Raw genomic sequence first — 57,671 nt, forward strand, 5'->3', positions numbered from 1 at the left:
GTCGTCTACATGGGCGAGGTCGATACCGTACGTCAGGCACTGAACGTGGCGCGCATGCGCTTGCTCGGATCGTCCGTCGTTGCTGTCACGTCCGGGTCGCGCACACTGAAGGACGCGATCAATGAGGCACTGCGGGACTGGGTAGCTCATGCGGACGACACGTATTACTGCTTCGGTACCGTGGCCGGACCACACCCGTTCCCGGCGATGGTCCGCGACTTTCAGCGCATCATCGGTCTCGAAGCGCGCCAGCAGGTTCTGGCCTCGACCGGCCGTCTGCCCGACGCGATTGCCGCATGTGTCGGCGGAGGGTCCAACGCAATCGGCATATTTCATGCGTTCATCGATGATCCGTCGGTTCGACTCGTGGGATTCGAAGCGGCAGGAGACGGCGTCGAAACAGGACGGCACGCGGCCACCATCAGTGGCGGATCGCCGGGAGCGCTGCACGGAACGTACTCGTACCTGCTGCAGGACGAAGACGGTCAGACCATCGAATCTCATTCCATCTCTGCAGGTTTGGATTACCCGGGTGTCGGACCCGAGCATTCGTACCTTCATGACATCGGGCGGGCCGAGTACCGCGGCATCACCGATACGGAAGCGATGAACGCGTTTCGCTTGCTGTGTCGGACCGAGGGGATCATTCCGGCCATCGAGTCCGCACATGCAATTGCTGGTTCGCTGAAGCTGGGTCAGGAACTGGGCAAGGACGCGATCGTGCTGGTCAATCTCTCCGGTCGCGGTGACAAAGATGTCGACACCGCCGCCGAGTGGTTCGGCCTCGTGGACGGCGACGGGGATGCACACGTGGACGGCGAGAAGGGTGAACCGGCATGACCGCACAGAAGTCCAGGCTTGCATCGACTTTCGAGGCATGCCGTGCCGAGAACCGCGCAGCGCTCGTCGGTTATCTACCGGCAGGTTTTCCGACGGTCGAAAAGTCGATCGAGGTGTTCGAGACAATGGTGAAGTCCGGCTGCGACATCGTCGAGGTCGGAATTCCCTACTCCGATCCCGTCATGGACGGCCCGACCATCCAGGCCGCTGCCGATACCGCACTGCGCGCGGGCGCGAAAGTGCGCGACGTCTTCACTGTGGTGGAAAGGGTGTCGGCGGCCGGCGGTAAGGCAGTCGTGATGACGTATTGGAACCTTGTGTTGCGCTACGGGGTCGACAAGTTCGCGCGTGACCTGGCGAGCGCGGGCGGTCTCGGAATCATCACCCCGGATCTGATTCCGGACGAGGCTGGCGAGTGGATTGCGGCGTCCGATGCACACGACCTCGATCGCATTTTTCTTGTCGCACCCTCCTCGACCGAGGAAAGAATAGCCAGCACGCTCGCGGCGAGCCGCGGATTCGTTTACGCCGCATCGACCATGGGCGTGACCGGTGCACGCGACGCGGTGTCCTCGATGGCCCCTGCGTTGACCGCGCGGATCCGCACACACTCCGATATTCCTGTCGGTGTCGGTCTCGGTGTCAGATCCGGCGCGCAAGCAGCTGAAATCGCGCAGTACGCCGACGCGGTCATCGTCGGTTCGGCGCTGGTGACCGCAGCCGGCAACGGTATCGCGGCCGTCGCCGAGCTCACCGACGAACTCGCCGAGGGCGTCCGGTCGGCTAACGTGGCGTCGTGATCCCTGACTTCTCGTCATCGACTGCTGTCTCGTCATCGACTGCGGTTCTCGCCTATATCCCGAGTCCGCCGCAAGGAGTCTGGTTTCTCGGACCGCTTGCTCTCCGTGCGTACGCCTTGTTCATCATCATCGGGATCATCACCGCCATCGTGTGGGGCGATCGTCGGTGGGTTGCGCGCGGCGGCACCAAGGGCACAGTTCTCGACGTGGCCGTCTGGGCGGTTCCGTTCGGTTTGCTCGGCGGTCGGCTCTACCACGTCGCCACCGACTGGTCCACGTACTTCGGTCCCGGTGGAGACCCTGTCCGCGCGTTGAAGGTATGGGAAGGCGGCCTCGGCATTTGGGGCGCAGTACTCCTCGGCGGTGTGGGTGCGTGGATCGCGTGTCGGCGACGCGGTATTCCGCTCCCCGCTTTCGGTGATGCGGTAGGTCCACCGATTCTCCTGGCGCAGGCGATCGGCCGAATCGGCAATTACTTCAACCAAGAGTTGTACGGCAGGGAAACCACCGAGCCGTGGGGTCTCGAAATCTTCGAGCGCGTCAACGACGCCGGCCGCGTGGACCCGCTGACCGGGGTGTCGACGGGGGTTCTCGAGAAGATTGTTCACCCGACCTTCCTCTACGAACTCCTCTGGAGTCTCGCGGTCGTCGTGGTGCTCGTTCTCGTGGACCGACGGTTCATGATCGGACACGGTCGATTGTTCGCCCTCTACGTGGCAGGTTACTGTGCTGGACGTTTCTGGGTGGAGTTGCTTCGCGACGACTACGCCACCCATATCGCCGGGATACGCGTCAACACCTTCACCTCTGCCATCGTGTTCGTGCTCGCGGTCCTGTATTTCGTTCTGGCGAAGAAGGGGCGCGAGGATCCAGCATCCCTCGTTTCCGACGGCGACAGCGTCGACGGTCACCCTGTTGCGCAGAACTCGGAGTCCAGTGAAGTGGCCGGCAAAGCCGGTACCGACGACAAGACCGTCAGCGGGGGAGCCGACTCCGTCGCGTCGACCGAGAACGACACCGAGCGTGGTTGATCGCTACGGCCCGGCGTCACAAGCCCGCGTTGTCGAAGTAACCGGATGTGTCGGCGCTGCTCCGAACCTCGGCGTTCGTCGGCAGCGTGGAGGATGGACATGGACGTACACTGCGAATCTGACAAACCGAAACTGACAAGCCGTAACTGACAAAGGCAAATGACAAGGCTGATCCCAGCTGACGTCGCTCATGTCCGCCCGACCATTTCGAGGAGCGCACGGTGACCGAGCCAGAGAAGAATCCCGGCGACAGTTCAGACCCCACCAACGCTGATTCGCCCCCGGAGTTCTCGTCGCCCTTCGATTATGACGCGACCGCTGAGGCGTCCTTGTCAGAGCCGCCTGCGACTTCGGAGACAGGCCCGGTCACAGGTGCGACGGGCTCAGGATCCGGTTCCGGGCCTGGCTGGGACGTTCACTCCGGGATCGGTAACGGTCCTGGTTGGGGCGAGTCTCCGAGTTACCCACCACCCACCGCAGGTTTCGGGCAGCCGACGGCAGGGGAGTCGTCGGCTGGAGAGTCGTCGACCATCAGCTTCGACAAATCACCGGGCCTTCCGGAATCTGGGGGAGTCGGCTCGGCGCCCGGTTACGGTGCAGGCCCTACTTATGGGGCAGGCCCTGTCTACGGCCCACCAGATGCCAACTATCCCCAGTCCGGACCATACGACCAATCGAACCAGGGGTACCCCTACCCCGGCAATGCCGGGCAACCGGATAGTCAGGGACAGCCGGGCAACCCCCAAGGCTACCCACCGCCCGGGTATCAGTCCGGTGGACCGCAAGGGGGGTACGGGCCACCGCCGGGATATCCGCCGCAGCCGTTCTACGGCGGCTACCAGGGCGGACCGTACGGCGTGGATCCGATGGCGCCGTACGGGAGGCATCCGATTACGGGCGAGCCGTTGTCGGACAAGTCCAAGCTGACGGGCGGGTTGCTGGGAATTCTGCTCGGTGCATTCGGTGCTGGGCGTTTCTACCTCAATCAGCCGGGCATCGCAGTCGCGCAGATCGCCGTGACCTGGCTGACGTGCGGGATCGGCGGGATCTGGCCGCTGATCGACGGCATCATGATGCTCACCGGGAGCGTTCGCGACGAGCACGGCCGGCCCTTGCGGGACTGATGAATCGATCGAAAACGATGTGTCGGGAATCCCACGATTGTCCTGCTTGTCAAGGCCTGCGGTAGGCTCCCACCATTCGGTCGATGATCGAATTCCTTCGCGGGCCAGAGTTGTCCCGGTAAACCCGTTCAGTGAAACAACAGTGGTCGGCGAGCATAAAATGGTCGTCGGAGCTGGTCGCTAGCGGAGTTGCCGAGAATCGTGACGGCGCCCTGTGAGGCGCTGTGCGCTCGATGGCTACTCCCTGGCCGAGAGGGAGGTGGCCGACGTGCTGTTCTCACAGATTCCGGCGGCGCAGGGGCTGTACGACCCGTCGCACGAGCAGGACTCGTGCGGTGTTGCGATGATCGCCGATATTGCCGGACGGCGATCACACGGCATCGTCGCGGACGGGGTACTGGCTCTCGAGAACCTAGAGCACCGCGGAGCAGCGGGCGCGGAGCCCAACAGCGGTGACGGAGCGGGCATCCTCCTGCAGCTTCCGGTCGAGCTCTTGGCTGCCCTCGCCGATTTTCCGCTTCCAGAACCCACATCGGACGGCAGTAACACGTTCGCGGCCGGAGTCTGCTTCCTTCCGCAGGGCGTGCGTGAGCGCACCGCAGCCGTCGGCCGCGTCGAGTCGATTGCCGCAGAAGAGGGCCTCGAAGTGCTGGGGTGGCGCGAGGTCGAGGTCGACCCCGACAAGGCCGATATCGGCTTGACTGCGCTCGGATGTATGCCGCACATGTCGTACCTGTACATCGCTGCCCCCGCGGTGGACGGGCATCGTCCTGGAGGCGTGGAACTCGATCGCCTCGTCTATGCACTGCGCAAACGTTCCGAGCGCGTGACTGCCGAGATCGAGGCGGCAGGCACCGGACTGTTCTTCCCGTCCCTGTCGGCACGCACGATCGTCTACAAGGGCATGTTGACGACGATGCAACTTCCCCTGTACTTTCCCGACCTTCGCAATCCGTTGTGCATGAGCGCAATTGCCATCGTGCACAGCCGTTTCTCGACCAATACCTTCCCGTCGTGGCCACTCGCGCACCCGCACCGGTACGTCGCGCACAACGGTGAGATCAACACCGTCAAGGGCAACCGAAACCGGATGCGCGCCCGTGAGGCGATGCTCTCCAGCACACTGATTCCCGGCGATCTGCAACGCCTGTACCCCATCTGCAACCCCGAGGGTTCGGACTCCGTGTCGCTGGACGAGGTTCTCGAACTGCTGCATCTGGGCGGTCGGAGTGTGCCGCACGTGGTGATGATGATGGTTCCCGAGCCGTGGGAGAACCACCAGAGCATGGAACCCGATGTCCGTGCGTTCTATCAGTTCCACGCGTCGATCATGGAGGCCTGGGATGGTCCGGCCTGCGTGACATTCACCGACGGCGCCTACGTCGGAGCTGTTCTCGATCGGAACGGCCTTCGCCCCGGTCGCTGGTGGCAGACATCCGACGGGCGAATCATTCTCGCGAGTGAGGCGGGCGTACTCGACGTGCCGCAGTCCGAGGTCGTGGCGAAGGGCAGGCTCGAGCCGGGGAAGATGTTCCTCGTCGACACCGCGGCGGGTCGGGTCGTTCCGGATGCCGAGATCAAAACTCAGCTGGCACAGGAGCATCCGTACCAGGAATGGCTGCACGCCGGCCTGCTCGAGATCAAGAGCCTGCCCGAGCGCGCGCACGTTCAGTACAACCACGATTCGGTTGTCCGTCGGCAGGTGGCGTTCGGCTACACAGAGGAAGACCTGAGGGTGGTGCTGACGCCGATGGCCGCGTCGGGCGGAGAACCGTTGGGCTCCATGGGCACCGACACCCCTCCCGCGGTACTCTCGCAGCGTTCCAAGCAGCTGTACGACTACTTCATCGAGTTGTTCGCGCAGGTCACCAACCCTCCGCTCGACTCCATTCGCGAGGAGATTGTCACTTCCCTCGCGCGTGTGATGGGTCCTGAGCAGAATTTGCTGGAACCGACGGCGGCGTCCTGTCGTCAGATCGTCTTGCCGTGGCCGGTGCTCGACAACGACGAACTGAACAAGATCATCCACATCAACCACGACGGTGACCACCCTGGATTGTCGGCGACGGTACTCCGCGGCCTGTATGAAGTCGAGCGCGGCGACGAAGGTCTTGCAGAAGCAATCGAGGAGCTGCGCAGGCGAGCCAGCGACGCGATCGCCGCGGGCTACAGGACGCTGATCATCTCCGACCGCGACTCCGACCACACGCACGCTCCGATCCCGTCGCTGTTGGCGACGGCTGCAGTGCACCACCACCTGGTTCGAACGAAGGAACGCACCAAGGTCGCCCTCGTGGTGGAGTCCGGAGACGCACGCGAGGTGCACCACTTGGCGCTGCTCATCGGTTACGGTGCCGCAGCCGTCAACCCGTATCTGGCGATGGAGTCCATCGAGGATCTGGTAGCCGAAGGCGAACTCACCGGCGTGGAATCCGCGGCTGCGGTGCGGAACTATCTGTACGGGCTAGGCAAAGGTGTACTGAAGGTGATGTCGAAAATGGGCATCTCCACGGTTGGTTCCTACACCGGCGCGCAGGTATTCGAGGCGATCGGGCTGGACCGGGAGGTCGTCCGGGAATACTTCAAGGGCACCGTCAGCAAGCTCGGCGGTGTCGGACTCGACGTATTGGCGGAGGAAGTGAAAATGCGCCACCGCCGCGCATACCCGGAGAATCCGACCGACCGTGTGCATCGCCGCCTCGACATCGGTGGGGAGTACCAGTTCCGGCGCGAGGGTGAACTCCACTTGTTCACCCCGGAGACCGTATTCCTGCTGCAGCACGCGACCCGTACCGGCCGCTACGACGTCTTCCAGAAGTACAGCAGCGAGGTCGACCGACTCGCTCGCGAAGGCGGCGCTCTGCGTGGTCTGTTCGAGTTCAAAGAGGGACTGCGTCAACCCGTGCCGCTCGACCAGGTGGAATCGGCGGATTCGATCGTGACCCGGTTCAACACTGGAGCGATGAGTTACGGTTCCATCTCCGCAGAGGCACACGAGACGATGGCCGTCGCGATGAACAACCTCGGCGGACGCTCCAACTCGGGGGAGGGCGGCGAGGACACAGACCGCCTGTACGACAAGTCCCGTCGAAGTGCAGTCAAACAAGTCGCCAGCGGTCGATTCGGTGTGACCAGTGACTACCTCGTCAATGCGACCGACATCCAGATCAAGATGGCACAAGGAGCAAAACCCGGTGAAGGTGGTCAATTGCCGGGCTACAAGGTCTACCCGTGGGTGGCCAAGACCCGACATTCGACGCCAGGCGTCGGATTGATCTCGCCTCCGCCGCACCACGACATCTACTCCATCGAAGATCTCGCTCAGTTGATCCACGATTTGAAGAACGCCAACGAAAATGCGCGCGTCCACGTCAAACTGGTCAGTTCCGTCGGTGTCGGAACGGTTGCCACGGGTGTGAGCAAGGCGCACGCCGATGTCGTGCTCATCTCCGGTTACGACGGTGGTACGGGCGCGGCGCCCCTGACCTCGCTCAAGCATGCCGGTGCGCCGTGGGAGATCGGTCTGGCAGACGCACAGCAAACGTTGGTACTGAACGGACTTCGAGATCGAATCACCGTCCAGTGCGACGGTGGGCTTCGAACTGGGCGCGATGTCATCGTCGCTGCCCTGCTCGGGGCCGAGGAGTTCGGTTTCTCCACTGCGCCGCTCATCGTTGCGGGCTGCATCATGATGCGTGTCTGCCACCTCGACACCTGTCCCGTCGGTGTGGCGACGCAGAACCCCGAACTGCGCAAGCGCTTCACCGGTAAGCCCGAGTTCTTGGAGGACTTCTTCCGATTCGTCGCCGAGGACGTACGAAAGTATCTCGCGCAGCTGGGTTTCCGAAGTATCGACGAGGCAGTCGGCCACGCGGATGCACTGGAGACCTCGGTAGGCGTGGCGCACTGGAAGAGCAAAGGTCTCGATCTGTCGCCGATCTTCGCGATGCCGACGGACCAGCACGGGGCTCCGATGACGCAGCGCAGGCGCCTGAGGGAGCAGGACCACGGTCTGGATCTCGCACTGGACCGCACTCTGATTCAGCTGGCCGAGGGGGCGCTCGAAGATGCGCATCCGGTGAAGCTCGAGTTGCCTGTTCGCAACGTCAACCGAACCGTCGGAACGCTGCTCGGGTCGGAAGTGACCAGACGGTACGGCGGCAACGGACTTCCCGACGACACCATTCGTGTGGAACTGACCGGATCCGCTGGCCAGTCGCTCGGTGCGTTCCTGCCCGCAGGGATCACCATCGATCTCATCGGTGACACCAACGATTATGTTGGCAAGGGACTTTCGGGCGGCCGTGTCGTTGTGCGGCCGTCGCCGGAGGCGAAGTTCGTGGCCGAGGACAACGTCATCGCCGGGAACACCATTCTGTACGGCGCTACCGCGGGTGAGGTGTACTTGCGGGGACGGGTCGGCGAGCGGTTCGCGGTCCGCAACTCGGGAGCGATCGCTGTCAACGAGGGCGTCGGCGATCACGCGTTCGAGTACATGACGGGTGGCCGCGTTGTCGTACTCGGACCGACCGGCCGCAACATGGCAGCCGGAATGTCCGGCGGAATCGCCTATGTCCTCGGACTCGACGAGAGCAAAGTGAACATGGCCATGGTCGCTCTCCAAAAGCCGGATCCCGACGACCTGACGTGGTTGCGCGACACCGTCGACCGGCACCGGGTCTGGACCGGATCCGCGGTGGCGGCCTCGCTACTGGCCGACTGGCCACGTAGGTCGGCGTTGTTCACCAAGATCATGCCCGTCGACTATCAGCGAGTGCTGGAAGCGACCTCGATGGCGCGGGCCGAAGGGCGCGACGTCGATGTAGCAATCATGGAGGCAGCACGTGGCTGATTCCCGAGGTCTATTCGAAGTTGTTGCAGGATATGCCGCTTCGCGGCTGAGCAAGGAGGCTGCGCGTGGCTGATCCACGAGGTTTTCTCAATGTCGTCAAGCGCGAGGCCGTCAAGCGGCCGATCGACGAACGGGTCAAGGACTGGAACGAAGTTTACTCGCACCAGCCTGCGGAGCAGCGTGCATCCGAGGTGTCCGACCAGGCCCGCAGGTGCATGGACTGCGGTATTCCGTTCTGCCACTCCGGAACTGCCGGTTGTCCTCTGGGGAACCTGATTCCCGAGTGGAACGACCTGGTCCGTCGCGACCGGTGGGATGCGGCCAGTGATCGCCTACACGCGACGAACAATTTTCCCGAGTTCACCGGCAGGGTGTGTCCGGCCCCGTGCGAGTCCGCCTGTGTGTTGTCGATCTCGGAAAGCGAAACCGGAGGAAGCGTCACGATCAAACGTATCGAACAGACTATCGCCGATCTCGCGTGGGACGAAGGATCGATAGTCCCGCAGCCGCCGACCATCACGACCGGCAAGTCCGTCGCGATTGTCGGGTCCGGGCCCGCGGGACTCGCTGCAGCACAACAACTGACCCGCGCCGGACACGACGTCACGGTCTACGAACGTGACGACCGTCTCGGTGGTCTGTTGCGATACGGGATTCCCGAGTTCAAGCTCGAGAAGTCCGTTCTCGATCAGCGACTCATGCAGATGCGCGCCGAGGGAACGCATTTCATCACGGACTGTGAAGTGGGTATCGACTTCACCGTCGAGCAACTCCGCGCACAGTACGACGCGGTGGTCCTCGCAGTCGGCGCACTGCGCGCGCGTGACAACACGGCTGTCGAAGGCCGCGAACTCGGCGGAATTCACCTCGCGATGGAACATCTCGTGCCGTCGAACAAGGAGTGCGAGGGTGACGGGCCGACGTCGAGCACCGCCAAGGACAAGCATGTGGTGATCATCGGCGGCGGTGATACCGGTGCAGATTGTCTCGGGACTGCTCATCGACAAGGTGCGGCCTCGGTGACGCAGCTCGATTACAACCAGGCACTTCCCGATGTCCGCGATGACTCGACGTCGCCGTGGCCGTCGTGGCCGCTGGTTCTGCGTACGTCGCCCGCGCACGCCGAAGGCGGAGTGGTTCGCCATCAGGTTGCAGTGCAACGCTTCCTGGGCGACGAGAACGGGCAGGTACGGGCGATGGTTCTCGCCGAGGTCGAGGTGCGGCGTGACGAGGACGGCCGCCGGATCATCACCCCGATGGGCGAAGAGATCGAACTGCCGTGCGACCTGGCGTTGTTCGCGATCGGTTTCGAGGGTGTCGAACACGGACCGTTGCTCGACGACTACGGCCTGGCGTTGACGCGTCGTGGTTCGTTGTCGTGCGGACCGGACTGGCAGACCACTGCGCCAGGAGTCTTCGTGTGCGGCGACGCCCATCGCGGCGCATCACTCGTCGTGTGGGCGATCGCCGAGGGGCGTTCGGCCGCGCACGGGGTCGACGCGTTCCTCACCGGCCGGTCGGATTTGCCGTCTCCGGTGCATCCGACGGCTTTGCCGCTGGCTGTCGTCTGAACCGATACAGGTGCCGCGAGCAGCGGAGATGCGAGGCTACTGGCCAGTAGGGTTTCGTTGGACCCCTCTGCTATAGAGAAGGCGGAAGCTAACCGCTACGCTCGTGTTCGTGAGCCGACGTACGAAGATCGTTTGCACCCTTGGACCTGCTACCGCTAGCGCCGACCGGATCCGTGAACTCGTCGAGAGTGGAATGGACGTCGCCCGACTGAATTTCAGCCACGGAGATCACCCCGATCACCAGGCGAACTATGAATGGGTTCGGGCCGCCTCGAATGCCACCGGCAAAGCCGTCGGCATTCTTGCGGACCTTCAGGGCCCCAAGATCCGACTCGGTCGATTCGCCGAGGGCAAGACAACCTGGGCCAGTGGTGAATTGGTCCGGATCACCGTCGAAGAGTGCGAGGGCACCCACGACCGGGTGTCCACCACCTATAAGGAACTGGCACGGGACGCCAAGGAAGGCGACCGCCTTCTCGTCGACGACGGCAAGGTGGGACTCGTCGTCACCGGCATCGAAGGCCCCGATGTGCTCTGTCGCGTCACCGAAGGCGGCCCCGTCAGCAACAACAAGGGCCTGTCGCTGCCGGGTATGGACGTGTCCGTTCCTGCATTGTCCGAGAAAGACATCGCCGATCTCGAGTTCGCGCTCGGACTCGGCTGCGACTTCATCGCGCTGTCGTTCGTGCGCTCGCCCGCCGACGTCGAACTTGTCCACGCAATCATGGATCGTGTAGGTCGCCGCGTCCCGGTGATCGCCAAGCTGGAGAAGCCCGAAGCTGTCGACAACCTCGAGGCGATCGTGCTCGCGTTCGACGCGGTCATGGTTGCCCGCGGCGACCTGGGTGTCGAGTTGCCGCTCGAGCAGGTTCCCCTGGTTCAGAAGCGTGCCATCCAGATTGCCCGCGCCAACGCCAAGCCCGTCATCGTCGCAACGCAGATGCTCGAATCGATGATCGAGAACTCGCGTCCGACGCGAGCGGAGGCATCCGACGTCGCGAACGCCGTGCTCGACGGCACCGACGCGGTCATGCTGTCCGGTGAGACGTCCGTCGGCAAGTATGTGATGGAGACGGTTCGGACAATGGCCCGCATTGTCGAAACGGTGGAGACCGAAGGCGATAGCGTTCCTCCGCTGACTCACGTCCCGCGCACCAAGCGTGGAGTCATCTCGTACGCCGCTCGTGATATCGGCGAGCGCCTGAGCGCAAAGGCGCTCGTTGCATTCACGCAGTCCGGCGACACCGTCAGGCGTCTCGCTCGTCTGCATACCTCGCTCCCACTGTTGGCTTTCACCTCGATCCCCGAGGTTCGCTCGCAGCTGGCTCTGAGCTGGGGAACCGAGACGTTCCTCGTTCCCGAGGTCGCGACCACCGACGCCATGGTGCTCGAAGTGGACAAGGCTCTGCTCGAACTCGGTCGTTACAACAAGGGTGATCAGGTCGTTATCGTCGCCGGTGCTCCTCCCGGCACAGTAGGCTCGACCAACTTGATCCACGTGCACCGAATTGGGGAAGAGGACCGGTAAGTGACCGATGTGGGGGGAACAGGCGCGTTGACTGCGCCTGAGAGCACGAAGACGGATTTGGAGACACTCCTCGAGCTGCTCGCGCTCGAGGAGATCGGCGAGGACACGTTCCGGGGGGAGCATCCCGCGCAGGTCGGCAGCCGGACGTTCGGTGGTCAAATGGTGGCGCAGGGCCTCATCGCGGCAGGCCGAACGATCACCGGCAGCACGCGGGACGTGCACGCGATCAATGCGCACTTCATCCGAGGTGGGGACGTCAAGAAGCCGATCGAGTACCGCGTCGACCGTCACCGCGACGGTCGCGCGTTCGCCAACCGCCAGGTGACCGCGTACCAGGACGGCAACGAGCTCTTCGTGATGCTTGCGGCGTTCCAGGATTTCGGCACTGGGCTCGAGCACAGCGTCGAATTGCCCGATGTTCCGTATCCGGATGCGTTGCCGCCGCTCGGCGATCACTTCGTCGGATTCGAAGACCGCCTAAAGATGTTCGTCAACGCACTCAAGCCGATCGACATGCGCTATGCCAACGACCCGGCGTGGATCTTGCAGGGGACGGGGGAGAAACTCAACCACAACCGTGTCTGGATGAAGGCGGATGGAGAGCTTCCTGACGACCCCATCTTCCATGCCGCCACAATGGGCTACGCCTCGGACACGACGGTTCTGGATTCGATCATCACCACTCACGGTCTCTCGTGGGGATTCGACCGGATTGTCGCTGCGACGGTCAATCACTCGATCTGGTTCCATCGCCCGTTCCGCTTCGACGACTGGGCGCTCTACGCAACGGAATCTCCGGTCGCCGCAGGTTCACGTGGCCTGGCAACGGGCCGTTTTTTCTCGATGGATGGGCTGCTGCTCGCCACCGTCGTGCAAGAAGGCTTGATCCGGCACTTCCCGAAAAAGCCTGCGAGCTAAGCCGAGAGTGCCGGGGCGATCGTCTTGGCCCATGCTTCGCGTAGTTGGTCCTCGAACAGCGGCCACGTGTGTGCACCTTCTTCTCTCATCGAGACGGTGGCCGGTACGCCGCTGCGATGGAGTGCATCAACGAACAGCGATGTGCAGTAATTGACCAGCGCCTCGACGACGATCCCACCGAGCGGCGGTGCGGCTCCGGCTGGGATACGGTCCACCGGGCCTGGTCTACCTGCCGATGCACTGACGTATACCGATGTGCCCCTGAGCCGTTCGACGTTGACGGTTGGGTCGTGGTCGTACCATCCTGGACTTCCAGGCGGTCCCCACATGTTGAACGGATTGTTCAGCCCTGCCGCGATCATCGTCGAAATTCCGGCCACGGCAAGCGGGTTCGATGGTGCCGGGCACCCACTGAGGGAGGCTGCTGCATCGAACACATCCGGCGCCTGTACGGCCAGATCCAACGCAGGCCCGCCGCTCATCGACAAACCCGCAACGGCGTTTCGGCCTGTCGATCCGAACTGGCTGTCGATCGCCTGCGGGAGTTCGCGGGTGAGATAAGTCTGCCACTGGTAGTTACCCAGCACGGGATCTGCACTTTGCCAGTCGGTGTAAAAGCCGAACCGGCCACCGATCGGCATCGCGACGGTGACGTTCTTGTCGGCGAAGAAGTCTGCGATCGACGAGTTGTTGAGCCAACCGACACCGTCCTCGTTGCCCAAGGCGCCGCTGAGCAAGTACAGCGTCGGTAACGTTCCGCCCGAGGCCGGGCGAAGTATGTCGTTGGCGATCACGCGGCCCATCGACGGTGAATACACGTCGAGCACGGAGTGTGTGTCGGACACGTGCCGCAACCCGACCACATGGCCGGCCTCCGCGTTGTCGGCTTGTGCCGGGGTAGCGCCGAGGAGATGGAGTGTGCAGAACACCAGGGCCCACACCGCACAGAAAAGCCGTTTTGGTTGCCACTTCTGCCACTCTGGTCCCATCCGCATCAATCGATGGTGACATGAAAAGACATGCTCTCAGCTAACGATCGGGTTGCGAAACAGCGCGACTGGTCCGTGCCTACCGTTATTTTTCGGTGAGACGTCCTAGCGTCACCGTCATGACGTCGTGTGATAAGACAGCGTCGCCGGACAGGCTGACGAGGCATGGTCGGGGGTGGGTTCTCGGTGCGGCAGCGGCGGCAATGTTGTCGTTGATCGCGCACGAGGCAACGCTGGGATTCGTCGATCTCTACGGGCTCTTCGGCAACGGCGTGGACACGGTCGTCTACCGGCACGGCGGCGGAACACTGTTGGATTCGGAGCAGCTGTACTCGTTCTCCCTGTTCGATACCAACCTTCCGTTCACGTACCCGCCGTTCGCTGCTGTCGCCTTCGTCGGACTCGCGTTGTTGTCGGTCACCGGGGCTCAAGTGGGTGTCGTCATGATCAATGCGCTGTTGCTGTATCTCGCCGTGATGCTTAGTTGGAGGTTGCTCGGTTACCGTGGGACCTCGACTCATCTTGTCAGCGGCGGTCTGGCCGTTGCGTTCACGTGGCTCGAACCGGTTCGTATGACAGTGTGGCTCGGCCAGATCAATTTACTGCTGTTGGTTTTGGTCCTGTGGGATCTTGGTCGCCCTGAAGGAAGTCGTCTCAGGGGTGTCGGTCTCGCAGCGGGACTCAAACTGACGCCCGCCTTCTTCGTTGTCTATGCGTTGTCGCTCCGGCAGTTTCGCACCGCAGCGGTGGCGATGGGGACCTTTGTGATGACCGTGGTCGTAGGTTTCGCCGTCGTGTTCGACGACGCACGGACGTTCTGGACCGAATCCATCTTCTCGTCCGACCGCATCGGGTCGTTGTCCTCGCCTGCTAACCAATCTGTTCACGGCATTGTTGCGCGGGTCTGGTCTGGCGGGTCTCCGCCTGCCGCGGTGTGGGTTTCCTGTTCGATCGGTGTAGCTGCCCTCGGCCTGTGGGCAGCCGTTGTCGCGCACCACCGCGGTGCGCCGTTGCTCTCGTTGACCATCTGCGGACTGACGACACCCACGGTGTCCCCGTTCTCGTGGGGTCACCACTGGGTGTGGTGTGTCCCGCTCACTGTGCTCGCGCTCGACTACGCCCGCCGAACCACAAGCCGCTGGGCCGTCGGTGTCCCGATGCTTACGGTGCTCCCGTTCGTCGCCTGGTACTGGACGGCGCCGAACGGGGTGGCGGTGATCGGCGCTTTCATGTTGCGTGGTCCGGGGTGGGCGCAAACAGTGGCCCAAACTATCTATCCGTCGGTATTGGTGACAGTTGCTGTGGGTGCTCTCGTCACGTCACGCATCGCCCGTGCTCGCCTGGCCCGTGCTGATTTCGTGCCAGGCGTCGAGCTTGTCGCTGAAAGACAGAGAAGCATGAGCGGGACTGGTCGAAGGCAACCGGATCAGCGTGAGGCGGTCTCCGAGTGGTGCAACGTGCCGAACAAAGCTGCTTTCGGCCTTGGCCCCGTTGAAGAAAATCCGGTCGATCGATGGGTGACGTCGCAGCAGTTCGGCGAAGTCGTTTGCCACGATGGACGATTCGACGATGGCCGAGTCGAGGCTCCCGTGCCTGGTGCACAGTTTCAGAACGTCCCACACGGCGATGCCGTTGCGTAACAGGGCCGCTGTGCGCTCCTCGTAAGGAAGAGTCGGGTCGAAGTCGAGCGCCGATGCCATAATCGGCCAGAACGCGTTTCGCGGGTGCGCGTAGTACTGATTTGCCTCCAAAGAAGCGACTCCTGGCATCGAGCCGAGGATCAGCGTGTGCGACGCGTCGTCGATGATCGGAGCGAAACTGTGCACCGTGGTCATAACTCCAGGATCTCACTCGTGGCGAAACTCGTGCGCGGTGGATGGCCTGTGGCGGACAATGGAGACATGTTGGATCCACGAATACTCGACAATCATGAACTCGATGCCGAACTGGCCGCGCTTCGCCGAGGACGAGACGCATCCATGGACGAGGGTGCTGGTGACGCGGCCCTTGCCGAGACCGATCTTCTGATCGCGCGGTTCGAAGAGGAGATCCGTACCCGTCACCAGAACGCCGTTCCCGACGAGATCCAGCGTTCCTGACGAAAGCTAGCTGCCGGATATACCATCTACCGGAGACACCGTCTACCGGCGGGATGCCACCGCCATCGCAGCCGTAGCCGCAATGGCGGCGACGGTCCTAGCATGATTCCATCGGGTCCATCGCTCCATATAGTCCGCCCATACCTGAGCGCCCGATGCACTGTCCGGATCGACCGCGGCCAACGCGTCGTTCATCGGCACGTTGATTGCGATCGTCACAGCGACACAGCCGACGACGAACAATACGGCGCCCACCGTGACCAGAATTCTCGTGTCCTGACCACTCCACAGCGAGGTCACCGCGGCTAGCGTCACCGTCGCCGCGCTCCCCAGGAAGATCGTCATGAACGCGGGCGAGACAATATCGATGTTCATCTGCTGCATGCTCGCGATGGCGGCGCCAGCGGGTTGACGGCGTAGCGCGGGCATTACGCTGACCGAGAAAGCGAGCAGCACTCCCGCGGTGACGCCGCATCCGATAGTCGATACCGTCGTCGCGATGAACGCTGTGCGCGCGATCACGACGGCTGTTCAGCGGCGAAGAGTGTGGCCAGGAAATTATCGACTCCGACGTGACCGGTTGCTCCGACGGCGGTGATCATTTGTTGGTATCCCTTCGATTGATGATGAATCCAGCATGAACGGTTCAATTGGGACTGTCTATGATCATTGGTCGCTGTTTCATGCCCGTTCGTCCAGGATCCCGGTACGATCGGTGCATGCGTGGACAAGACCCGTGGACATCTCCAGATCCGTTGGGGGAGGCGTTGCACTTTCTTCGGATGTCGGGCGCGTTCTATTGCCGGTCCGAGTTGTCGGAGCCGTGGGGCCTCGGGATGCCTCGGATGCAGAACTGTCTGTGGTTTCATGTCGTCACCAGCGGTCGATGCTTACTCGACGTCGAGGGGGCGCCGCCGCGTTATCTTGTTCCAGGTGAATTCGCCTTGGTGCCACACGGATTGGGCCACACGCTCTCGAGTGATCCCGAGGCAGGCGAGACCGCTCCGATCGTGTACGACCTACCGCACGACTACATCAGTGATCGCTACGCAGTCATCCGGCACGGTGGGGACGGGTCCGCGACGACGCTCGTGTGCGGAGCAGTTCGCCTCGATCACCCGTCTGCGGTGCAACTCATTCGTTCCCTGCCGCCACTGATCGTCGTCGAGTCCGCGCCGGCACCGAACTTGTCCTGGATGCACAGCACGCTCGGGCTGGTAGCCGACGAGGCCAGAACTCTTCGACCCGGTGGTGAAGCCGTCATTACCCGGTTGTCCGACATTCTCGTCATTCAGGCGCTGCGTTACTGGATCGAGCACGACCCGGCCGCGCAGTCCGGCTGGCTCGGAGCATTGCAGGACCCGGGCGTCGGTCCTGCGTTGGCGATGGTGCACCGCGACCCCGACAAGCCGTGGACCGTCGCATCGTTGGCCGCGAAAGTGGCGATGTCGAGGTCGGCGTTCTCGGCCCGCTTCACCTCTCTCGTCGGCGAATCACCGATGAAGTATCTCGCGCGGTGGCGGATGCAGAGCGCTCTCGACGAATTGAGCTCGGGCAACGTGAGCGTTGCCGAGGTCACTCGCAGAAGTGGCTATCAGTCGGAAGCCGCGTTTTCCCGCGCCTTCAAGAAGGCGATCGGAGTCTCGCCGGGCAGTGTCCGGAAACGCGTCGAAACATCTTTGTTGCCTTGATTGTTCGAGTAGATGCCGAAGGTAACTGCTCGGGTTGTCGAGGTACCGCCGCCAGTGCGGCACCAATTCCAGTTCGTTCCAGGATGTTCCACGCATTCCGTGTTCGCCCGCTTCAACGAGTCTTCGCCATCGCTCATCTCGACAGTGTTCTCGTCCTAGTACCTGGGCACCCGCTCAGTTTCTCCGTCATCTCGAAGGCCGGCTCGGCCTCGACGAATGCGCGCTCGACGAACATGGTCAGTCGGTCACGGGGCGATCGACGTATCCAGTGACGTGCTGGGTATCGGCGCTGCACTGGTAGTAGACCCATTTGGTGTCCGAGAGATCTGCAGCATCGCCGAACCTGTGGTTGACACGCTGAGCGCACAGTGAGCCCGCGCCCGTGTCATGGCATCGAAGATTGCTGGGAATGTACATGAGTCAACTCTATGCCTGTAGGGAAGGGTCGTTAACCAGCGATTTCATCGTCGGTGCCAGTTGCGTCGGTCAGGTGATCGAGCGACACGAACTCGGCCGGCGAGCCGTCGGTGGATTCGGCGGCGTCGACATGCGGAAGGTGATGCCGAACATCTATGGATGAACGATGGTGCCCTCGGTGAGACTCGAACTCACACTGGACGGGTTTTGAATCCGTTTCCTCTGCCAATTGGGATACGAGGGCTGGCGTTGTCTTGCGGTTCACTACTTTAGAAGATGGGCCGACACGGTCCACCACCGGTACCCTTCAATTGCTCGACGACCCCAGCGAAGTCGTAGGTGCCCCGATGGGACGCGAAGATTTCCGCTGGTCGATGACTTGTCAAAGGAGACTGGTACCTATGAATGCTCCTGTTGCGCAGGAGAGTGGCAAACCCGCTCTTCGTGTCGTGGTGGCCGAGGACGAATCGCTTATCCGGTTGGATCTGGTGGAAATGTTGCGTGAGGAAGGCTACGAGGTGGTGGGGGAGGCTGCCGATGGGCAGCGAGCTGTCGACCTTGCAATCGAACTCCGTCCCGATCTCGTGATCATGGACGTCAAGATGCCCCACCGCGACGGAATCGACGCCGCCTCCGAGATCGCCGAGAAGCGCATCGCCCCTGTCGTGATCCTCACTGCATTCAGTCAGCGTGAGTTGGTGGAGAAAGCACGCGACGCCGGTGCCATGGCGTATTTGGTCAAGCCCTTCTCGAAAGCCGACCTGATGCCGGCCGTCGAACTTGCGGCGAGTCGATACACCGAGATTTCGTCACTCGAGAGCGAAGTCGCGGATCTTCAGGAACGACTAGAGACTCGTAAGTTGATCGAGCGTGCCAAAGGCAAACTGATGGAGTCTCAGTCGCTCACGGAGCCGCAGGCGTTCAAGTGGATTCAGCGTGCAGCAATGGACCGCCGGACCACGATGAAGGCGGTCGCCGAAGTGATCATCGAAACCCTCGACAAGCCGGCCGACGCGTGACAGTGGGAGGTTGCCGATCCGCTCACGCTACGGCCACGTAAATCTTCGGGCGTTAAGGTCACAGTCGGGTCACGAGCCTACTTCTCACTGATCGCAAATCGTTTCGGACAGCTAGCGTCTGATCCACACATGGGGCGCATTACTCACGTGTGCTTCATCGACGATCGATCAAGGAGACCCTAGATGGCAAAACGGACATATGTCCGCACGGCTGCGGTGCTGGGTGCTGCGTCATTGGCACTATTCGGCTGTTCATCGAGCGACGATTCGAGCTCGAGTGACAGCAGCAGCGCCGCCAGCAGTGGAAGTTCGGAAGCAGAAGCGACCGTATCGACCGATTGCACCCCGGAGCAGGCAACTGCGGGCGCAACTCCAGTCACCACACCGCTGGTTGTCGGCACGTTGCTTCCCGCAACCGGCTCGCTCGCATTCCTAGGCCCACCCGAGGTCGCGGGCGTGCAGCTCGGAGTCGACGAGGTCAACGCAGGAGGTGGGGTTCTCGGTCAGCCCGTTCAGCTGATCCAGGGCGACTCGGGAGACACCACGACCGACACCGCGAACACCACCGTCGACCGGCTTCTCGCCGGCGGTGCCGACGTCATCGTCGGCGCTGCGTCGTCTTCGGTGTCGCTCAAGGTAATCGACAAGATCTCCAGCGCGGGCGTCGTTCAGTTCTCACCGGCCAACACGTCCGACCAGTTCGTCTGCTACCCGGACAAGGGACAGTACTTCCGCACCGCCCCGACCGATGTTCTGCAGGCTCAGGCGCTCTCGCAGCTCATCGCCGAGGACGGCGCACAGCGTGTCTCCATTCTCGCGCTGAACGATCCATACGGCACCGGGCTCGCGTCGAACACCGTCAAGAACCTCGAAGACGCAGGTATTGCCTCGGATCAGATTCAGAAGATTATCTACGATCCCAACGCGCAGTCGTTCAACGCCGAGGTCGATGACGTGAAGAACTTCGCACCCGACGCCGTGGCCATCGTCGGCTTCGAGGAGTCCGCCAAGATCATCACGCGTATGCACGAGGTTGGTATCGGCCCGTCCGACGGCACAGGCGTCTACGGCGTCGACGGCAACATGGGCAACGCCCTCGGTGATTCGGTCGCCGCTGGTTTGCTCGACACGATGCGCGGCACGACGCCGCTCACCGACGTCGGCACGGCTTTCCAGGACCGGCTCAAGACGGTCGACCCCGCGTTGGTCGACTTCAACTACGCCGGTGAATCCTACGACGCAGTCATCATTTCGGCTCTCGCTGCCGAGCAGGCCAAGTCGACGGCCGGAACCGACATCGCTGCCGATATCAACAGCGTCACCAAGGACGGCGAGAAGTGCACGACCTACGCGCAGTGCCTCCCGTTGGCCCAGGCTGGTACCGACATCGACTATGACGGTGTCACCGGCACGCTGAACTTCAGCGATGCAGGTGAGCCGGCAACCGGTTCGTACGGCAACCTGGTCTTCGGACCGGACAACAAGCTCACCACGGACGGATACATCGTCGTCGGGGAGTGATCCACTGAAGTAACGACAAGAGCCCCGATCCGCACCGCGGATCGGGGCTCTTGTCTGTGTTCCGCACCTCGGGGTTTCGGACCGAATGAGGCATTCGGTCGACCCCCGGCAGCCGAGAACCCGGGTTCGACACGCGAACCCGGGTTCTCTGGCGATACCGACTTACTTCTTTTCTTTGCTCCCGGCCAGGGTGCCGAGGTACAGCTCGATGACCTTCGGGTCGTTCATCAGATTGGTTCCGGTGTCGGTGTAGGCATTTCGGCCCTGGTCGAGGACGTACCCCCGGTCGCAGATCTGAAGGCAGCGGCGCGCGTTCTGCTCGACCATGATGATCGAGACACCCGTCGCGTTGATCTTCTTGCAGCGAATGAACACCTCGTCCTGGAACATCGGCGACAGACCGGCCGACGGCTCGTCGAGCAGCAGTACCGACGGCTCCATCATCAAAGCCCGCCCCATGGCGACCATCTGACGCTCACCACCGGACAGTGCTCCCGCCTTGACCTTCTTCCGCTCACCGAGGAGGGGAAACAGTTCGCTCACGAAGTCGAATCGCTCCGCGAACTTCTTGGGACGCAGATAGATTCCCATCTCCAGGTTCTCTTCGATGGTCAGCGACGGGAACACGTTCTGTGTCTGAGGGACGTATCCCACACCCTTGGTGACGAGGACGTGAGCCTCGGCGGACGTGATGTTGTCGCCGCGGAGCTTCACCGAGCCCTCTCGCACGGGGATGAGTCCGAAGAGTGTCTTCAGCAAGGTGGATTTACCGGCGCCGTTCGGGCCGATGATGCCGACGATCTCCCCGTCTTTGAGGAAGAAATTACACTCGCTCAGAATGTTGACGCCGGGGATGTAGCCGGCGACGAGGTTGTCGGCGCGGACGAGTGCGCCTTCGGCGAGACGTGCGTGTTCTGCCGGTGTAGCGGCAAATTCGGCCGGAGTCAGTTTGACTGTGCTCGGTTCGCTCATTTGCCGTCTTCTTCCTTGGCGTGCTTCGCCGTCGTCGGTGCTGTCTCGCCCGATGTCAACGTTGGAGGCACCACGAACTCGGGTTCGGACAGGTCTCCGCCTGCCTCCAGTTCTTCGGCCTCGGCTTGTGCGAGTGCTTCGGCGAGTGCGGCCGTTGCGCCCACCGGGTTGCCGTCCGAGTCGAATTCGAGTGCTTGATCGTGGTGGCTGCCGAGATAGGCATCGACGACGGCGCCGTTGTTGGACAACTCCTCCGGCGTGGATTCTGCGATGACGCTTCCCTGCGCCATCACCACAACCCAGTCGCTGATGTCGCGGATGACGTCCATGTCGTGCTCGACGAAGACGACGGTCATTCCGTCGTCGCGGAGGGATTTGATGTGGCCCAGAAGGCTTTGCGTCAGAGCTGGATTGACACCTGCCATGGGCTCGTCGAGCATGACAACCGCGGGATCGGTCATGAGAGCCCGTGCCATTTCCAGCAGTTTGCGCTGGCCTCCGGACATCGAGCCTGCGAGGTCGTCGGCTTTGCCGTCGAGCTTGAAACGTTCGAGAAGTTGGTACGCCCGTTCGGTAACTTCCTTCTCCTGCTTCTTCCACGTCCACGGCATCAACGTGTTGAAGATGCGTTCGCCTCGCTGACCCGTCGCCCCCAATCGCACATTGTCGAGGACGGTCAACTTGGACAGTGCTTTGGTGAGCTGAAACGTGCGGACGACGCCTTTGCGCGCCACCTGATGCGGATGCATCTTGCCGAGGGACTGCCCGTCCATCGACCAGGTTCCGGTGTCCGGCCGATCGAATCCGGTGAGCAGGTTGAACAGGGTCGTCTTTCCAGCCCCGTTCGGGCCGATGAGGCCGGTGATGCATCCGCGCTGAATTTCCAGGTGGGCGACATCGACAGCTTTGAGGCCACCGAACGTACGAGATACACCGTCGACGACGAGCGTGGCGTCAGGTTTTGCTGCACCGGGTTGCTGCGGCACATCAGCGAACAATGCCGTTCGCTGTTCGGCGCTGAGTGCGTGGGCGGCCCGTGCGCCTGAAGTGGTACCAGGCTTCGCAGTTGAATCAGGCCCTGCAGTTGAATCAGGCATTGAGTTGGACCTCTCGCTTGTTGCCGAGAATGCCCTGGGGTCTAAACACCATCAACACGGCGATCAGGATGCCCAGGAGTACGAATCGCGTTGCGCCGACCTGCTGTTCGCTGAGATTCAACAGTGGGTCGGGGCCTGCGATCGCTTGACGGAGGATGGCGTCGGGAATCGAGAGCAGGAACCAGAACAGCATCGCTCCGAGTACGGGGCCGAATACGGTTGCTGCACCGCCGAGAATGAGCGCACCGAAGGCGAAGAACGTCTGTGCCGTCGAGTAGAAGTCCGGGTTGATCGACTTGGTCTGGAGTGCGTTGAACACGCCGCCCATTCCGCCGATCACGCCACCGAGCACGAGGGCTTGCATCTTGTAGACGAAGACGTTCTTACCGAGCGAGCGTGCAGCATCCTCGTCCTCACGGACTGCTTTGAGGACGCGACCCCACGGGCTGTGCGTCAGCAAGTACACCAGACCACACAGAATGACGACGAGTGTCCATCCGACGACCATCGCCCACAGGTCGTCACCGTAGAACTTCACACCGAGGAACGCGTACTGCTTGCCCGAGTCGAAGGGGCTGAGCGAGGTGAACGGGTCGGCGAATCCGAAGATTCCGTTTGTCGATTTGGTCACCGGATCGGATGCGGTGGATCGGAAGACCAGCCTCAGAATTTCCGAGGCCGCGATGGTCACGATGGCGAGATAGTCGGCTCGCAGTCGCAGAGTTGGAATGCCGAGTACGAGAGCCAGCAATCCGGCTGCGCCGAGTCCGACGAGGATTCCCAGCCACAGGGGCTGGTGATAGGTGATTGTCATGATGCCGACGCCGTAGCCGCCGAGCAGCGCAAAGCCGATCTGACCGAAGTTGAGAAGTCCGGCATATCCGAAGTGCAGGTTGAGGCCGATAGCCAAGAGAGCGTAGAAGATCGCCGACGGGCCGATCAGCTGTGCGAGTGAAACCTGGAGTGCTGCAAGAATATCCATCTATCTCACCCGATCCTTTGCCGCGAGCCGAGTATGCCCTGAGGCCTGACGACGAGGATGAGAATCAAGACGAGCAGTCCTCCGATGTATTTGAGATCGGGATTGATGATCAGCGTCGACCACTGCACGAGGAGACCGACGATGACACAGCCGAGGAGAGCTCCGTATGCGGTTCCCAAGCCGCCGAGGGTGATTCCAGCGAACATCAGCAGAAGAAGTTTGAAGCCCATTTCCCACTGCACTCGGCCGCCGAGTTCGGATAATCCGAAGAGCACACCACCGAGGGCGGCAAGGCCACCTCCCATGCACCAGACGAATGTCACGACGCGTTCGACGTTGATTCCGGACGACGCTGCGAGATCGCGGTTGTCCGCGACGGCTCGCATGGCTTTGCCGATTCGGGTGCGCTGCAGCATCAATGCGACACCGACGAGAACGATGATGCTGATGATGATGCAGGCCAGGTTGACGTTGGTGATCGAGAACGGGCCCCATTCGTTCTGCGTCTGGGCCTGGTAGTCGTCGAACGGCTCGGCTCGATCCGAGAAAAATACGAGGATCAGGTAGCGCAGGGAGATCGCAAGGCCGATGGAGACCACCAACTGCGCGATCAAACCGGTTTTGCGTTTTCGTAGGGGTCGCCAGATCAGCGCATTGTTGAGCCAACCGAAGGCGACTCCGACAATTATGGCCAGAATCGTTGCTGGGATCAGCTGGATACCGAGACTGACGTTGAACACCCACGCGGCGACGGCGCCTAGAGTCACCAACTCGCCGTGCGCGAAGTTGGTCAGGCCGGTGGTGCCGAAGATCAAACTGAGCCCGACTGCGGCCAAAGCGATGACCAGTCCGAAACGAAAACCGTCGACAGTGGTCCTGATGAATTTCTCGTAGAACGGAACTTCGGTCGCCGTTCGCGCTTCGCCGAACGAGAAGATGACCGTATTGGCGCGGCCTGCGGCGACGTCACGCTGAACCTCGCCCTGGACACTGACGCCATCCGGGAGGGTCTCGGAGACGATTTCGAACGTATAGGACCCGGGCGATAGCTGGAGGGTCCATCGACCACCTTCGGCCGATGTCGTACGGGCAACTTCGCCGCCCGAAGCATCGACTGCTCGGACGTCGATGTCGGCGAGCCGTTCGCCGCCGTTGTTGAGGCTGCCGCTGACCGCGACCGCATCAGCGGGGGGTTGCTCGGTGGTCGAGGCAGCGGGAGGGGGAGTGGGAGTCGGTTCCTGCGCGAGCGCGGTGCCGCCGAACGCGACTGTTGCGACTGCTGCGAGGAGAGACAAGATGAGGGTTTGTCTGCATAGATGAAGCCAGGTTCGGCTACTGGACCGAATTCGGTTCTTCCTTCGGGTCCATCGAACATTTGGAGCCACGCACGTCCTCCGGACGGTTGTCGGGCCTGAGCCCACGGCGGGCCCCGGCTGCTTGCAATTGTCGGACTCTAACTGGTGGAAGCGCACGAAATCGGCGTCTCGAATTTCCGGGATGTATCGTTTGTGTTTCGAACCGCGCGGCCAGGCGAATAGCTGGGCTTTCGGATCCGCTTAGGTCCTGTCGGACCCCCTACATAGACTGGGTCACCGTGAGCCCAGTAACCGAAGCCAGTGCCGCACCCGCATCCACGGCATCCAGTTCCGCCGACGGCCAGCAGCCGACTCTGTTGCTGATCGACGGGCATTCGATCGCATTCCGTGCGTTCTTCGCGTTGCCGGTGGACAACTTCAAGACCACCAGTGGTCAATCCACCAACGCCGTGTACGGGTTCACTTCGATGCTGATCAACCTGTTGCGGGACGAGAAGCCCACGCACATCGCTGCGGCGTTCGACGTGTCCCGTCAGACGTTCCGCGCGGAGCGATTTCCCGAGTACAAGGCCAACCGAAGCAAGACGCCCGACGAGTTTGCCGGTCAGGTGGACATCACCAAGGACGTCCTCGCGGCCATGGGCATTCCGGTGATGGCCGAAGCCGGGTTCGAGGCCGACGACATCATCGCGACCCTGGTGACTCAGGCCGAAGCGCTTGGCTACCGCATTCTCGTCGTCACCGGTGACCGCGACTCCTTGCAACTCGTCACCGAGAACGTCACGGTGCTGTACCCAAAAAAAGGCGTCTCCGAGCTCACTCGGTTCACTCCGGAAGAAGTAACCACCAAATACGGTCTCACGCCTGCTCAGTACCCGGATTTCGCGGCACTGCGCGGAGATCCGAGTGACAACCTCCCCGGGATCCCCGGTGTCGGCGAGAAAACGGCCACCAAGTGGATCGTCGAGTACGGGTCGTTGGAAAAGCTCGTCGACAATGTGGACAAGGTGAAGGGCAAGGTAGGCGACGCGCTGCGCGCCAATCTTTCCAGTGTCGTTCTCAACCGCGAGCTCACCGAGATGGTGCGCGACGTCCCACTTCCTTACACCCCAGATCAGTTGGAGCTGGCGCCATGGGATCGCGAGAAAATTCATGGCTTGTTCGACGATCTCGAATTTCGGGTTCTGCGTGATCGACTTTTCGACACGCTGTCGTCAGTGGAACCGGAAGCCGAGGAAGGCTTCGACGTCAGGGGCGGGGCAGTGCCGGTCGGTCAACTGGCCGAGTGGTTGCGTGCCCACGCGTCGACTGGTCAGCGGCACGGATTGTCAGTCGTCGGGCCCCGCCGCCCGTTCGACAGCGATGCCGTGTCCATCGCCATCGCGGCATCGGACGGAGAGGGCGGTTTCGTCACCACGAGCGCACTCGACGAGTCCGACGAACAGGCACTTGCGGCGTGGCTTGCCGACGCCGCTCAGCCCAAGGCATTGCACGAGGCGAAGTGGGCACTGCACGCGCTGCGCGGTCGAAGTTGGACACTCGGCGGCCTGACAAGCGACACAGCGCTTGCCGCTTACCTCGTTCGCCCAGGGCAGCGAAGTTTCAATCTCGACGACTTGTCTCTGCGATACCTCAAGCGCGAATTGCGCGCCGAGGACTCGGTCGAAGGACAGTTGTCTCTGCTGGACACCGAGGATGTGGCCGAAGCCGCGGTTGCCGAGGGTGAGATCCTCCGAGCGCAAGCAATTCTCGACCTGGCGGCTGCCCTGGACATCGAACTCGAGAGTATCGAGTCAACCACGTTGCTCTCGGAGATGGAGCTGCCGTTGCTGACGGTGCTCGCCGATTTGGAGGCAACAGGTATAGCTGTGAACCGCGATCATCTCGGCGAGCTGCAGAGCAGGTTTGCGGACCAGGTGAACGACGCTGCCACGTCGGCCTACGACGTCATCGGCAAACAGATCAACCTCGGATCCCCGAAGCAGTTGCAGGTCGTCCTCTTCGACGAGCTCGAGATGCCGAAAACCAAGAAGACGAAAACTGGCTACACCACCGATGCCGATGCGCTGCAAGGCCTGTTCGAGAAGACCGAGCACCCGTTCCTGAAGTTCCTGCTCGATCACCGTGACGCAACGCGCATGAAAGTCACGGTCGACGGACTTCTCAAGTCGGTCGACGACGACGGCCGCATCCACACCACGTTCAATCAGACAGTCGCGGCCACCGGCCGACTGTCGTCCACCGACCCGAACCTGCAGAACATTCCTGTACGCAACGAGGCCGGGCGGCACATCCGCGACGGCTTCGTCGTGGGTGAGGGCTACGACACCCTCCTCACCGCCGACTACAGCCAGATCGAGATGCGGATCATGGCTCACCTCTCCGGTGACGAGGGTCTGATCGAAGCCTTCAACACGGGCGAGGATCTGCACAGTTTCGTCGGAGCCCGCGCCTTCGGTGTTCCCATCGAAGAGGTCACACCCGAGCTACGTCGGCGAGTCAAGGCGATGTCCTACGGGCTCGCGTACGGCCTCAGCGCGTTCGGGCTTGCAGCGCAGCTCAAGATCTCCACCGACGAAGCGAAACAACAGATGGAGGCATACTTCTCGCGGTTCGGCGGCGTACGCGACTATCTGCGTAGCGCCGTCGAGGAATCAAGGAAGGTCGGCTACACGTCGACTCTCTACGGTCGACGCCGCTATCTGCCGGACCTCAACAGCGACAATCGTCAACGCCGAGAGGTTGCCGAGCGTGCGGCACTCAACGCGCCGATCCAGGGCACCGCGGCAGACATCATCAAGGTTGCGATGATAGAGGTGCACAAGTCGCTGTCGTATTCGAACCTGAAGTCACGCATGCTTCTGCAGGTGCACGACGAGCTGGTACTCGAGGTTGTTGATTCCGAACGCGAGGAGGTAGAGGCGTTGGTTCGCGACAAGATGTCGTCGGCGATCACACTGTCCGTGCCGCTCGAGGTGTCCGTCGGTACAGGTGCGAGCTGGGACAAGGCCGCCCACTAGCTCGCTCGAAGGCAGCGATACGCGCGCCGACGGCCGGTGCTGCGCAGGGCCGAGGAACGACAAAAGCCGGTCGCGCAATGCGACCGGCTTTGCCCGTTCCGTTTGAGCTATTCAGCGGCAGCTTCGGCCTTCTGCTCTTCGAGCTGTGCTTTGACCACATCCATGTCGAGCGCCTTGATCTGTCCGACCAGGTCCTCCAGCGCCGCAGCGGGAAGTGCGCCCGGCTGTGCGAACACGAGGATTCCTTCACGGAACGCCATGATCGTGGGAATCGACTTTATGTTGGCAGCAGCCGCGAGGCCCTGCTCCGCTTCGGTGTCGACCTTGGCGTGCACCACATCGGGGTGTGCGTCGGAAGACTTCTCGAAGGTCGGTGCGAACTGGCGGCACGGGCCACACCAGGAAGCCCAGAAATCGACGAGTACTACGTCGTTGCCGCCGACGATGTCGTCGAAGTTCTGCTGAGTCAAAGTCTGTGTTGCCACGCCTACCCTTTCGTTGATGATTCGTTCTCTGCGTGCTTCAACGCACTACGGTGCCGGAATCTTCCCGATCACGCAGGACGAGCACACCGGATCAGACAGGTTGCGGCGAAGCACGGAACGTTCGTCGATAGGAATTGGGCGTCGTGCAGCGAACGCGTACGAAGTGTTGACGCATTACGGCAGCGTTGCCGAAACCGACGCGTTCAGAGATCACATCCATCGAGAGGTCCGAGTTCTCCAGCATGTGCTGGGCCGCGAGAACGCGTTGGTCGTTGAGCCAGCGGGCCGGGGTCGTTCCGGTCTCGGCTTGAAAGCGCCGAGCGAACGTGCGTGCCGACATGTTGACGCGTGCCGATAGCTTCTGCACCGACAGGTCGGCCTCGAGATTCTCGGTCATCCAGTCCAACAACGGCGCGAGCGTGTCGATTTCGGTAGAGGGAAGAGGCGTGGTCACGAACTGAGCCTGCCCGCCGTCACGATGCGGCGGCACGACCATGCGCCGGGCAATACCGTTCGCAACCTTGCTTCCCTGCTCCTTACGGACGATGTGCAAGCACAAATCAATGCCGGCGGCGGTGCCGGCGCTGGTGAGGACGTTTCCGTCGTCCACATAGAGAACGTTGCGGTCTACTTCTGCCAATGGATACTCGGCGGCAAGCCGTTCCGAGTGGCGCCAATGCGTCGTGCAGCGTCGGCCGTCGAGCAGTCTTGCTTTGCCTAGTAGGAACGCGCCGTTGCACAGGCTCGCGACTTTGGCGCCACGTTCGACTGCGGCACGCAGCTTGACGAGCAAAGGCTCGATCGAGGCGTCGTATTCGGTGGTGCACACGTAGCTACCGTCGTCCGAGGAGTGAGTGCCCCCCGCCGGAATGATGATCAGGTCGGCTTCGTCGAGCTGTGACAGGTCGTAGGGGACGTCGATGGTGTAGCCGAAACGCGTCTTGATGGGTTCCGCTACCCCAGCGATGAGAGAGAAATCGTAGGTGGGAAGTCCTTCGTCGGATCTGTCGAATCCGAACACTTCGCACGCGACACCGAGCTCGAATTGCTCGGTCAACGGCATGAGCGGAACCACTACTCGTTTCAGCACGAATCAAGTATGGCAGAAAAACGAGGAACTATGTCATAACCGCCACTGTTGGATCGAAACACCTGGTAGCAGGCTTGCGGACATGACCATCACCCTTGTGATCCTGGCAGTTTTGGCGGCGATATACATGGCGATATACCTGGGGTACTCGCCCGATACACACCTGGAGACCAGTCAGTTCGGTGACTACCGGTTCTGACGAACGATCCATTCGCGTTTGCCTTCCCCATCCCATCGCCGTAGAGCCGACGTGGTCCCTACCAAATCCGGCTGGACCGAGTCGAGGCGGAGCAAGGCTTCGGCCAGTTCGACGCGAGTCATGCGCCGCGCGATCGTGACGTGCGGTGTCCATTTTCCGGGGGCTGTGTGCGAACGTGAACCGTCGGCATCACCGACCAGCTCGAATGCGCGCGCATGCAGGTCGACGAGCTGCCTCGACGGCACGACCAGGCGCGCAAGGGTCGCATGCTTACCGCGAAACACGACGAACGCGCCGAGCCGCACAGGCATGCCGATGCGGAGATACTCGTCGTCGATTCGAGCGTCGAATTCGTCCATCTCGTCGGCCACCGACAACGTGATGTGCGGACGATTCGATACTCCCGTGTGTCTGCCTTGGCTGGGCAGATCTGAATCGAGTAAAAGCTGCCATTCACGCCGGACAGCCGCATCGAGCGTGTCGTCGAGGATCAATTCCAAAGACTGGACCATGGTGAGTCATGATGGCTCACGTGGCACACGACTACTCGGAAACACGGCGGGACGTAAAGAAACTTCGAATCGGATCGATGCTCGGGGACGGGATCGGGCACGAGATCGTGCCTGCCACCATGCGGGTGGTCGACGCAGCAGTCGGCGCGGACACGTCGCTGAGCGTCGACTGGATCGAACTCCCGCTCGGACGTGAGGCGATCGATTCCCACGGCACGCCGATACCCGACTCGACTCTGGAAATGTTGGCCACCCTCGATTCGTGGATTCTCGGTCCACACGACAGCGCGTCGTACCCGGAGCCCTTTCGGTCGCAGCTCACACCGGGCGGCGTCGTACGTAAGAAGTTCGATCTGTTCGCCAATATTCGTCCTGCTCGCGCGTTTCCGGACGTGCGAGCAATGTCGCCCGAGATGGACCTCGTCGTGGTCCGGGAGAACACCGAAGGTTTCTACGCTGACAGGAACATGTTCGTCGGTAGCGGAGAGTTCATGCCTACTCCCGACGTCGCTCTTGCGGTCGGGGTCTTCACCCGCGCTGCGTGCGAACGCATTGCGCGCGAGGCTTTCACATTGGCGAGAGGTCGACGCAAGCACGTGACAATCGTCCACAAGACGAATGTCCTGAGCATGACGACGGGTCTCTTTCGTGATGTCTGCCGAGCCGTTGCGGAAGACTTTCGAGACGTCACCGTCGACGAGGAGCACATCGATGCGCTTGCTGCTCATCTCGTCAGAAGGGGAAGCGATTTCGATGTGATCGTGGCCGAGAACATGTTCGGTGACATCCTGTCGGATCTGGCAGGGGAGCTGTCCGGTTCATTGGGCATGGCTCCCTCGCTCAACACGTCCGAGACGAAAGCGATGGCCCAAGCCGCCCACGGCTCGGCACCGGACATCGCGGGAAAGAACCGGGCCAATCCGACCGCCTTGTTCCTCTCATCTGCGATGTTGCTCGATTGGCTCGCCGACCACAGCGGCGACAGTCGACTTCACCATGCCGCCAAGCGCATCCGGCACGCCGTCGAGGCCACGCTCGATGCAGGCGTCGCCACCGCCGATCTGGGTGGACGGGCTTCGACCAGCGAATTCGCCGAGACCGTTGTCGCTCGCACTCTGCGGGTCTGATCAGGGCTTGCGGCAGCTGAAGATGGCAGTTCCGGGGAAGAGTTGGCCGCGCAGTGGGCTCCACTGACCCCACTCGCGGTCCAGCCATTCCGGCCATTCCGGCTCGACGATGTCACGAACGTCGAGGCCGGCCCCGACGATCTCACGCACTCGGTCACCGATTGTTCGGTGGTGTTCGACGTAGGTGGGCGTTCCCTCGGAATCGAACTCGACGTACGGCGTCCTGTCGAAGTAGGGGATGGTTGCCGTCAGTCCGATCGGTCCTGGATCGTCCGGGAAGATCCACCGCATCGGGTGGTTGACGGCGAAGACCCAGATTCCACCGGGTCGTAGCACTCGCGCAACCTCGGCCATCACATTTGCGGAGTCGGCGACGAACGGAACGGCGCCGAACGCCGAGCACGCGATGTCGAAGCTCGAGTCGGCGAACGGCAGTGATTCGGCGCTTGCCTGGATCAGGGGCACGGACGTGCCACCGGTGGCCATTGCGTCGAGCCCTTTCGTGAGCATTCCCGACGAAATGTCGAGCCCGACCGCACGTGCCCCGTGCGCTCCGAGCCACCGTGCGCACGGCGCGGAGCCGCAACCCACTTCCAGGATGTCTTTGCCTACGACATCGCCCAGCAGATGCGCGTCGCCTTCGTGTAGACCTTCCGGGCACCACACGAATTCTCCTTGTTCCGTGCCCACCCCCAAGAATTCACCGTGTGTTCGGTGGTACTCGTCGGCGTCGGAATCCCACCAAGCGCGACTTGCCTTGTCGCTCGCGTCGGAGCCGATGCGGGCTCTACCTGGTACAACGGGGGAGCGAGGTTCCTGCGGCACGGGGGAGCTGTCGGTCACCGAGGACACGTTAGTCGTGTTCCCCGGCAGCTCCTGCCTGGTTTGCCCCCTTGTGACCGAGTCGCGTACCATGTTCAACGCGAGTGTGTTCATGCTGCGGCGGAATCGATCGGGTCCTGCTCGTCGACGACGGTACGCAGCGGAACAATTTCGTTCTTCATTAGTTGAATAGTCCGACCGAACATCCATCAACCGATACCCAACCCGTCCGGAGCAACTCAACACATGCCCTCAACCACAACCTCACCGCAGGTAGCCATAAATGATATTGGCTCCGCAGAGGATTTTCTCGCGGCTATCGACGCCACGATCAAGTATTTCAACGATGGTGACATCGTCGAAGGCACCATCGTCAAGGTCGACCGCGACGAGGTTCTGCTCGACATCGGTTACAAGACCGAAGGCGTCATCCCTTCCCGTGAGCTCTCCATCAAGCACGACGTCGACCCCAATGAGGTCGTCTCCGTGGGCGATGAGGTCGAAGCTCTCGTTCTCACCAAGGAGGACAAGGAAGGCCGCCTGATCCTGTCCAAGAAGCGCGCACAGTATGAGCGCGCTTGGGGCACCATCGAAGAGCTCAAGGAGAAGGACGAGGCCGTCAAGGGCACCGTCATCGAGGTCGTCAAGGGTGGACTCATCCTCGACATCGGTCTCCGCGGCTTCCTTCCCGCTTCGCTCGTCGAGATGCGTCGTGTCCGCGATCTTCAGCCGTACGTCGGCAAGGAGATCGAGGCCAAGATCATCGAGCTCGACAAGAACCGCAACAACGTGGTCCTGTCGCGCCGTGCGTGGCTGGAGCAGACACAGTCCGAGGTTCGCAGCGAGTTCCTGCACCAGCTCCAGAAGGGACAGGTCCGCAAGGGCGTCGTCTCTTCCATCGTCAACTTCGGTGCCTTCGTGGACCTGGGCGGCGTAGACGGACTGGTTCACGTTTCCGAGCTGTCCTGGAAGCACATCGATCACCCGTCCGAGGTTGTCGAGGTCGGCACCGAGGTCACCGTCGAGGTTCTCGACGTCGATCTGGACCGCGAGCGTGTTTCGCTGTCGCTCAAGGCAACTCAAGAAGATCCTTGGCGTCAGTTTGCTCGTACGCACGCCATCGGCCAGATCGTTCCCGGTAAGGTCACCAAGCTCGTTCCCTTCGGTGCGTTCGTTCGCGTCGAAGAGGGCATCGAGGGCCTCGTGCACATCTCCGAGTTGGCCGAGCGCCACGTGGAGGTTCCGGACCAGGTCGTGGGTGTCGGCGACGATGCACTCGTCAAGGTCATCGACATCGATCTCGAGCGTCGTCGGATCTCGTTGAGCCTCAAGCAGGCCAACGAAGATTACGCAGAAGAGTTCGATCCGTCGAAGTACGGAATGGCCGACTCGTACGACGAGCAGGGCAACTACATCTTCCCCGAGGGCTTCGACTCCGAGACCAACGAATGGCTCGAAGGCTACGAGAAGCAGCGTGAAGAGTGGGAAGGCCGCTACGCCGAGGCGGAGCGTCGCCACAAGATGCACACCGCTCAGATGGAGAAGACGGCGAAGGACGAGGCTGCTGAAGCCGCCAACACCAACTACTCCTCCGAGTCGGGTCAAGAAGCCGCAGACACCGAAGGTGATGCTCCCGCAGCATCGGCTCCGGCTGCGACCGGTGGATCACTGGCCAGCGATGCTCAGCTCGCTGCGCTGCGTGAGAAGCTGTCGGGCAACGCCTGATAGAAGTAGTGCACCCGTGAGGGTGTGACCGCAAAGCCCCGGTTCTCCTCGTGAGAACCGGGGCTTTCTTCGGTCAAGGTTTGCTCGGCTATAGCGTGAAGGACGCCTTCACGCTATCTGTTGGTATGAATGGACCATCGACTCGATCGCGCGACCGTGCCGAAATAACAAAAATGGACCCGATCCGTGAGGATTCGGGTCCATCGTCGTATTCGACGGGGCGGCTCAACCTGCGACGGCGGGACTCCACTGACCGACGGCTTCCGTCCGCTTACGCATGGAAGCGAAGCTGTGACGAGCCGGGCTGAGCAGATTTGTGAACCAATTTCGCCGATGGACGGCCAACGCCAAGGCAACCTCCGGAATTAAAATGACGTGAACTCCCGAGTCCATGCCGAGACGGTGCCGACCCGGTTGGATCTGATTGCTTCGCATCGAAGGTCCTTTTCGCTAGCAGTGGGTCGGCAAATACTTATCTCGCACGTCGAAGATAACGGACAACACGATAAACCTGGTGTATTTGGGGCTGGTGTGCTTCGGCGTGTTCGATGAGAGACTGGAGAGATGTTGAGACTGGGCCTCACCGGAGGCATTGGAGCAGGCAAGTCGACGGTCTCGAGAACGCTGTCCGAACTTGGGGGAGTGCTCGTCGATGCGGACGTCATTGCGCGTGAGGTAGTCGAGCCTGGAACGCAAGGTCTGTCGGCGTTGGTGGAGGCATTCGGTGAGGATGTGCTGGACGAGAACGGTGCACTGAACCGTCCGGCATTGGCAGCCAAGGCATTCGGTGACGATGAGTCCCGAGCGAAACTGAATTCGATCGTCCACCCTCTGGTGGGTAGGCGCACCGCGGAACTGATCGAAGGCGCGCCCCGCGATGCTGTGGTCGTCCAGGACATTCCATTGTTGGTCGAAGGCAAGATGGGCGCCTTGTTCCAACTCGTCGCGGTGGTCTACGCCGACGCCGAGGAACGCATCGAGAGGCTCGTCGGTCAACGAGGAATGCCGGAGAACGACGCGCGTGCGCGCATTGCGGCGCAGGCAACGGACGAGCAGCGAAGGGACGCTGCAGACATTTGGATCGACAACAGCGGCGCTCCGGGCGATCTCGACGATGTTGTTCGATCACTGTGGGCGGACCGGCTCGTGCCCTTCGAGCAGAACATCAGGGACGGGGTGGTCGTGCGTACACATCCGAGGTTGGTCTCTGCGGACCCGACTTGGCCTGCTCAGGCTGCTCGTTTGATGGCGAGGTTGGCACTCGCATGCGGAAGTGTTGCTGTGCGAATAGATCACATCGGCTCGACTGCGATTTCCGGGCTGGACGCGAAGGATGTCGTCGATATTCAAATTACTGTTGCCAGCATCGATGCAGCAGATGCCCTGACGGAACCGTTGCGGCAGATCGGGTTTCCACGACTCGCGCACATCACGGCGGACGATCCCAAGCCTGCGTACGGAATCGGTGGAGAGGCCGACCCTGCCGTATGGGCCAAACGGATTCACGGCGGGGCCGATCCAGCTCGACCTGTGAACATTCACCTGAGGGTCGACGGTTGGCCCGGCCAACAATTCGCGCTCCTGTTCAGAGACTGGCTACAGTCGACTCCTGGAGTCGTCGCCGAGTATCTCGATATCAAGAGGGCTGCTGCCGCGGCGGCAGCCGCTGTCGATGTGTCCGACTACGAGGGTGCGATGACGGCGTACCTGAACGCCAAGGGGCCGTGGTTCGACCGCGCCTACGTTCGCGCGTGGGAATGGGCTGAGGAGACAGGCTGGAGCGCGTCCACTTCGGCGTAGGGTTGCGGCCGGGTTTTGTGACTGCAAGACCCAGTCAGCATGAATGGTCCATAACAAAAGTTAGACGGCTTGAATGCGCCATTCATGCCGAAGCGGTGAATCTAGCGAGCTGTTTTCGGCCGCCACGACGTCGGCATCCCGAGCGAGGCCAACCATGCGTCCAGGTCGTGGTTGTACGCGGCTATGCCTGCGATCGCCGCGACCGAGCGGTTCATCGCCAGTTCGGCGGTCGCAGTGTCGAGGTGTCCGTCGACCCGTGCCTCCAGCAGTTCGTCGGCATCGAGGAAATCGAATCCCCGACCCGTCCGCACGACGATGTCCAGGTAGTGATCGACCGACGTCCACACGTCACCCCCGTCGACGAATTCGCCGACGTCGATGTAGTAGTTCTGATCTCTCACATGCCCCGGCATGTAGTGAAAGATCGAGGCCCGCAGTCCCAGGCTCGGCAGTAGCCAGGATTGCAGGTAGTCGAACTGGATGTGGTCCGACGGCCTTGCCATGTACAGACCCCATGGCTCGATGCGGAACTCGTCGACCGGACGCACGAAACCTTTTGGATCGGTGTTGGTCAATCGGGCGACGTCGAAGTACTCCACCTTCGGTGGATGTATGTGAACGGGCGGCGCGGAGGCTGGGTCGTCCATGAGTGATCAAGCTACCTGGCCGCGCACGAATCGAACGTGTCGGTGGTCGCGTCTACCCTGGAAGCATGGCGTTTGCATCCGAACATCCCGTGGTGGCCCACTCCGAGCACAGGCCTGTCGGTGAGATCGAGAGGACCGGGCGCGCGTTCGAGGTCATCAGTGACCACAAGCCCGCGGGCGACCAGCCGACTGCCATTGCCGAGCTCGAACGCCGCATCAGGGCCGACGAGAAGGATGTGGTTCTGCTCGGCGCCACCGGTACCGGTAAATCGGCGACCACAGCGTGGCTCATCGAGAAGTTGCAACGCCCGACTCTCGTGATGGCGCCCAACAAGACCCTTGCAGCCCAGCTCGCCAACGAGCTTCGCGACATGCTGCCGAACAACTCGGTGGAGTACTTCGTCTCCTACTACGACTATTACCAACCCGAGGCGTACATAGCGCAGACCGACACCTACATCGAGAAGGACTCCTCCGTCAACGACGATGTCGAGCGCTTGCGGCACTCCGCGACGGCAAACCTGCTGTCGCGTCGAGACGTCGTCGTGGTCGCGTCCGTCTCCTGCATCTACGGGCTCGGTACACCTCAGTCCTACGTCGATCGCTCCATCGAACTCAAGGTCGGCGAGGAGGTTCCTCGCGACGGGTTGCTCCGGCTCCTGGTGGACGTGCAGTACACACGCAACGACATGGCATTCACCCGCGGATCGTTCCGTGTGCGTGGGGATACCGTCGAGATCATTCCTTCGTACGAGGAACTGGCGGTCCGTATCGAATTCTTCGGCGACGAGATCGAAGCGTTGTACTACCTCCATCCCCTCACCGGCGACACGGTTCGCCAGGTCGACTCGGTGCGCATCTTTCCGGCGACACACTATGTGGCAGGGCCGGAACGTATGGAGATTGCCGTCAAGAACATCGAGGCTGAGCTGGAGGATCGCCTCGCCGAACTCGAGAACAAGGGCAAGCTCCTCGAGGCACAACGGCTCAGGATGCGGACGCAGTACGACCTGGAGATGATCAAACAGGTCGGCTTCTGCTCCGGCATCGAGAACTACTCGCGGCATATCGACGGGCGCGGGCCCGGTACAGCGCCTGCAACGCTGATCGACTACTTTCCGGAAGACTTCCTGCTCGTCATCGACGAATCCCACGTGACGGTTCCACAGATCGGTGCCATGTACGAGGGCGATATGTCGCGCAAGAGAAACCTCGTCGAGTTCGGTTTCCGGTTGCCGTCGGCTACCGACAACCGTCCGCTCACCTGGGAAGAGTTTACCCAGCGCGTCGGGCAGACCGTGTATCTCTCAGCGACGCCGGGCAAATACGAGCTGGGACAGACCGGTGGCGAATTCGTCGAGCAGGTCATCCGCCCGACTGGCCTCGTCGATCCGCACGTGGTCGTGAAGCCGACAAAAGGTCAGATCGACGATCTCGTCCACGAGATCCGCGCCCGCGCGGAGAAGAACGAGCGCATCTTGGTCACCACGCTCACCAAGAAGATGTCGGAGGACCTCACCGACTACCTGTTGGAATTGGGCATCAGGGTTCGATACCTGCACTCTGACATCGACACTTTGCGCCGCGTCGAACTACTGCGCCAGCTCAGGCTTGGCGAGTACGACGTCCTCATCGGCATCAACTTGCTGAGGGAGGGTCTCGACCTCCCTGAGGTGTCGCTCGTGGCAATCCTCGACGCAGACAAGGAAGGGTTCCTGCGCAGCGGAACCAGCCTGATCCAGACCATTGGTCGTGCAGCGCGAAACGTGTCCGGTGAAGTGCACATGTACGCCGACAAGATGACCGACTCGATGAAGTACGCCATCGAGGAGACCGAGCGTCGGCGCGAAAAGCAGGTCGCCTACAACAAGGAAAAGGGTGTCGACCCGCAGCCCCTGAGGAAGAAGATCGCTGACATCCTGGACCAGGTGTACGAGGAGGCAGGAGACACCGCGGAGTCTGTGGAGATCGGTGGCTCCGGCCGCAACGCCAGCCGTGGGCGTCGTGCGCAAGGCGAGAAGGGCCGAGCCGTCAGCTCGGGTGTCTACGAGGGACAGGACGTCAAGGCGATGCCGCGGGCCGAGTTGGCCGCGTTGGTTCAGAACCTCACCGACCAGATGATGAATGCGGCTCGCGAACTTCAGTTCGAGTTGGCGGGCCGCCTTCGCGACGAAATTCAGGATCTGAAGAAGGAACTTCGCGGAATGGACGCGGCAGGACTGAAGTAGGAGAGCTTCGATACGGTTGAGGTATGGACGCACCTACCGCCGGCCGGAGTGCACGCGCACTCGAACTGCTGCACTCGCTTTCCTACTTCGTCCCCGAAACGCAGGATGCGTTGGTGGAAGCCGGTTTGAGCGGTCGAGCGCCGTACTTCGCCGGTCGAGCCGCGCCGCTGGGTGTCGTAGGCCCAGGTGTTGTCGCAGCGACGTTCTACAACTTCAATCGAGAACTGATCGAGCCGCTGATTCCGGAGGCGTGGTCGATCGTGTCGCCGCAACAGATAATCGATATTCGCTACCGCACCGTCGGCGAAGCTTACGAGCGTCTGCTCGGACCCGATGTTCTCGGCTCCCGAGACATGTCGGAAGCTGCAGAATTGGCCTCGATTGCAGCACAGGCAATCCCGGGGGGAGACGGTCGTCCGCTGTATTCCGCGTACGCAGAGGTCGATTGGCCGGCCGCTCCCCATCTGGTGTTCTGGCATTCGCTGACACTGCTCCGCGAACACCGAGGTGACGGTCACGTCGCTGCTCTGCAGACAGCGGACCTCAACGGTATTCAGGCCCTGATCACACACACAGCCACGGGTCTCGGTTTCGAGAAGGAGTTTGCGCGTAAGCGTCGCGGTTGGTCCACGGAACAATGGAGCGACGCCGTGTCCACGCTCGTCGACCGTGAAATTCTTGATGAAAATGGAGGATTGACCGAGCACGGCAAAGATCTCCGAACGCTCGTGGAGGACATCACCGACGACCTTGCCCTCGCGCCGTGGGCCTCACTGGGGGAAGACGGCGCAGCGCGACTCGTCGAACTCGCTACGCCGTGGCGGACCAGTCTGCTGGAGCAGAACGTGTTCCCAGACGGCGTGTTCGGCCCGGCGGTGAAGCAGTAACGGTCAGCTCGTAATGTCCTTCGTCGAGAATCGTTGCCACGCCACAACCCCGAAGACGGCGGCATACGCGAGCGCTGAGAACGATCCGACCACCATGTCGTTCCATGAAATGGTCGGGGAAAGGGCGTCGATCCACGAGTTCGCGTAGTGGCCCGGTAGGTAGTTGCGCAGTGATCCCAAGGCGGTGATCTGGTCGAGTATCTGCATCAGGATCGAGGTCATCACGGCACCGCCCACGGCGCCCAGTGGTGCATCGGTCAGGACGGAGAGCAACAGTGCCAGGCCCGCGACCCACAACAGATTCACCGCGATGTAGCCGACCGCGATGACGAGCCTGCCCACTGCATCCATGTAGGACAAGCCATCGCCGAACGGCGTGACGAGGGACTCCGCGCCATACAACACGGTTCCGATGCCGAGGGACACCAACACGAGTACCACGATGGCGGCAAGTGACAACGTTGCCGACACGAGAGCCTTCTGGAGTAGCAGTCGCGTCCGGGGGACCGGTATCGCGAGAAGATATCGCAGTGACGACCACGATGCCTCGCTGGCGATCGAGTCTCCGAAGAACAAGGCGACGACGACGATCAGCAGGAAGCCAACGGACATGAACAGCGCGAACACGGTGAAGTTCACCCCGCCGCGGGTTCCGAGTTCGATCAAACCGCCGGTGTCCGAGTCGGCCGTGGAACCACCGACGGCAAAGGCGATCGCCAGGATCACCGGAAGCAGGGCCAGGAATCCGACCGCAAACTGCGTTCGTCGCCTACCGAACTGCCGACGAAGTTCGGTCAGGTACGGAAGCGTCTTGCCCGCGCTGTAGCCGGCTGCCCGTCCATCGGAGTGGAGCCCGCGGAATGACCCGGTCGGCTTGGAGTGGAGCCCGCGGAATGACCCGGTCGGCTCGGAGTTCGTCGTACTCATCGGTTGTCCTTCGTCGGAACGAACTCGGCGGAGTCGGCCTGTCCGCTGTCGGTCTCGGTCGGTGCAGGGAGCGCGTCGTTGTGCACGAGTTCGAGGAACACGTCCTCCAGCCTCGTGGACTGCGACAACCCCCGCACCTGTAGTCCCGCGTCGAACAGTGCTCGGATGACGTCTGCCGGATCGGTAGTCCCGAGATCGACACGCAATGTCGTCTCGTCGACAATGGTCGGTGAAAGGCCGAGACGTACCAGTACGGGCGCGGCCGACGTGGAGTCGTCGACTCGAATCTCGGTCAATCCGCCGGCGGCGGTCAGTTCGCGGACGGTGTCAGAACTGATCACAGCACCGCGATTCATGACGACGACGTGGGTGCACGTCTGCTCGACCTCTGCCAGCAAATGGCTCGAGACGAGCACGGTACGTCCTGTCTTCGCGTAGTTGATCAGGACATCGCGCATTGTTCTGATCTGGGGTGGATCGAGTCCGTTGGTCGGTTCGTCCAGAACCATCAGATCCGGTAGACCCAACATCGCCTGGGCAATCGCGAGTCGTTGCCTCATGCCCTGGCTGTAGGACTTGACCTTGCGCTCGATTGCCGCTCCTAGATCGGCGATCTCTAGGGCCTCGTCCAGGTGTGCGTGGTCGATCGGGCGTCCTGTGGCCTGCCAGTAGAGCCGGAGGTTTTCGCGCCCACTGAGGTGTGGAAGAAAACCGGACCCCTCGACGAATGATCCGAGCCTCGACAAAATAGGGGAACCGGGCGTGACCTTGTGTCCGAACACCCTGATCTCGCCGCCCGTTGGGGTGATCAGTCCCATGAGCATGCGCAGGGTGGTGGTCTTGCCTGCGCCGTTCGGTCCGAGCAATCCGAGGACTTGCCCCTGCTGCACTTCGAAGCTGACGCCGTCGACTGCCTTGAATCCGTTCGAGTACGTCTTCGCGAGATCGGTGATGACGAGCGGGGTGTCGACCAAGGTCTCGTCCACCTCGGCAACGAGCCTCCGACGTGACCTGATCACATTGACAGTGATGAGCCCGGCAATAGCTACGAGGATGGCGCCGATGCCGACGAGTGGTGCGACCGGCACCGTGCTGGTTCCGCTGGAGACCCCGTCGATCGAAGGGACCGACAGAACCGGATCCGCCAGCGAAACGACGAACTGCGCAGGCTCGAGCGGCACTGCATATGCCTGATCGGTGGTGGATACCGAGATCTCGATCTTGTGTCCTTGCGGGACTACGTAACTGATTCCCGGAAGCGTCACCGTCACCGGAATCGAACCGGCGTTGACCGAATCTGGCAAACGAACGGGCGCGACGGCACCACCAGGGAGCGTTCTCTTGCCGTCCGGCGCCACGTCGTAGAGCTTGATGAACAGTACGGCCTGCTGCGACTGCGCGAACGCTCCCACCTGCAGATTCACGCGTGAAGATCCGGTGATTGTCAGTGGCTCGCTCAGGGAGTCACCAGTGAAGGTGGCAGATTGCCCAGGAATGTCAGCGGAGAGTTGAGCACCTGCCGTTGTCGCAGACAGTGTCGAGAGAATCGAACCGAGCCCGGGCACCGACGAGATCGCCGACGGCGACGCACCAGGGGGGCGAATGATGGTCTGTTCGGTCGGTGAGCCCGTTGACGACTCGGTGCTGGGTCGGAGCTCCACCGGAATCGTCCGGGTCTGCTCGTTCGATGCCGGGTCACCGGTGAGGCCGGGGTAGGCAGGAGCTGTCATACGCCGATTTCGTGTGCGTTCCTGCTCTGCCGCGGTGCCCTGAACCGTGTAGGAGAAAGGCGGTTGCTCCGAGTCGAGCGGGGCTGAAGTAGCGGGGCGCAGTTTCGCATCGAGGAAACTTTTGATCGCGTTGTCCGAGCCGGCGTTCGTGCCGCCCGCGTCGTGCCCGCCGCTGAACCAGCGGATCTGCACGTCGCCTCCGGCTTCAGAGATCTGGCGTGCGGTCGTGTCGGCTTGATCGAGCCCGAACAGGGTGTCCTGCAAGCCTTGTACGAGAAGGGTCGGTGCGGCGATGTTGCCTGCCACGGCCGCAGGGGAGTGCGCTGTGAGAAGACTCAACAGTTCGGGTGTGGGCTCACCCGTCACCGCAGATCGGCTGTAAGCGGCGCAGAACTCAGGCGCGAAGCGGCCACACCCTGAACCTGCCTGCGACGGCCCTGGGTTAGGTGTTTCCGCGTCGGTGTCGGCCGTGGGCGCACTTCCCGCGCCGAAGAACACACCTGCCCAACCGCGCTTGAGAACGCCTGGTCCGCCGTAGACCGAGCCGGCGGGAGTCGTCGCCGACTCAAGTTCCTCTCGTTGATCGTCCGTCGTGGAGGCGTAGTTGGGGAAAAGTGCCTGCCCCAGGTCGTTCCAGGTGATCGCCGCGGCTACGGCGTCGACTCGCGGATCCGTTCCGGCCACGCTCAGTGCCAGTGCACCGCCGTAGGAACCGCCTGCGACGCCGACTCGTGGATCGTTCGCTCCGTCGAGTTGGACCTCGGGCCGTGCGGACAGCCAGTCGATCAGCGCTCGACCGTCGGCGACTTCTCCGTCGGGATCGTTGATCGAGATCGATCCGGTACTCGCGCCGAATCCTCGGGCGCTGTAGGTCAGCACGACGTAACCATCTGCGGCAAGCGAACGGGCCTGGCCCTCCACCGAGAACTTGTCTCCGCCGAATCCATGCGCGAGCAGTACGGCGGGAGCGGGAGTCGACTGTGGAACGTAGAGGCGCGCGTCGAGGTCGACAACCTCCGAACTACCGGGGCTCTCCGGTACGGTGATCGTCGTATCGAGCGCGGTGATGTCGTCGTCTGCGCCGGGGGAGCGCCCGACGAAGAATATCGAGACAACGGCGATAACGACTACCAGAACAACCGCACCAAGAACGGTCTTCGAGAACCGGCGCGGCCGGGGGATGTGCATGTGAACCAATGTATGTGAGACCGCGAGATCGTGTTGTGGCCGAACTTGGCAACATCGCCGCCGGATACCTATAGGGTCATCGCAACGATCATCGGGACCGCTGTGCAGCGCCTGTGACCGGCCACAACGTGTCTCCTCGGGGGCGCAAAGAATGTGTGACAGAACACCTACAACTGGAGGAATGAATGAGTGCCTACCGCACCGTCGTCGTCGGAACCGATGGGTCCGAATCGTCTTTGCGGGCCGTAGAGAAGGCTGCCGCTCTGGCTGGTGACGCTGACGCGACTCTCGTCATTGCCTGTGCCTACTACCCGGCTGACCCGAAGGACACCGCGCAGGCGGCCGACACCCTTCGTGAGGACGCGTACCAAATCACCGGTTCCGCACCTACCCACGACATTCTTCGCACTGCGCGCGAACACGCCACCAAGGTCGGAGCCAAGACCATCGACGAGCGCGCGATCGTCGGCGCTCCCGTCGAGTCGTTGCTTCAGCTGGTGGACGAAGTCAAGGGCGACCTACTCGTGGTTGGAAACCGCGGCCTCAACTCGCTCACGGGCCGGTTGCTAGGTTCAGTGCCGTCCGACGCCGCCCGCAAGTCCACCTGCGATGTGCTGATCGTCCACACCGTCAGGTAACAACCGAAAACTGCTGATCAAGTGGCCCGGTACCGCGCACTCTGCGGCATCGGGCCACTTTGCTGTTACCGAGCGACGTCCTCGAACGGGGACAGCCCCGACAATTCCCCCGGAAGTTCGGCTGCGTGAACGACACCCAGCCGCTGTGTCGCGCGAGTCAGCGCCACGTACAGGTCACCCATTCCGCGTGGTGACTCCGCGACGATATCGGCAGGTTCCACGATCAGTACCGAGTCGAACTCGAGACCCTTGGCTTCCTTGACCGTCGAGACGGTAATCGTTTCTGACGCGAGATGCGCGAATCTGACGACCAAGCCCTCAGGAACGAGTACCACGCTGATGCCTGGCCGGGGGTGCTCTGCGAGTCGGTCCGACACCGTGGACACCAATGCGTCCTCGGTGACGCGCTGCTCCCAAGGGATATTCCCCGAATCTCGAACGGAGCGAGGGACGGACTGTACCGGATCGATGACGGCAAGGACGTCGCGAGCGACCGTCATGATCTCCGATGGAGTTCGGTAGTTGACTGTCAGCTCGGTGCGCTTCCAGCGTTGTGCAACATACGGTTCCAAAACGTCACCCCAGGATGTCGAACCTGCCGGATCTCCCGTCTGGGCGACGTCGCCGACAAGAGTCATCCACCTGTTCGGTATGCGCCGCATCACCATGCGCCAGGCCATCTCGGACAGTTCCTGGGCTTCGTCGACGATGACGTGACCGTACGTCCAGGTGCGGTCTCCGGCAGCGCGTTCGGCCGTGGTGAGACGCGCACCTGAATCTTGCCTGCTGGCAAGCTGACTCGCGTCGATCAAGTCGTACGCCATCAGGATTTCGGGGTCGAGTTCGTCCTCGAGGTCCTGGGGAGCGGAACCGGTCAGAATGTCGAGGGCGCCCTGCGCATCGGCAATCTGGTTGCGCCACTGACGGTTGGCTTGCTCGCGTTCGGCCGATTCGTCGATGCCAAGCAGTTCGGCGAGTTCGTCCAACAGCGGCGCGTCTGCCGAGGAGAAGCCGCGACCCACGCGTACCAACGATCGACGCTCTTCGTCCGAAAGCAGGGGAGCGGCCGAGGCGATGCGCTCAGGAGACGCGAGTAGATCCAGGAGAACCTGCTGTGGCGACAAATCGGGCCACAGCTCGTCGATCGCGGCCATCACATCCGCGTCTTCCTTCATTTCGTCGCGCATGTCCGCGACATCGTCTCGGCTGAGCAGGCTTCCGCCGTCGACGAGGTTCTGACCGAGTTTATCCGCGAGTTGCTGCGTGAGACCGTCGATCGCGGAGGCCACGAACAATGGGCGGGCCAAGTTGTGCGGACGCCGCGACGATCGGGCACGTCCGCGTGCCCGGGTGACGATCTTCCTGTCGAGCACTATTTCGTAGGTGTCGAATCGAAGACGCGTTGGTTCGGACGGTACTTCTTGACGGTCGCGCACCGCCTTGGCCAACACCTCGACCATCGACGTGGAGCCCTTGACTTGTGCCGCGGTCGCGGACTCCTGCACCGTCGCCCGCACCCCGGGGTACAAGTTGCCGATCGTCGACAACAGCACTCCCGTCTCGCCCAACGAGGGCAGCACCTGGCCGATGTAGTCGAGGAACGTCGCGTTGGGTCCGATGATCAGCACGCCACTCTTCGCGAGCTGCTGGCGGTATGTGTAGAGCAGGTAGGCGGCACGGTGGAGCGCTACCGCAGTTTTTCCGGTTCCCGGTCCGCCCTGCACGACCAGAACGCTCCGGTGTTCGGAGCGAATGATCGCATCCTGCTCGCTCTGGATGGTTTCCACGATGTCGTTCATCTGCCCGGTGCGAGCAGCATCGAGCGCAGAGAGCAGTGCGCTCTCGCCTGCGACACCCGTGGCGTCCGATTCCAACCCTGCTACCCGTGCAGCATCGAGGTCCAGGTATTCGTCGGCCAACGACGTCACTCCACGGCTGCGGCTGCGAATGTGGCGACGCCGCAACACGTTCTCGGGAGTGGCGGGCGTCGCGAGGTAGAACGGGCGGGCCATGGGTGCACGCCAATCCAACAGCAAGGTGTCGTAATCGTTGGCTTCGTCGAGGATTCCGACGCGGCCTACATAGCGAACCGGCGAGTCCTCGGCCTCCACCTGTAGATCTATGCGGCCGAAGCAAAGCCCATTCTCGGCTGCGTCGTACTTTGCGATGTCGTCGATATAGAGCTGGCTGAACGATTCTCGTTCGCTGCGTGCCTGCGGTGTGCCGCCGGTTTCCAGCAGCACCGTGCTCAGTCGGTTCTGTGCATAGTTCCGCAACGCATCGAGCTGGTTGTAGAGCATCGATACATAGGACTGCTCGCGGTCCTTGTCGGATCGCTCGCGGTCCTTGTCGGGGGCCATGCTGGACTCGCTCGCGGTGCTGTCAGCGATGGTCTGGCCGTCGTCCGGCAAAGGGTCTCCTCGGGAGTTCGGCAGAGAGTTTTCGGTAGCGCGAAATTCGCCCAAGCAGTCTACGACGAAAAGGGGCCCCGCCGCAGAACCGCAGTTCAGGGCGGGGCCCAAGGTGTTCGAACAGAAAGCTGGGACTACTTCGTGTACTTCGAGACGCGCTTGTCCAGGTCCTTGCGCGCCTGCTCGACCTTTTTCTCGAGCTTCGCGCGGGCCTTCTCGGTGGCCTTGTCGAACTCACGGCTCTGCTTCTCAGCACGCTTGAGCGCGCGCTTGCCGAGGCCTTCGGTCCGATTGGCTGCTACGTCTGACCATGTGCTGCCGCGGACCTGAGCCAGTTCGACGAGCTCGGCACCGCGCCCGGCAGCGGTGTCGGCCCACACTGATCCACGATTCTGCGCGAGTTCGGCCAACTCGGAGCTACGATCAGCGGCCTTGTCCGCCCACTGCGTGCCGCGCTTCTGGGCTTCGTCGGCGAGCTTGGAGCCGCGCTTCTGGGCTTCGTCGGCGAGCTTGGAGCCGCGCTTCTGCGCGACCTTGGCAAGTTCCTGTCCCCTGTCGGCTGCTTCGTCAGCGAACTTGGAGCCGCGTTTCTGGGCAACTACCGCCAAGTCCGAGCCGCGATCGGCCGCCCTGTGTGCCCAACGCGAAAGTACAGGCTGCGCGGTGTCTGCAAGTTCCGAGCCCTTCTCGGCAGCGACATCGGCCCAGTGCGAGACGACGGGCTGTGCAGCGTCGGCGAAGTCGGATCCCTTTTCGGCGGCAACGTCGGCCCATTTCGAGACGACCGGCTGCGCTGCCTCGGCGAGATCCGCACTGCGCGATGCAGCAACGCTGGCGATTTCCTTGATTCGACCCGACGCGGCCCCGAATGTGTCCGCTGTGTCGTGGGAACCTGGAAGGGCGGCGACGACGGATTCCTGCGCTTTACGGGCTGCGCGACGGCCACGCCATGCGAGCGACGGCTTGCCCTCGGTGTCGACTGCGGCGATCAGAAGTCCGCCGAGCAAGCTGACGTTCTTGAAGAACTGAGTCCGCTGGGCAGCCTTCGCGGCCGGATCGGTCTCGTTCCAAAAGGCGTGGCCTGCAAGCGTGGTGGGAACGAGGCTCCCGGCCAGTGCCAAAGATGCAACACGCGGGGCTTTGCCGGTGGCCAGCAGGATGCCTCCGCCGACCTGAATTGCACCGTTGATACGAACGAGCGTCTCAGGATCGCTCGGTACGTTGCTGGTGACGCTGTCCGGCAGGGCGCTCTGGCTCTGTTCGATCAACGGAGTCGCAACTTTTGCCTTCCCTGCCGGATTGCGGAGTGCATCGATACCCCCGGCGATGAAGATGGTCGACATCAGCGGACGGGCGATACGGCGGACCAGCATTGACAGCCTCCTGCGTAGTTCGTTGTGTGAACGTCGTTGTTCAGCGCTGCCGCTCACGTGAATTTTCGAGCGGCGCGCCGTTCCAGCGTAGCCATACCCGGCAGTTACGTATTTCAAGCGTGCGAGCGTTTCACCAACCCCGGTCGCGCCATTCGGCCAGGTGCGGGCGCTCGTCGCCGAGCGTCGTGTCCTTGCCGTGGCCGGGGTACACGACGGTGGTGTCCCCGTAGTCGCCGAAAAGCTTCGCGGTGACGTCGTCGAGCAACTGGTTGAAGTCAGTGGGGTTCGGCGTCTTACCGACGCCTCCCGGGAACAGTGAATCCCCGGTGAACAAGTGGGTGGTGCCGGATTCGGAGTCGGTGAGTGCCAACGCGATGGACCCGGGAGTGTGTCCACGCAGGTGAATCACTTTCAGTGTGAGGTCACCCACATCGATGGTGTCGTCGTCGTTCAGCAGCAGATCCGGAACGACAGGCAATGGTTCTGCGTCGAGACTGTGTGCCGCTGTCGGCGAGTCAGTGCCCCCCGCGATGACCTCGAGTGCCTGCCAGTGATCCGCGTGCTGATGCGTCGTGACGATGAGCGATAGCGTCGGAGCGTGGTCGTCGATGAGCTCGGACAAACGTGACGCCTCGTTCGCTGCGTCGATGAGCAGGGAATGTCCGGTCGAGGAACAAACGATCAGGTAGGAGTTGTTGTCCATCGGGCCTACCGAAATTTTCGTGATGGTCCCACCGGACAGAACACGACGCTGCGGCGCCGATCCCGGGGAGACCGCGCCGGTGTACTGGTCGTCGATGACCATGAGGTGCTCGTCCATTTCGAGGACGCTACCGTCGGGACGTGCGAGTTGCGTGTCCGCCCCTTTGTGGCGGACGTGGGTCGACCGAGCAAGCCGAGCTCGCGGCCCGGGAAACCTGTCGGTAGGGCGGCCTAGCATTGCTACCGCGCGAGGTTCGGCCCCGCGCGTGCATTTTAACGGAGCTTCGGTTCGATCTGACCAGTCGGTGGTAATCGGCTGAGGTCTTGTTCGTCCGAAAAGAAGGGAACATTGTGGCGGATCGCCTGATCGTGCGAGGTGCGCGTGAGCACAATCTGCGAGGAGTCGATATCGACCTTCCTCGCAACAGCCTCGTGGTCTTCACCGGACTGTCGGGTTCGGGTAAGTCGTCACTGGCCTTCGACACGATCTTTGCCGAGGGGCAACGCAGGTACGTCGAGTCGCTGTCCGCCTACGCGCGTCAGTTCCTCGGCCAGATGGACAAGCCCGACGTCGACTTCATCGAAGGCCTGTCGCCTGCGGTCTCGATCGACCAGAAGTCGACCAACCGAAACCCTCGCTCGACGGTTGGCACGATCACCGAGGTCTACGACTACTTGCGTCTGCTGTTCGCGCGCGCCGGCACCGCTCATTGCCCAGTGTGTGGCGAGAAGATCGCGAAGCAGACCCCGCAGCAAATCGTCGATCAGGTACTCGATATGGAAGAGGGCACCAAGTTTCAGGTGCTGGCCCCGGTCGTGCGCACCCGAAAAGGTGAGTTCGTCGACCTGTTCGACTCGCTCAACACACAGGGGTATTCGCGTATTCGGGTGGACGGCGTCGTGCACCAGCTCTCGGACCCTCCCAAGCTGAAAAAACAGGAGAAGCACGACATCGAGGTCGTCGTCGACCGTCTCACAGTGAAGGCGAGTTCGAAGCAGCGTCTTACCGACTCGGTGGAGACGGCGCTGCGTCTCGCCGACGGCATCGTCGTCCTCGACTTCGTCGATCGCGAAGAAAACGCTCCCGACCGTGAACGCCGGTTCTCCGAAAAACTTGCCTGCCCGAACTTCCATCCGTTGTCGATCGACGACCTCGAGCCGCGTTCGTTCTCGTTCAACTCGCCGTACGGGGCGTGTTCGGAATGCCTCGGTCTCGGCGTACGCAAAGAGGTCGACCCGGAGTTGGTCGTCCCCGATCCGGATCTTTCGCTCGCCGACGGCGCCATCGCACCATGGTCGATGGGACAGACCTCCGAGTACTTCGGCCGGCTTCTCTCGGGGCTGTCCGACGCAATGGGCTTCGATCTCGATGCGCCATGGAACAAACTTCCGGTGAAGGTCAAGCGAGCAGTCCTCGATGGCAGTGAGCACCAGGTCCACGTCAAGTACAAGAACCGGTACGGACGCACGCGGTCGTACTACGCCGAGTTCGAAGGCGTCATGCCGTTCTTGCATCGCAGGCTCGAACAGACCGAGTCCGAGCAGATGAAAGAGCGTTACGACGGCTATATGCGGGATGTGCCGTGTCCGGCTTGTGCTGGCGATCGCCTTCGTCCCGAAATTTTGTCGGTGACGATCGAGGCAGGCGGCTTCGGCCCGAAGTCCATTGCGGATGTGTGCCGGCTGTCGATTTCCGACACCGCCGACTTCCTCAACAGCCTTACGCTGGGTGCGAAGGAAGAGGCAATCGCCGGTCAGGTGCTCCGAGAGGTTCAGGCGCGTCTGGGATTCCTTCTCGATGTCGGCCTCGAGTACCTCTCGCTCTCCCGCGCAGCAGGGTCGCTCTCGGGTGGCGAAGCCCAACGAATCAGGTTGGCAACCCAGATCGGTTCCGGACTCGTCGGTGTTCTATACGTCCTCGACGAGCCGTCCATCGGTCTGCATCAACGCGACAACCGTCGTCTCATCGACACGCTCACCAGGCTTCGCGACCTCGGAAATACGCTGATCGTCGTCGAGCACGACGAGGACACCATTCGTACGTCCGACTGGGTCGTCGACATCGGTCCGATGGCGGGCGAGCACGGCGGACGGGTGGTCCACAGTGGCTCCTACGAAGATCTGCTGACCAACGAAGAGTCGATCACCGGCGCGTATCTGTCAGGTCGCCTGAAAATTCCGCTCCCGGACTTCCGGCGGGTAGTGGACAAGAAGCGTCAGGTCACCGTCGTCGGCGCGCGCGAACACAACTTGCGCGGCATCGACGTCAGCTTCCCGCTTGGTGTCCTCACTGCGGTCACCGGCGTGTCGGGCTCGGGCAAGTCGACTCTGGTCAACGACATCCTGGCTACCGTGATGGCGAACAAGCTCAACGGTGCCCGGCAAGTGCCCGGTCGTCATACCCGCATCAACGGGTTGGACCAGTTGGACAAGCTGGTCCGCGTCGACCAATCACCGATCGGCCGCACGCCCAGGTCGAACGCAGCCACCTACACCGGCGTCTTCGACAAAATCCGCACTCTGTTCGCAGCCACCACCGAGGCAAAGGTGCGCGGCTACCAGCCGGGTCGCTTCTCGTTCAATGTCAAGGGCGGACGGTGTGAGGCATGTTCGGGTGACGGAACGCTCAAGATCGAGATGAATTTTCTACCCGACGTCTACGTCCCGTGCGAGGTCTGCGAAGGCGCGCGATACAACCGCGAGACGCTGGAAGTGCACTACAAGGGCAAGACCATCTCCGAGGTGCTCGACATGCCGATCGAGGAGGCAGCGGACTTCTTCGAGCCCATTACCTCGATCCATCGGTACTTGAAGACTCTGGTGGAGGTCGGCCTGGGCTACGTCCGTCTCGGTCAGCCGGCGACGACGCTGTCCGGCGGTGAGGCTCAGCGTGTGAAGCTCGCGTCGGAGCTACAGAAGCGTTCCACCGGTCGGACGGTGTACATCCTCGACGAGCCGACCACCGGTCTGCACTTCGAGGACATCCGCAAGCTTCTCGGCGTCGTCAACGGACTCGTCGACAAGGGCAACACCGTCATCGTCATCGAGCACAACCTCGACGTCATCAAAGTGTCCGACTGGGTCATCGACATGGGACCCGAAGGTGGATCCGGCGGCGGAATGGTTGTCGCAGAAGGTAACCCGGAAGATATAGCGGCGGTGCCCGAGAGCTACACCGGGAAGTTCCTGCAGGAAGCACTCACGAGCGAATCAGTGGTCGAACCGGCGGCGGCACCCGTCAAGAAACGTCGTCCGCGCAAGGTCGCCGCGGTCTGACCACCTGCATGGACCTACCCTCGCAACCGCACGCGCCTTCGGAGTAGAACAGCCCGTCAGTACACCGGTCCCGTGTACTTCTCGCCTGGGCCCTTGCCCGGCTCGTCGGGGTGAGCCGAGGTTTCGCGGAATGCTTTCTGCAGAGCTTGGAGGCCTTCGCGGATGGGACCCGCATGTGGACCGAGGTATTCGACAGATGCGGTGACGAGCCCTGCCAACGCGGTGATGACCCGGCGGGCTTCGTCGAGATCGAGGTACGGGCTTTCCGACGGGTCGGCCTCGGACAGTCCGAGTTTCTCGGCGGCGGAACTCATCAACATCACGGCTGCGCGGCTGATAACTTCGACTGCTGGTACGTCGGCAAGTTCACGGACGTCAGGCTCGGCGCCAGCAGGCTCTGGGGTGCTCGTCATACCTACGAGAATGGCATGGGCGTCGGACACCGCCGTCGGCAGCGCCGATTCGCGGCAAACGCTTCCCGGCTGGTACAGTCTCTCAACGACCGTCTTCGACGTGCGCTTCACTTGTGAAAGCGCGCCGTACGGAGGCAGCAAGTGGAGCCCGACTCCCACCGGTACACAGCGTCTGACGTTGTTTCCGGTCCGGTCGCCCGAAGGAACCTACGGCGTGAGCCTTGGTTCGCTCGGGTTTCCTCTCTGGAGGAGATCTATTCACGTAGATCGATCGGTCGACATCGGGCCCTGCACCAGCGGAATGCTGGAGCAGGGTTTTTTCGTTGTAGGAGGCAGTGTCATCGCGACACAGAGTCCTCCGAACACGACAGTGTCGGAGGAAAGGGCAGGCGGGCTGTAGCCAAAGGCAGGCGGTCGGCTCGAACCCACACCGCACTACCTAGGAGGCCCCATCAGCACTGAGACTCGCATCAACGATCGCATCCGTGTTCCCGAGGTTCGTTTAGTTGGACCGGGCGGTGAACAGGTGGGCATCGTGCGTGTTGAAGATGCACTCCGCTTGGCTCTCGAAGCCGATCTCGATCTCGTAGAAGTGGCTCCCGACGCACGTCCGCCGGTCTGCAAGATCATGGACTACGGGAAGTTCAAGTACGAGGCAGCGCAAAAGGCGCGCGAATCGCGCAAGAACCAGACTCTCACCGTCATCAAGGAGCAGAAGCTCCGTCCGAAGATCGACGCCCACGACTACGAGACCAAGAAGCGCAATGTTGTTCGCTTCCTCGAAGCCGGGTCCAAAGTCAAGGTCACCATCATGTTCCGTGGACGTGAGCAGTCGCGTCCCGAACTCGGCTTCCGTCTGCTGCAACGACTGGGCGCCGATGTTGCCGATCTCGGCTTCGTGGAAACCTCCGCGAAGCAGGACGGCCGCAACATGACGATGGTCCTGGCCCCGCACAAGGGAGCCAAGACTCGCGTCAAGGCTCAGGAAAGCGCAGCAGCGCCGCCCGCACAACGCGCAGCACCCCCGGCCGCAGCGGAACCAGTAGCAGCAGCGGAACCTGTAGCAGCTCCGGCCGCCGCGGAGCCCGCAGCCGGTGAGGTTGCAACCCCGCCCGCAAGCTAGGCGGACGATCCCAGCCGGATCGACCAGTAAGACGATCGTCGCCCTGCGAAAGCAGGGGAACGCTCGTGCCGAGCAAGACTGAAGAGCAACACAGAACTGAGGACTCCATGCCCAAGCAGAAGACCCACAGTGGCGCCAAGAAGCGATTCAAGGTGTCCGGCAGCGGCAAGATCCTGCGCCAGAAGGCCGGCCGTCGCCACCTGCTGGAGCACAAGCCCACCAAGGTGACCCGTCGTCTCGACGGCGTCGCAGTTGTCAAGAAGGCCGACGTGCCACGGATCAAGCGCCTGCTCGGCATCTGATCTGGACTTCGTAGCCGACTCGATCCCTTCCATGCAGTCGCGGTCGGCACCTCCCATTACCATTCGGGGTTTTCACGAAAGCCCCCAGATCGACAGGATTTACCAGTGGCACGCGTAAAAAGGGCGGTCAACGCCCAGAAGAAGCGCCGTTCGATTCTCGAAGCGTCCAAGGGCTACCGCGGACAGCGCTCACGTCTGTACACCAAGGCCAAGGAGCAGCAGCTCCACTCGCTCACCTACGCATACCGCGACCGCAAGGCTCGCAAGGGTGACTTCCGCAAGCTGTGGATCACGCGTATCAACGCTGCAGCTCGAGCCAATGACATCACCTACAACCGCTTCGTCCAGGGTCTGAAGGCTGCTGGCGTCGAGGTCGACCGCAAGATCCTCGCCGAGCTCGCTGTCTCGGACATTGCAGCATTCGCAGGTCTGGTTGCAATCGCCAAGGCTGCACTGCCTGCCGATGTCAACGCTCCTGCCGGAGAAGCAGCCTGAGCAAGCTGACGCACGACGATCTCGATCCGAAACGACCCGTGGATACGCTCACCGAGCGCACACCACGGGTCGTTTCGGCTGTGAAGCTCCTGCGTGCGGCGGAACGTCGAAAGTCCGGCCGTTTTCTCGCGGAAGGCATCAATTCCGTTGCCGAGGCTCTTCATGCCGGTGTTGTCGACGAGGTGTTCTTCCGTGAAGACTCAATCGATCGCAACCGCGACGTGCTCGACATCGCGCGTCGGGCCGGTGTTCGCACACATGCGATCACCGAACGCGCAGCCAAAGGATTGTCGGACACCGTTACTCCGCCCGGGATTGTTGCGGTCTGCCGAACCATCGACGTCGATCTGACTTTCGCGCTCGGCAAGAATCCTCGTCTCGTTGTGGTCCCTGTCGAGGTATCCGAGCCAGGTAACGCCGGGACAGTCATCCGCGTCGCCGATGCGGTCGGCGCCGATTCCGTAGTTCTGCTCGGGGACTCCGTCGACCCGCACAACGGCAAGTGCGTGCGGGCTTCCGCCGGCAGTCTGTTCCATCTCCCGATCGCCCGTGAACGGTCGGTGGAATCGGGCATCGAGGCTCTTCGATCCAGCGGGCTGACCATTCTCGCTACCGCAGCAGACGGCGAGATCGATCTTGACGACGCCGACGATATTCTTGCTGGTCCGACCGCGTGGTTGTTCGGCAACGAGGCGCATGGTCTTGCGCCCGAGGTGGCCGCTGCCGCCGACCATCGAGTACGGATTCCCATTCGCGGCCGCGCCGAGAGCCTCAACCTTGCGACCGCTGCGGCGATCTGCCTTTATGCAAGTGCACGAGTTCAGCGCAGGTCCGACTGAAACTGAGGCAGGTCGCACGGAAATTGATTTTGGGCTGTCGCCTAGAATTGCCCTGTTAATCAACGACCGCCTCATGCGATACGACATCATCAAGGAGTTGCTCTTCTCGTGGCGAAGAAAGATGGCGACAACGGCCAGCCAGTCGATCCGAGCGTGCTAGAGGCCTCGGCTCTCGACGCAGCCGTCGACGGGGCAGAGAAGGCGTTCGCCACTGCGCACGATTTGGACGATCTGACGAGGGTGAAGATCGAACACATCGGCAACAAGGCCCCGTTGGCGCTCGCACAGCGCGCTCTCGGGTCGATCCCCGGCGATCAGAAGGCCGAAGCCGGCAAGCGCGTCAAGATCGCGCGCGACCGGGTCCAGAAGGCGTTCGACGCTCGGCGCGAGGTGCTGCTGGCCGAGCGCGACGCTGCCATCCTCGTGGCCGAGACGATCGACGTGACGTTGCCGTCGAACCGCCGCCCGGTGGGTGCGCGTCATCCGATCACGATCATCGCGGACCAGGTTGCCGACGTGTTCGTCGGAATGGGCTGGGAGGTCGAGGAGGGGCCCGAGGTCGAAACCGAGCACTTCAATTTCGACGCTCTGAACTTCCTGCCGGATCACCCGGCGCGCACGATGCAGGACACGTTCCACATCGCACCCGAAGGTTCGCGGCAGGTGCTGCGTACTCATACCTCGCCGGTTCAGGTGCGTTCGATGCTCTCTCGTGAGGTGCCGATTTACATTGTGTGTCCTGGGCGCACGTTCCGTACGGACGAGCTCGATTCGACGCACACTCCCGTGTTCCATCAGGTCGAAGGCCTCGCGATCGACAAGGGTCTGACCATGGCGAATCTTCGTGGCACTCTCGACGCGTTCGCTCGGGCGTTGTTCGGTGAGGAGACGCGGACACGCATGCGCCCCAACTACTTCCCGTTCACGGAGCCGTCGGCCGAGGTCGATGTCTGGTTCCCGAAGAAAAAAGGCGGAGCCGGCTGGGTCGAGTGGGGCGGCTGCGGCATGGTCAATCCCAAGGTCTTGCAGGCAAGCGGAATCGACCCGGAGGTCTACTCGGGTTTCGCTTTCGGTATGGGCCTGGAGCGGACGCTGCAGTTCCGCAACGACATTCCCGACATGAGGGACATCGTCGAAGGCGACATTCGCTTCACGTTGCCCTTCGGCGTCGGCGCCTGACCCGACTTTCCCGACCGACTTCTCCACCGTAGAAAGAGCTGAGCAGACGTGCGAGTTCCACAATCCTGGCTGACCGAGGTTCTGCAGCGCGCTGCACCGGAGTGGAAGGTGACACCCGAGGAACTCGACGAGGGCTTCGTTCGCGTCGGTTTCGAGGTCGAGGAGCTTGATTCACTCGACAATGTCACCGGACCACTCGTGATCGGCCGTGTCACGACGATAACCGAGCTGACCGAGTTCAAGAAGCCGATCAGGTTCTGCCTCGTCGACGTCGGGCTCAACGAGCCGCAGGAGATCGTCTGTGGTGCAAGAAACTTCGCCGAGGGCGACCTCATCGTCGCCGCTTTGCCCGGCAGCGTGCTACCTGGTGGGTTTGCAATTGCTGCCCGCGAGACGTACGGCAAGACGTCCAACGGCATGATCTGCTCGACGCTCGAACTCGGACTCGGCCGGGATCATTCGGGCATCCTGGTCCTGCCGGAAGGCACAGCGGAGCCAGGCGATGACGCCAAGGTTGTTCTGGGGCTGGACGATTCAGTCATCGAATTGAACGTGACGCCGGACCGCGGTTACGCGTTCTCCGTCCGCGGTCTCGCGCGTGAACTCGCGAGCAGCTTCGACCTCGAGTACACCGATCCAGCTACCGGACCGGCGCAGAACAACGAGGGTGACGCGTGGCCTGCCACGATCGATCCGGCCTCGAAAGCTGGACGGTTCGCGCTTCGTAAGGTCAGCGGAATCGACCCCAAGGCGCCGACGCCCTGGTGGATCCAGCGACGACTGCTGCTCGCAGGGGTTCGCCCGGTCTCCGCTGCCGTCGATGTCACGAACTACGTTCTGCACGAACTCGGCCAGCCGCTGCATGCCTTCGACGGCGCCAAGCTGAACGGCGACATTGTCGTCCGGCGCGCTGAAGCGGGGGAGAAGCTGAAGACTCTCGACGACGTCGACCGCACTCTCGACGCCGAAGACGTTGTCATCGCCGACGACTCCGGTGCGATCTCGCTCGCAGGAGTCATGGGTGGAGCGTCGACCGAGGTCGACGACGACACCGTCGACGTAATTCTCGAGGCCGCGTCGTTCGACCCTTTGGCTGTTTTTCGCACGGGACGGCGTCACAAGCTGGCCAGTGAAGCAAGCAAACGCTTCGAGCGCACTGTCGACTCAGCGCTGCCCGTGGCAGCACTCGACCGCGCCGCGCAGCTGCTCGTCGAGATCGCCGGGGGACGCATCGAACCGCTTCTCACCGATGTCGGCGAGGCACAGTCGTTCGCAGCGGTTCGGATGGATTTCGACCTACCGGATCGTATCGCGGGCGTGTCGTACCCGAACGGGACCGCCTCGCACAGGCTTACTCAGGTCGGGTGTGACGTCGAGGTCGGGGTCAGTGAGTCCGGCCACGGCGAATTGATCGTCACTCCGCCGACATGGCGCCCAGATCTGCAGCAGCCTGCAGACCTCGTCGAGGAGGTCCTCCGACTCGAAGGGCTGGAGAAAATCCCGTCCGTTCTGCCGTCCGCGCCCCCGGGACGTGGGCTGACGGCAACGCAGAAGCGTAAGCGCGCAGTCGGCAAGTCGTTGGCGTTCGCAGGCTACGTCGAGGTTCTGACGACTGTCTTCCTGCCGTCCGGCGTGTTCGACACGTGGGGTCTTCCCGCCGATGATGCACGTCGTCGCACTACATCTGTGCTCAATCCGTTGGAATCCGATCGTCCCGAATTGGCGACGACGGTACTGCCTGCACTACTCGAGATTCTGGCTCGAAA

Annotated in this window: 46 protein-coding genes, 1 tRNA gene and 1 pseudogene (2 of these 48 running past the window's edge); 27 read left to right on the forward strand and 21 right to left on the reverse strand. The window is 62.2% G+C overall.

Annotation, left to right across the window (positions count from 1 at the left end):
- From trpB to QMK17_RS07415, 8 genes are all read left to right on the forward strand, one after another.
- A protein-coding gene (trpB, locus tag QMK17_RS07380; RefSeq protein ID WP_283507894.1) for a tryptophan synthase subunit beta crosses the window boundary here: on the forward strand, positions 1-840 show its 3' portion. The gene continues 474 nt to the left of window position 1, outside the view; the window shows 840 of its 1,314 coding nt (coding positions 475-1,314); the start codon falls outside the window, past its left edge; the stop codon is at positions 838-840.
- Positions 837-1,640 carry a tryptophan synthase subunit alpha gene (trpA, locus tag QMK17_RS07385; protein ID WP_283507896.1) on the forward strand — a complete coding sequence of 268 codons (804 nt, stop codon included), beginning with the start codon at positions 837-839 and terminating at the stop codon, positions 1,638-1,640. The genes trpB and trpA overlap by 4 nt, the downstream gene beginning before the upstream one ends.
- Positions 1,637-2,671 carry a prolipoprotein diacylglyceryl transferase gene (gene lgt, locus QMK17_RS07390; RefSeq protein ID WP_442972705.1) on the forward strand — a complete coding sequence of 345 codons (1,035 nt, stop codon included), beginning with the start codon at positions 1,637-1,639 and terminating at the stop codon, positions 2,669-2,671. The genes trpA and lgt overlap by 4 nt, the downstream gene beginning before the upstream one ends.
- Before the next feature lie 221 nt (positions 2,672-2,892).
- A complete protein-coding gene (locus QMK17_RS07395; RefSeq protein WP_283507897.1) occupies positions 2,893-3,795 on the forward strand; it encodes a TM2 domain-containing protein in 903 nt (300 codons plus the stop codon).
- Positions 3,796-4,063: 268 nt separating this feature from the next.
- Positions 4,064-8,647 (forward strand): glutamate synthase large subunit, encoded by a 4,584-nt coding sequence (gene gltB, locus QMK17_RS07400; RefSeq protein WP_283507899.1) that lies wholly within the window; start codon positions 4,064-4,066, stop codon positions 8,645-8,647.
- A 65-nt stretch (positions 8,648-8,712) separates the two neighbouring features.
- Positions 8,713-10,218 carry a glutamate synthase subunit beta gene (locus QMK17_RS07405; protein ID WP_283507901.1) on the forward strand — a complete coding sequence of 502 codons (1,506 nt, stop codon included), beginning with the start codon at positions 8,713-8,715 and terminating at the stop codon, positions 10,216-10,218.
- 109 nt (positions 10,219-10,327) lie between these two features.
- On the forward strand, positions 10,328-11,746 hold the full coding sequence (gene pyk / locus QMK17_RS07410; RefSeq protein WP_283507903.1) for a pyruvate kinase: 1,419 nt from the start codon (positions 10,328-10,330) through the stop codon (positions 11,744-11,746).
- A complete protein-coding gene (locus QMK17_RS07415; protein WP_283507904.1) occupies positions 11,747-12,664 on the forward strand; it encodes an acyl-CoA thioesterase in 918 nt (305 codons plus the stop codon).
- On the opposite strand, the gene QMK17_RS07420 is transcribed toward QMK17_RS07415, so the two are convergent.
- A complete protein-coding gene (locus tag QMK17_RS07420; protein WP_283507906.1) occupies positions 12,661-13,659 on the reverse strand; it encodes an alpha/beta hydrolase in 999 nt (332 codons plus the stop codon). The genes QMK17_RS07415 and QMK17_RS07420 overlap by 4 nt on opposite strands.
- A 197-nt stretch (positions 13,660-13,856) precedes the next feature.
- Between QMK17_RS07420 and QMK17_RS07425 the strand changes: the two are divergent.
- Positions 13,857-14,699, forward strand: a pseudogene (locus QMK17_RS07425) (glycosyltransferase 87 family protein); the annotation flags it as partial.
- 273 nt (positions 14,700-14,972) lie between these two features.
- Here QMK17_RS07425 and QMK17_RS07430 read toward each other — a convergent pair.
- Positions 14,973-15,488 (reverse strand): DNA-deoxyinosine glycosylase, encoded by a 516-nt coding sequence (locus QMK17_RS07430; protein WP_283507907.1) that lies wholly within the window; start codon positions 15,486-15,488, stop codon positions 14,973-14,975.
- Between the two features lie 18 nt (positions 15,489-15,506).
- On the opposite strand from QMK17_RS07430, the gene QMK17_RS07435 reads away from it, so the two are divergent.
- On the forward strand, positions 15,507-15,752 hold the full coding sequence (locus tag QMK17_RS07435; protein ID WP_283507908.1) for a hypothetical protein: 246 nt from the start codon (positions 15,507-15,509) through the stop codon (positions 15,750-15,752).
- A 42-nt stretch (positions 15,753-15,794) separates the two neighbouring features.
- Here QMK17_RS07435 and QMK17_RS07440 read toward each other — a convergent pair whose 3' ends face one another.
- Positions 15,795-16,274: an anthrone oxygenase family protein gene (locus tag QMK17_RS07440; RefSeq protein WP_283507909.1), complete on the reverse strand. Its 480-nt coding sequence runs from the start codon at positions 16,272-16,274 to the stop codon at positions 15,795-15,797.
- A 197-nt stretch (positions 16,275-16,471) separates the two neighbouring features.
- Between QMK17_RS07440 and QMK17_RS07445 the strand changes: the two genes are divergently transcribed.
- Positions 16,472-17,443 (forward strand): AraC family transcriptional regulator, encoded by a 972-nt coding sequence (locus tag QMK17_RS07445; RefSeq protein WP_283507910.1) that lies wholly within the window; start codon positions 16,472-16,474, stop codon positions 17,441-17,443.
- A 237-nt stretch (positions 17,444-17,680) separates the two neighbouring features.
- On the opposite strand, the gene QMK17_RS07450 is transcribed toward QMK17_RS07445, so the two are convergent.
- Together QMK17_RS07450 and QMK17_RS07455 are read right to left on the reverse strand one after the other, a co-directional pair.
- Entirely contained in the window at positions 17,681-17,860 is a 180-nt protein-coding gene (locus QMK17_RS07450; RefSeq protein ID WP_283507911.1) for a hypothetical protein, read from the reverse strand.
- Between the two features lie 167 nt (positions 17,861-18,027).
- Positions 18,028-18,104, reverse strand: a tRNA-Leu gene (locus QMK17_RS07455).
- 157 nt (positions 18,105-18,261) lie between these two features.
- On the opposite strand from QMK17_RS07455, the gene QMK17_RS07460 reads away from it, so the two are divergent.
- Together QMK17_RS07460 and QMK17_RS07465 are read left to right on the forward strand one after the other, a co-directional pair.
- Positions 18,262-18,879, forward strand: a complete 618-nt coding sequence (locus QMK17_RS07460) for an ANTAR domain-containing response regulator (protein ID WP_283507912.1) — start codon at positions 18,262-18,264, stop codon at positions 18,877-18,879.
- Positions 18,880-19,062: 183 nt separating this feature from the next.
- Positions 19,063-20,400 (forward strand): ABC transporter substrate-binding protein, encoded by a 1,338-nt coding sequence (locus QMK17_RS07465; RefSeq protein WP_283507914.1) that lies wholly within the window; start codon positions 19,063-19,065, stop codon positions 20,398-20,400.
- Positions 20,401-20,562: 162 nt separating this feature from the next.
- On the opposite strand, the gene QMK17_RS07470 is transcribed toward QMK17_RS07465, so the two are convergent.
- Genes QMK17_RS07470 through QMK17_RS07485 form a run of 4 tightly spaced genes read right to left on the reverse strand, consistent with a single transcriptional unit; the run spans position 20,563 to position 24,797 of the window.
- Positions 20,563-21,372 (reverse strand): ABC transporter ATP-binding protein, encoded by an 810-nt coding sequence (locus QMK17_RS07470; protein WP_283507916.1) that lies wholly within the window; start codon positions 21,370-21,372, stop codon positions 20,563-20,565.
- Positions 21,369-22,469: an ABC transporter ATP-binding protein gene (locus QMK17_RS07475; protein WP_283507918.1), complete on the reverse strand. Its 1,101-nt coding sequence runs from the start codon at positions 22,467-22,469 to the stop codon at positions 21,369-21,371. Before QMK17_RS07475 ends, QMK17_RS07470 begins: the two co-directional genes overlap by 4 nt.
- Positions 22,462-23,451 carry a branched-chain amino acid ABC transporter permease gene (locus tag QMK17_RS07480; protein ID WP_283507919.1) on the reverse strand — a complete coding sequence of 330 codons (990 nt, stop codon included), beginning with the start codon at positions 23,449-23,451 and terminating at the stop codon, positions 22,462-22,464. The genes QMK17_RS07475 and QMK17_RS07480 overlap by 8 nt, the downstream gene beginning before the upstream one ends.
- 5 nt (positions 23,452-23,456) lie before the next feature.
- The gene (locus QMK17_RS07485; protein WP_336620135.1) at positions 23,457-24,797 is read right to left on the reverse strand and encodes a branched-chain amino acid ABC transporter permease; all 1,341 of its coding nucleotides are present in this window, start codon (positions 24,795-24,797) and stop codon (positions 23,457-23,459) included.
- A 248-nt stretch (positions 24,798-25,045) separates the two neighbouring features.
- Between QMK17_RS07485 and polA the strand changes: the two genes are divergently transcribed.
- Positions 25,046-27,787, forward strand: coding sequence for a DNA polymerase I (gene polA, locus QMK17_RS07490; RefSeq protein WP_283507922.1), 2,742 nt, complete (start codon positions 25,046-25,048; stop codon positions 27,785-27,787).
- Positions 27,788-27,894: 107 nt separating this feature from the next.
- Here polA and trxA read toward each other — a convergent pair whose 3' ends face one another.
- The 3 genes from trxA to QMK17_RS07505 form a co-directional block, all read right to left on the reverse strand.
- Positions 27,895-28,272 (reverse strand): thioredoxin, encoded by a 378-nt coding sequence (gene trxA, locus QMK17_RS07495; RefSeq protein WP_283507924.1) that lies wholly within the window; start codon positions 28,270-28,272, stop codon positions 27,895-27,897.
- Between the two features lie 91 nt (positions 28,273-28,363).
- Complete coding sequence (locus QMK17_RS07500; RefSeq protein WP_283507926.1) at positions 28,364-29,362, reverse strand: helix-turn-helix domain-containing protein; 999 nt, start codon at positions 29,360-29,362, stop codon at positions 28,364-28,366.
- A gap of 186 nt (positions 29,363-29,548) precedes the next feature.
- A complete protein-coding gene (locus tag QMK17_RS07505) occupies positions 29,549-30,073 on the reverse strand; it encodes a 2'-5' RNA ligase family protein (RefSeq protein ID WP_283507927.1) in 525 nt (174 codons plus the stop codon).
- An 11-nt stretch (positions 30,074-30,084) separates the two neighbouring features.
- Here QMK17_RS07505 and QMK17_RS07510 point away from each other — a divergent pair, with 11 nt between their 5' ends.
- Entirely contained in the window at positions 30,085-31,200 is a 1,116-nt protein-coding gene (locus QMK17_RS07510) for an isocitrate/isopropylmalate dehydrogenase family protein (RefSeq protein ID WP_283508012.1), read from the forward strand.
- Here the strand turns inward: QMK17_RS07510 and QMK17_RS07515 are convergent, their stop codons facing one another.
- Positions 31,201-32,043, reverse strand: coding sequence for a class I SAM-dependent methyltransferase (locus QMK17_RS07515; RefSeq protein WP_283507929.1), 843 nt, complete (start codon positions 32,041-32,043; stop codon positions 31,201-31,203).
- Positions 32,044-32,268: 225 nt separating this feature from the next.
- Between QMK17_RS07515 and rpsA the strand changes: the two genes are divergently transcribed.
- On the forward strand, positions 32,269-33,747 hold the full coding sequence (gene rpsA / locus QMK17_RS07520; protein ID WP_283507931.1) for a 30S ribosomal protein S1: 1,479 nt from the start codon (positions 32,269-32,271) through the stop codon (positions 33,745-33,747).
- Between the two features lie 225 nt (positions 33,748-33,972).
- Here the strand turns inward: rpsA and QMK17_RS07525 are convergent, their stop codons facing one another.
- Positions 33,973-34,182: a hypothetical protein gene (locus QMK17_RS07525; protein WP_283507933.1), complete on the reverse strand. Its 210-nt coding sequence runs from the start codon at positions 34,180-34,182 to the stop codon at positions 33,973-33,975.
- A gap of 129 nt (positions 34,183-34,311) precedes the next feature.
- Between QMK17_RS07525 and coaE the strand changes: the two genes are divergently transcribed.
- A complete protein-coding gene (gene coaE, locus QMK17_RS07530) occupies positions 34,312-35,547 on the forward strand; it encodes a dephospho-CoA kinase (RefSeq protein WP_283507935.1) in 1,236 nt (411 codons plus the stop codon).
- Between the two features lie 101 nt (positions 35,548-35,648).
- On the opposite strand, the gene QMK17_RS07535 is transcribed toward coaE, so the two are convergent.
- On the reverse strand, positions 35,649-36,161 hold the full coding sequence (locus QMK17_RS07535; RefSeq protein ID WP_283508014.1) for a DUF402 domain-containing protein: 513 nt from the start codon (positions 36,159-36,161) through the stop codon (positions 35,649-35,651).
- Between the two features lie 98 nt (positions 36,162-36,259).
- Between QMK17_RS07535 and uvrB the strand changes: the two genes are divergently transcribed.
- A complete protein-coding gene (gene uvrB, locus QMK17_RS07540) occupies positions 36,260-38,422 on the forward strand; it encodes an excinuclease ABC subunit UvrB (protein WP_283507937.1) in 2,163 nt (720 codons plus the stop codon).
- Between the two features lie 23 nt (positions 38,423-38,445).
- Entirely contained in the window at positions 38,446-39,309 is an 864-nt protein-coding gene (locus QMK17_RS07545; protein WP_283507939.1) for an SCO6745 family protein, read from the forward strand.
- Between the two features lie 3 nt (positions 39,310-39,312).
- Here the strand turns inward: QMK17_RS07545 and QMK17_RS07550 are convergent, their stop codons facing one another.
- Positions 39,313-40,236, reverse strand: coding sequence for an ABC transporter permease (locus QMK17_RS07550; RefSeq protein WP_283507941.1), 924 nt, complete (start codon positions 40,234-40,236; stop codon positions 39,313-39,315).
- A complete protein-coding gene (locus QMK17_RS07555) occupies positions 40,233-43,154 on the reverse strand; it encodes an alpha/beta fold hydrolase (RefSeq protein WP_283507942.1) in 2,922 nt (973 codons plus the stop codon). Before QMK17_RS07555 ends, QMK17_RS07550 begins: the two co-directional genes overlap by 4 nt.
- 185 nt (positions 43,155-43,339) lie before the next feature.
- On the opposite strand from QMK17_RS07555, the gene QMK17_RS07560 reads away from it, so the two are divergent.
- On the forward strand, positions 43,340-43,792 hold the full coding sequence (locus QMK17_RS07560; RefSeq protein WP_283507944.1) for a universal stress protein: 453 nt from the start codon (positions 43,340-43,342) through the stop codon (positions 43,790-43,792).
- 65 nt (positions 43,793-43,857) lie between these two features.
- Here QMK17_RS07560 and QMK17_RS07565 read toward each other — a convergent pair whose 3' ends face one another.
- From QMK17_RS07565 to QMK17_RS07575, 3 genes are all read right to left on the reverse strand, one after another.
- Positions 43,858-46,152: a HelD family protein gene (locus QMK17_RS07565; RefSeq protein WP_283508016.1), complete on the reverse strand. Its 2,295-nt coding sequence runs from the start codon at positions 46,150-46,152 to the stop codon at positions 43,858-43,860.
- Between the two features lie 185 nt (positions 46,153-46,337).
- Positions 46,338-47,576 carry a DoxX family protein gene (locus tag QMK17_RS07570; protein ID WP_283507946.1) on the reverse strand — a complete coding sequence of 413 codons (1,239 nt, stop codon included), beginning with the start codon at positions 47,574-47,576 and terminating at the stop codon, positions 46,338-46,340.
- 130 nt (positions 47,577-47,706) lie between these two features.
- Complete coding sequence (locus tag QMK17_RS07575) at positions 47,707-48,396, reverse strand: MBL fold metallo-hydrolase (RefSeq protein ID WP_283507947.1); 690 nt, start codon at positions 48,394-48,396, stop codon at positions 47,707-47,709.
- Positions 48,397-48,629: 233 nt separating this feature from the next.
- Here QMK17_RS07575 and uvrA point away from each other — a divergent pair, with 233 nt between their 5' ends.
- The gene (uvrA, locus tag QMK17_RS07580) at positions 48,630-51,554 is read left to right on the forward strand and encodes an excinuclease ABC subunit UvrA (RefSeq protein WP_283507948.1); all 2,925 of its coding nucleotides are present in this window, start codon (positions 48,630-48,632) and stop codon (positions 51,552-51,554) included.
- Between the two features lie 56 nt (positions 51,555-51,610).
- On the opposite strand, the gene QMK17_RS07585 is transcribed toward uvrA, so the two are convergent.
- Positions 51,611-51,967 carry a DUF1844 domain-containing protein gene (locus QMK17_RS07585; protein WP_283507949.1) on the reverse strand — a complete coding sequence of 119 codons (357 nt, stop codon included), beginning with the start codon at positions 51,965-51,967 and terminating at the stop codon, positions 51,611-51,613.
- A 451-nt stretch (positions 51,968-52,418) separates the two neighbouring features.
- On the opposite strand from QMK17_RS07585, the gene infC reads away from it, so the two are divergent.
- From infC to pheT, 6 genes are all read left to right on the forward strand, one after another.
- Positions 52,419-53,090 (forward strand): translation initiation factor IF-3, encoded by a 672-nt coding sequence (infC, locus tag QMK17_RS07590; protein ID WP_283508018.1) that lies wholly within the window; start codon positions 52,419-52,421, stop codon positions 53,088-53,090.
- A 107-nt stretch (positions 53,091-53,197) separates the two neighbouring features.
- Complete coding sequence (rpmI, locus tag QMK17_RS07595; RefSeq protein ID WP_008715923.1) at positions 53,198-53,392, forward strand: 50S ribosomal protein L35; 195 nt, start codon at positions 53,198-53,200, stop codon at positions 53,390-53,392.
- A 105-nt stretch (positions 53,393-53,497) separates the two neighbouring features.
- The gene (gene rplT / locus QMK17_RS07600) at positions 53,498-53,887 is read left to right on the forward strand and encodes a 50S ribosomal protein L20 (protein WP_283507952.1); all 390 of its coding nucleotides are present in this window, start codon (positions 53,498-53,500) and stop codon (positions 53,885-53,887) included.
- 38 nt (positions 53,888-53,925) lie between these two features.
- On the forward strand, positions 53,926-54,726 hold the full coding sequence (locus QMK17_RS07605) for a TrmH family RNA methyltransferase (protein ID WP_283507954.1): 801 nt from the start codon (positions 53,926-53,928) through the stop codon (positions 54,724-54,726).
- A gap of 108 nt (positions 54,727-54,834) precedes the next feature.
- Positions 54,835-55,905, forward strand: a complete 1,071-nt coding sequence (gene pheS, locus QMK17_RS07610) for a phenylalanine--tRNA ligase subunit alpha (RefSeq protein ID WP_283507957.1) — start codon at positions 54,835-54,837, stop codon at positions 55,903-55,905.
- Positions 55,906-55,953: 48 nt separating this feature from the next.
- A protein-coding gene (gene pheT / locus QMK17_RS07615; protein ID WP_283507959.1) for a phenylalanine--tRNA ligase subunit beta crosses the window boundary here: on the forward strand, positions 55,954-57,671 show its 5' portion. 769 nt of this gene lie beyond the right edge of the window; 1,718 of the gene's 2,487 nt are visible here — the first part of the coding sequence; the start codon lies at positions 55,954-55,956; the stop codon falls past the right edge of the window.

The sequence above is a fragment of the Rhodococcus sp. G-MC3 genome (genome assembly GCF_030063335.1).
Lineage (GTDB): Bacteria > Actinomycetota > Actinomycetes > Mycobacteriales > Mycobacteriaceae > Rhodococcoides.

Excerpts from the sequence above, each read along its gene's own strand:
- trpA (WP_283507896.1), top strand. The coding sequence starts at position 837 with ATGACCGCACAGAAGTCCAGGCTTGCATCGACTTTCGAGGCATGCCGT.
- QMK17_RS07420 (WP_283507906.1), bottom strand. The coding sequence starts at position 13,659 with ATGCGGATGGGACCAGAGTGGCAGAAGTGGCAACCAAAACGGCTTTTC.
- QMK17_RS07430 (WP_283507907.1), bottom strand. The coding sequence starts at position 15,488 with ATGACCACGGTGCACAGTTTCGCTCCGATCATCGACGACGCGTCGCAC.
- QMK17_RS07445 (WP_283507910.1), top strand. The coding sequence starts at position 16,472 with ATGCGTGGACAAGACCCGTGGACATCTCCAGATCCGTTGGGGGAGGCG.
- QMK17_RS07450 (WP_283507911.1), bottom strand. The coding sequence starts at position 17,860 with ATGTACATTCCCAGCAATCTTCGATGCCATGACACGGGCGCGGGCTCA.
- QMK17_RS07460 (WP_283507912.1), top strand. The coding sequence starts at position 18,262 with ATGAATGCTCCTGTTGCGCAGGAGAGTGGCAAACCCGCTCTTCGTGTC.
- QMK17_RS07465 (WP_283507914.1), top strand. The coding sequence starts at position 19,063 with ATGGCAAAACGGACATATGTCCGCACGGCTGCGGTGCTGGGTGCTGCG.
- QMK17_RS07470 (WP_283507916.1), bottom strand. The coding sequence starts at position 21,372 with ATGAGCGAACCGAGCACAGTCAAACTGACTCCGGCCGAATTTGCCGCT.
- QMK17_RS07475 (WP_283507918.1), bottom strand. The coding sequence starts at position 22,469 with ATGCCTGATTCAACTGCAGGGCCTGATTCAACTGCGAAGCCTGGTACC.
- QMK17_RS07480 (WP_283507919.1), bottom strand. The coding sequence starts at position 23,451 with ATGGATATTCTTGCAGCACTCCAGGTTTCACTCGCACAGCTGATCGGC.
- QMK17_RS07505 (WP_283507927.1), bottom strand. The coding sequence starts at position 30,073 with ATGGTCCAGTCTTTGGAATTGATCCTCGACGACACGCTCGATGCGGCT.
- QMK17_RS07510 (WP_283508012.1), top strand. The coding sequence starts at position 30,085 with ATGGCTCACGTGGCACACGACTACTCGGAAACACGGCGGGACGTAAAG.
- rpsA (WP_283507931.1), top strand. The coding sequence starts at position 32,269 with ATGCCCTCAACCACAACCTCACCGCAGGTAGCCATAAATGATATTGGC.
- QMK17_RS07525 (WP_283507933.1), bottom strand. The coding sequence starts at position 34,182 with ATGCGAAGCAATCAGATCCAACCGGGTCGGCACCGTCTCGGCATGGAC.
- coaE (WP_283507935.1), top strand. The coding sequence starts at position 34,312 with ATGTTGAGACTGGGCCTCACCGGAGGCATTGGAGCAGGCAAGTCGACG.
- uvrB (WP_283507937.1), top strand. The coding sequence starts at position 36,260 with ATGGCGTTTGCATCCGAACATCCCGTGGTGGCCCACTCCGAGCACAGG.
- QMK17_RS07545 (WP_283507939.1), top strand. The coding sequence starts at position 38,446 with ATGGACGCACCTACCGCCGGCCGGAGTGCACGCGCACTCGAACTGCTG.
- QMK17_RS07550 (WP_283507941.1), bottom strand. The coding sequence starts at position 40,236 with ATGAGTACGACGAACTCCGAGCCGACCGGGTCATTCCGCGGGCTCCAC.
- QMK17_RS07555 (WP_283507942.1), bottom strand. The coding sequence starts at position 43,154 with ATGCACATCCCCCGGCCGCGCCGGTTCTCGAAGACCGTTCTTGGTGCG.
- QMK17_RS07560 (WP_283507944.1), top strand. The coding sequence starts at position 43,340 with ATGAGTGCCTACCGCACCGTCGTCGTCGGAACCGATGGGTCCGAATCG.
- QMK17_RS07565 (WP_283508016.1), bottom strand. The coding sequence starts at position 46,152 with ATGGCCCCCGACAAGGACCGCGAGCGATCCGACAAGGACCGCGAGCAG.
- QMK17_RS07570 (WP_283507946.1), bottom strand. The coding sequence starts at position 47,576 with ATGCTGGTCCGCCGTATCGCCCGTCCGCTGATGTCGACCATCTTCATC.
- QMK17_RS07575 (WP_283507947.1), bottom strand. The coding sequence starts at position 48,396 with ATGGACGAGCACCTCATGGTCATCGACGACCAGTACACCGGCGCGGTC.
- QMK17_RS07585 (WP_283507949.1), bottom strand. The coding sequence starts at position 51,967 with ATGACGAGCACCCCAGAGCCTGCTGGCGCCGAGCCTGACGTCCGTGAA.
- rpmI (WP_008715923.1), top strand. The coding sequence starts at position 53,198 with ATGCCCAAGCAGAAGACCCACAGTGGCGCCAAGAAGCGATTCAAGGTG.